This window comes from Klebsiella sp. Lac1 (assembly GCF_009825425.1).
GTDB lineage: Bacteria > Pseudomonadota > Gammaproteobacteria > Enterobacterales > Enterobacteriaceae > Klebsiella > Klebsiella electrica.
The window spans coordinates 57,672-113,544 of record NZ_VJZJ01000005.1; the positions used below are offsets into that span (position 1 = coordinate 57,672).

The 55,873-nt window shown below is 54.3% G+C and carries 54 protein-coding genes, 8 pseudogenes and 1 riboswitch (2 of these 63 only partly in view); of the genes and pseudogenes, 43 read left to right on the top strand and 19 right to left on the bottom strand.

The features are described 5' to 3' along the window. From glgP to FNY10_RS25890, 4 genes are all read left to right on the top strand, one after another. Window positions 1-661, top strand: the final stretch of a protein-coding gene (glgP, locus tag FNY10_RS25875) for a glycogen phosphorylase (RefSeq protein ID WP_087812715.1). 1,787 nt of this gene lie to the left of the window's left edge; 661 of the gene's 2,448 nt are visible here — the last part of the coding sequence; its start codon lies off the left edge, out of view; its stop codon occupies window positions 659-661. Window positions 662-774: 113 nt separating this feature from the next. Beyond that, complete coding sequence (gene pgm / locus FNY10_RS25880) at window positions 775-2,418, top strand: phosphoglucomutase (alpha-D-glucose-1,6-bisphosphate-dependent) (RefSeq protein ID WP_004197675.1); 1,644 nt, start codon at window positions 775-777, stop codon at window positions 2,416-2,418. A 124-nt stretch (window positions 2,419-2,542) separates the two neighbouring features. Continuing rightward, a complete protein-coding gene (locus FNY10_RS25885) occupies window positions 2,543-3,109 on the top strand; it encodes a LuxR C-terminal-related transcriptional regulator (RefSeq protein WP_004197678.1) in 567 nt (188 codons plus the stop codon). A gap of 334 nt (window positions 3,110-3,443) precedes the next feature. Beyond that, entirely contained in the window at window positions 3,444-3,722 is a 279-nt protein-coding gene (locus FNY10_RS25890) for a hypothetical protein (protein ID WP_160705109.1), read from the top strand. Between the two features lie 239 nt (window positions 3,723-3,961). On the opposite strand, the pseudogene FNY10_RS25900 reads toward FNY10_RS25890, so the two are convergent. Next, window positions 3,962-5,023 (bottom strand): annotated as a pseudogene (locus FNY10_RS25900) (ISNCY family transposase); the annotation flags it as partial. Between the two features lie 262 nt (window positions 5,024-5,285). Then, window positions 5,286-5,891: a recombinase family protein gene (locus FNY10_RS25905; RefSeq protein WP_000509966.1), complete on the bottom strand. Its 606-nt coding sequence runs from the start codon at window positions 5,889-5,891 to the stop codon at window positions 5,286-5,288. A 94-nt stretch (window positions 5,892-5,985) separates the two neighbouring features. Between FNY10_RS25905 and FNY10_RS25910 the strand changes: the two are divergent. Beyond that, window positions 5,986-6,201 (top strand): annotated as a pseudogene (locus tag FNY10_RS25910) (DUF4158 domain-containing protein); the annotation flags it as partial. A 59-nt stretch (window positions 6,202-6,260) separates the two neighbouring features. Here FNY10_RS25910 and FNY10_RS25915 read toward each other — a convergent pair. Beyond that, window positions 6,261-6,965 carry an IS6-like element IS26 family transposase gene (locus FNY10_RS25915; RefSeq protein ID WP_065800529.1) on the bottom strand — a complete coding sequence of 235 codons (705 nt, stop codon included), beginning with the start codon at window positions 6,963-6,965 and terminating at the stop codon, window positions 6,261-6,263. Window positions 6,966-7,021: 56 nt separating this feature from the next. Here FNY10_RS25915 and FNY10_RS25920 point away from each other — a divergent pair. The 3 genes and pseudogenes from FNY10_RS25920 to crcB form a co-directional block, all read left to right on the top strand. Beyond that, window positions 7,022-8,200, top strand: a pseudogene (locus FNY10_RS25920) (SulP family inorganic anion transporter); the annotation flags it as partial. Window positions 8,201-8,218: 18 nt separating this feature from the next. After that, window positions 8,219-9,046 carry a universal stress protein gene (locus FNY10_RS25925; RefSeq protein ID WP_099743453.1) on the top strand — a complete coding sequence of 276 codons (828 nt, stop codon included), beginning with the start codon at window positions 8,219-8,221 and terminating at the stop codon, window positions 9,044-9,046. Between the two features lie 50 nt (window positions 9,047-9,096). Next, window positions 9,097-9,167, top strand: a riboswitch (Fluoride riboswitch). 75 nt (window positions 9,168-9,242) lie between these two features. Then, window positions 9,243-9,617 carry a fluoride efflux transporter CrcB gene (gene crcB, locus FNY10_RS25930; RefSeq protein ID WP_099743455.1) on the top strand — a complete coding sequence of 125 codons (375 nt, stop codon included), beginning with the start codon at window positions 9,243-9,245 and terminating at the stop codon, window positions 9,615-9,617. Between the two features lie 59 nt (window positions 9,618-9,676). Here crcB and FNY10_RS25935 read toward each other — a convergent pair whose 3' ends face one another. Beyond that, window positions 9,677-10,003, bottom strand: a complete 327-nt coding sequence (locus FNY10_RS25935; protein ID WP_099743457.1) for a DMT family transporter — start codon at window positions 10,001-10,003, stop codon at window positions 9,677-9,679. A 534-nt stretch (window positions 10,004-10,537) separates the two neighbouring features. Here FNY10_RS25935 and nhaA point away from each other — a divergent pair. The 3 genes and pseudogenes from nhaA (at window position 10,538) to FNY10_RS25950 (ending at window position 16,366) form a co-directional block, all read left to right on the top strand. Beyond that, a complete protein-coding gene (nhaA, locus tag FNY10_RS25940) occupies window positions 10,538-11,719 on the top strand; it encodes a Na+/H+ antiporter NhaA (protein WP_004194048.1) in 1,182 nt (393 codons plus the stop codon). A gap of 248 nt (window positions 11,720-11,967) precedes the next feature. Then, a pseudogene (locus FNY10_RS25945) lies at window positions 11,968-14,562 on the top strand (Tn3 family transposase); the annotation flags it as partial. 328 nt (window positions 14,563-14,890) lie between these two features. Then, on the top strand, window positions 14,891-16,366 hold the full coding sequence (locus FNY10_RS25950; protein ID WP_020324153.1) for a YecA family protein: 1,476 nt from the start codon (window positions 14,891-14,893) through the stop codon (window positions 16,364-16,366). A gap of 1,410 nt (window positions 16,367-17,776) precedes the next feature. Here the strand turns inward: FNY10_RS25950 and FNY10_RS27400 are convergent. Further along, entirely contained in the window at window positions 17,777-17,908 is a 132-nt protein-coding gene (locus FNY10_RS27400; RefSeq protein ID WP_099743461.1) for a helix-turn-helix domain-containing protein, read from the bottom strand. Here FNY10_RS27400 and FNY10_RS25960 point away from each other — a divergent pair. Then, window positions 17,899-18,603, top strand: a complete 705-nt coding sequence (locus FNY10_RS25960; protein WP_001067855.1) for an IS6-like element IS26 family transposase — start codon at window positions 17,899-17,901, stop codon at window positions 18,601-18,603. The genes FNY10_RS27400 and FNY10_RS25960 overlap by 10 nt on opposite strands. Here the strand turns inward: FNY10_RS25960 and FNY10_RS25965 are convergent. After that, entirely contained in the window at window positions 18,494-19,501 is a 1,008-nt protein-coding gene (locus FNY10_RS25965) for a LysR family transcriptional regulator (protein WP_227666877.1), read from the bottom strand. The two genes, FNY10_RS25960 and FNY10_RS25965, sit on opposite strands and share 110 nt — an antisense overlap. Before the next feature lie 367 nt (window positions 19,502-19,868). Here FNY10_RS25965 and FNY10_RS25970 point away from each other — a divergent pair, with 367 nt between their 5' ends. Both FNY10_RS25970 and FNY10_RS25975 read left to right on the top strand, forming a co-directional pair. Then, window positions 19,869-20,291 (top strand): MarR family winged helix-turn-helix transcriptional regulator, encoded by a 423-nt coding sequence (locus FNY10_RS25970; protein ID WP_223296479.1) that lies wholly within the window; start codon window positions 19,869-19,871, stop codon window positions 20,289-20,291. Between the two features lie 26 nt (window positions 20,292-20,317). After that, entirely contained in the window at window positions 20,318-21,277 is a 960-nt protein-coding gene (locus FNY10_RS25975) for a YeeE/YedE thiosulfate transporter family protein (protein WP_004099025.1), read from the top strand. 38 nt (window positions 21,278-21,315) lie between these two features. Here FNY10_RS25975 and FNY10_RS25980 read toward each other — a convergent pair whose 3' ends face one another. Further along, window positions 21,316-21,675 carry a DUF6314 family protein gene (locus FNY10_RS25980; protein ID WP_166479491.1) on the bottom strand — a complete coding sequence of 120 codons (360 nt, stop codon included), beginning with the start codon at window positions 21,673-21,675 and terminating at the stop codon, window positions 21,316-21,318. 297 nt (window positions 21,676-21,972) lie between these two features. On the opposite strand from FNY10_RS25980, the gene FNY10_RS25985 reads away from it, so the two are divergent. Beyond that, entirely contained in the window at window positions 21,973-22,461 is a 489-nt protein-coding gene (locus FNY10_RS25985; RefSeq protein ID WP_004099027.1) for a YkgB family protein, read from the top strand. Between the two features lie 557 nt (window positions 22,462-23,018). After that, a complete protein-coding gene (locus FNY10_RS25995) occupies window positions 23,019-23,513 on the top strand; it encodes a MarR family winged helix-turn-helix transcriptional regulator (RefSeq protein WP_004099028.1) in 495 nt (164 codons plus the stop codon). Between the two features lie 396 nt (window positions 23,514-23,909). On the opposite strand, the gene FNY10_RS26000 is transcribed toward FNY10_RS25995, so the two are convergent. Genes FNY10_RS26000 through FNY10_RS26010 form a run of 3 tightly spaced genes read right to left on the bottom strand, consistent with a single transcriptional unit; the run spans window position 23,910 to window position 26,763 of the window. Then, window positions 23,910-24,935, bottom strand: a complete 1,026-nt coding sequence (locus FNY10_RS26000) for a zinc-binding alcohol dehydrogenase family protein (RefSeq protein WP_004357654.1) — start codon at window positions 24,933-24,935, stop codon at window positions 23,910-23,912. Then, entirely contained in the window at window positions 24,935-25,498 is a 564-nt protein-coding gene (msrA, locus tag FNY10_RS26005) for a peptide-methionine (S)-S-oxide reductase MsrA (protein WP_011191350.1), read from the bottom strand. The genes FNY10_RS26000 and msrA (FNY10_RS26005) overlap by 1 nt, the downstream gene beginning before the upstream one ends. A gap of 32 nt (window positions 25,499-25,530) precedes the next feature. Further along, window positions 25,531-26,763: a bifunctional alpha/beta hydrolase/OsmC family protein gene (locus tag FNY10_RS26010; RefSeq protein WP_004357650.1), complete on the bottom strand. Its 1,233-nt coding sequence runs from the start codon at window positions 26,761-26,763 to the stop codon at window positions 25,531-25,533. A 228-nt stretch (window positions 26,764-26,991) separates the two neighbouring features. Here FNY10_RS26010 and FNY10_RS26015 point away from each other — a divergent pair, with 228 nt between their 5' ends. From FNY10_RS26015 to FNY10_RS26050, 8 genes are all read left to right on the top strand, one after another. Next, on the top strand, window positions 26,992-27,867 hold the full coding sequence (locus FNY10_RS26015; protein WP_011191349.1) for a LysR family transcriptional regulator: 876 nt from the start codon (window positions 26,992-26,994) through the stop codon (window positions 27,865-27,867). Window positions 27,868-28,012: 145 nt separating this feature from the next. Then, window positions 28,013-28,456, top strand: a complete 444-nt coding sequence (gene msrB, locus FNY10_RS26020) for a peptide-methionine (R)-S-oxide reductase MsrB (RefSeq protein ID WP_004099035.1) — start codon at window positions 28,013-28,015, stop codon at window positions 28,454-28,456. Between the two features lies 1 nt (window position 28,457). After that, on the top strand, window positions 28,458-28,997 hold the full coding sequence (msrA, locus tag FNY10_RS26025; protein WP_004099036.1) for a peptide-methionine (S)-S-oxide reductase MsrA: 540 nt from the start codon (window positions 28,458-28,460) through the stop codon (window positions 28,995-28,997). Window positions 28,998-29,129: 132 nt separating this feature from the next. After that, a complete protein-coding gene (locus tag FNY10_RS26030) occupies window positions 29,130-29,834 on the top strand; it encodes a glutathione S-transferase N-terminal domain-containing protein (RefSeq protein WP_004099038.1) in 705 nt (234 codons plus the stop codon). Further along, the gene (locus FNY10_RS26035; RefSeq protein WP_002118270.1) at window positions 29,831-30,799 is read left to right on the top strand and encodes a magnesium and cobalt transport protein CorA; all 969 of its coding nucleotides are present in this window, start codon (window positions 29,831-29,833) and stop codon (window positions 30,797-30,799) included. Before FNY10_RS26030 ends, FNY10_RS26035 begins: the two co-directional genes overlap by 4 nt. A gap of 91 nt (window positions 30,800-30,890) precedes the next feature. Beyond that, window positions 30,891-31,463: a hypothetical protein gene (locus FNY10_RS26040; protein WP_004099040.1), complete on the top strand. Its 573-nt coding sequence runs from the start codon at window positions 30,891-30,893 to the stop codon at window positions 31,461-31,463. Between the two features lie 87 nt (window positions 31,464-31,550). Next, entirely contained in the window at window positions 31,551-32,000 is a 450-nt protein-coding gene (locus tag FNY10_RS26045) for a hypothetical protein (RefSeq protein ID WP_004099042.1), read from the top strand. 106 nt (window positions 32,001-32,106) lie between these two features. After that, window positions 32,107-32,508, top strand: coding sequence for a RidA family protein (locus tag FNY10_RS26050; RefSeq protein WP_004099044.1), 402 nt, complete (start codon window positions 32,107-32,109; stop codon window positions 32,506-32,508). 30 nt (window positions 32,509-32,538) lie between these two features. On the opposite strand, the gene FNY10_RS26055 is transcribed toward FNY10_RS26050, so the two are convergent. Together FNY10_RS26055 and FNY10_RS26060 are read right to left on the bottom strand one after the other, a co-directional pair. Continuing rightward, window positions 32,539-33,366: an MFS transporter gene (locus tag FNY10_RS26055; RefSeq protein WP_004099046.1), complete on the bottom strand. Its 828-nt coding sequence runs from the start codon at window positions 33,364-33,366 to the stop codon at window positions 32,539-32,541. A 36-nt stretch (window positions 33,367-33,402) separates the two neighbouring features. Further along, on the bottom strand, window positions 33,403-36,120 hold the full coding sequence (locus FNY10_RS26060) for a Tn3 family transposase (RefSeq protein ID WP_255493318.1): 2,718 nt from the start codon (window positions 36,118-36,120) through the stop codon (window positions 33,403-33,405). On the opposite strand from FNY10_RS26060, the gene FNY10_RS26065 reads away from it, so the two are divergent. Both FNY10_RS26065 and tnpC read left to right on the top strand, forming a co-directional pair. Further along, the gene (locus FNY10_RS26065) at window positions 36,097-36,801 is read left to right on the top strand and encodes an IS6-like element IS26 family transposase (protein ID WP_001067855.1); all 705 of its coding nucleotides are present in this window, start codon (window positions 36,097-36,099) and stop codon (window positions 36,799-36,801) included. The two genes, FNY10_RS26060 and FNY10_RS26065, sit on opposite strands and share 24 nt — an antisense overlap. 53 nt (window positions 36,802-36,854) lie before the next feature. Continuing rightward, a pseudogene (gene tnpC / locus FNY10_RS26070) lies at window positions 36,855-37,952 on the top strand (IS66 family transposase); the annotation flags it as partial. A 250-nt stretch (window positions 37,953-38,202) separates the two neighbouring features. Here the strand turns inward: tnpC and FNY10_RS26075 are convergent. The 3 genes and pseudogenes from FNY10_RS26075 to FNY10_RS26085 all read right to left on the bottom strand — a co-directional run. Then, complete coding sequence (locus FNY10_RS26075) at window positions 38,203-38,766, bottom strand: chlorite dismutase family protein (protein WP_001097412.1); 564 nt, start codon at window positions 38,764-38,766, stop codon at window positions 38,203-38,205. Between the two features lie 23 nt (window positions 38,767-38,789). Then, window positions 38,790-39,164, bottom strand: a complete 375-nt coding sequence (locus FNY10_RS26080; protein ID WP_001348195.1) for a cupin domain-containing protein — start codon at window positions 39,162-39,164, stop codon at window positions 38,790-38,792. 189 nt (window positions 39,165-39,353) lie between these two features. Beyond that, window positions 39,354-39,790: pseudogene (locus tag FNY10_RS26085) on the bottom strand (IS66 family transposase); the annotation flags it as partial. A gap of 292 nt (window positions 39,791-40,082) precedes the next feature. Here FNY10_RS26085 and FNY10_RS26090 point away from each other — a divergent pair. The 11 genes and pseudogenes from FNY10_RS26090 (at window position 40,083) to msrA (FNY10_RS26140) (ending at window position 48,091) form a co-directional block, all read left to right on the top strand. Then, the gene (locus FNY10_RS26090; RefSeq protein WP_009486461.1) at window positions 40,083-40,370 is read left to right on the top strand and encodes a thermonuclease family protein; all 288 of its coding nucleotides are present in this window, start codon (window positions 40,083-40,085) and stop codon (window positions 40,368-40,370) included. Window positions 40,371-41,181: 811 nt separating this feature from the next. Continuing rightward, window positions 41,182-41,886, top strand: a complete 705-nt coding sequence (locus FNY10_RS26095) for an IS6-like element IS26 family transposase (protein WP_001067855.1) — start codon at window positions 41,182-41,184, stop codon at window positions 41,884-41,886. A 54-nt stretch (window positions 41,887-41,940) separates the two neighbouring features. Beyond that, window positions 41,941-43,524 (top strand): annotated as a pseudogene (locus FNY10_RS26100) (Tn3 family transposase); the annotation flags it as partial. 78 nt (window positions 43,525-43,602) lie between these two features. Further along, window positions 43,603-44,607, top strand: coding sequence for an IS110-like element IS4321 family transposase (locus tag FNY10_RS26105; RefSeq protein ID WP_064190292.1), 1,005 nt, complete (start codon window positions 43,603-43,605; stop codon window positions 44,605-44,607). 373 nt (window positions 44,608-44,980) lie between these two features. Next, on the top strand, window positions 44,981-45,247 hold the full coding sequence (locus FNY10_RS26110) for a YdgH/BhsA/McbA-like domain containing protein (protein ID WP_001567383.1): 267 nt from the start codon (window positions 44,981-44,983) through the stop codon (window positions 45,245-45,247). Window positions 45,248-45,343: 96 nt separating this feature from the next. Next, entirely contained in the window at window positions 45,344-45,901 is a 558-nt protein-coding gene (locus tag FNY10_RS26115; protein ID WP_001567382.1) for a TetR/AcrR family transcriptional regulator, read from the top strand. Window positions 45,902-46,113: 212 nt separating this feature from the next. Then, window positions 46,114-46,374: a DUF1471 domain-containing protein gene (locus FNY10_RS26120; protein WP_001567381.1), complete on the top strand. Its 261-nt coding sequence runs from the start codon at window positions 46,114-46,116 to the stop codon at window positions 46,372-46,374. Between the two features lie 30 nt (window positions 46,375-46,404). Then, complete coding sequence (locus FNY10_RS26125; protein WP_001567380.1) at window positions 46,405-46,911, top strand: DUF417 family protein; 507 nt, start codon at window positions 46,405-46,407, stop codon at window positions 46,909-46,911. Between the two features lie 73 nt (window positions 46,912-46,984). Then, on the top strand, window positions 46,985-47,122 hold the full coding sequence (locus FNY10_RS26130; RefSeq protein ID WP_021243014.1) for a hypothetical protein: 138 nt from the start codon (window positions 46,985-46,987) through the stop codon (window positions 47,120-47,122). A 23-nt stretch (window positions 47,123-47,145) separates the two neighbouring features. Beyond that, a complete protein-coding gene (gene msrB, locus FNY10_RS26135; protein ID WP_001567378.1) occupies window positions 47,146-47,607 on the top strand; it encodes a peptide-methionine (R)-S-oxide reductase MsrB in 462 nt (153 codons plus the stop codon). Beyond that, the gene (msrA, locus tag FNY10_RS26140) at window positions 47,597-48,091 is read left to right on the top strand and encodes a peptide-methionine (S)-S-oxide reductase MsrA (RefSeq protein ID WP_001567377.1); all 495 of its coding nucleotides are present in this window, start codon (window positions 47,597-47,599) and stop codon (window positions 48,089-48,091) included. The genes msrB (FNY10_RS26135) and msrA (FNY10_RS26140) overlap by 11 nt, the downstream gene beginning before the upstream one ends. Window positions 48,092-48,811: 720 nt before the next feature. Here the strand turns inward: msrA (FNY10_RS26140) and FNY10_RS26145 are convergent. The 3 genes and pseudogenes from FNY10_RS26145 to FNY10_RS26155 all read right to left on the bottom strand — a co-directional run bounded on the left by FNY10_RS26145 (window position 48,812) and on the right by FNY10_RS26155 (window position 51,008). Beyond that, window positions 48,812-49,816: an IS110-like element IS4321 family transposase gene (locus FNY10_RS26145; RefSeq protein ID WP_023307518.1), complete on the bottom strand. Its 1,005-nt coding sequence runs from the start codon at window positions 49,814-49,816 to the stop codon at window positions 48,812-48,814. A gap of 99 nt (window positions 49,817-49,915) precedes the next feature. Beyond that, a pseudogene (locus FNY10_RS26150) lies at window positions 49,916-50,229 on the bottom strand (Tn3 family transposase); the annotation flags it as partial. A 26-nt stretch (window positions 50,230-50,255) separates the two neighbouring features. Beyond that, a complete protein-coding gene (locus FNY10_RS26155) occupies window positions 50,256-51,008 on the bottom strand; it encodes an alpha/beta hydrolase family protein (protein WP_004729622.1) in 753 nt (250 codons plus the stop codon). A 240-nt stretch (window positions 51,009-51,248) separates the two neighbouring features. Between FNY10_RS26155 and FNY10_RS26160 the strand changes: the two genes are divergently transcribed. Beyond that, window positions 51,249-52,118 carry a DMT family transporter gene (locus FNY10_RS26160; protein ID WP_001567390.1) on the top strand — a complete coding sequence of 290 codons (870 nt, stop codon included), beginning with the start codon at window positions 51,249-51,251 and terminating at the stop codon, window positions 52,116-52,118. 133 nt (window positions 52,119-52,251) lie between these two features. Further along, the gene (locus FNY10_RS26165; RefSeq protein WP_001567389.1) at window positions 52,252-52,446 is read left to right on the top strand and encodes a hypothetical protein; all 195 of its coding nucleotides are present in this window, start codon (window positions 52,252-52,254) and stop codon (window positions 52,444-52,446) included. Between the two features lie 132 nt (window positions 52,447-52,578). On the opposite strand, the gene FNY10_RS26170 is transcribed toward FNY10_RS26165, so the two are convergent. Next, entirely contained in the window at window positions 52,579-53,199 is a 621-nt protein-coding gene (locus tag FNY10_RS26170; protein WP_001567388.1) for a TetR/AcrR family transcriptional regulator, read from the bottom strand. 140 nt (window positions 53,200-53,339) lie between these two features. On the opposite strand from FNY10_RS26170, the gene FNY10_RS26175 reads away from it, so the two are divergent. The 4 genes from FNY10_RS26175 to FNY10_RS26190 all read left to right on the top strand — a co-directional run. After that, window positions 53,340-53,606 (top strand): DUF1471 domain-containing protein, encoded by a 267-nt coding sequence (locus FNY10_RS26175; protein WP_001567387.1) that lies wholly within the window; start codon window positions 53,340-53,342, stop codon window positions 53,604-53,606. Between the two features lie 92 nt (window positions 53,607-53,698). Next, a complete protein-coding gene (locus FNY10_RS26180) occupies window positions 53,699-54,175 on the top strand; it encodes a DM13 domain-containing protein (RefSeq protein WP_001567386.1) in 477 nt (158 codons plus the stop codon). A gap of 338 nt (window positions 54,176-54,513) precedes the next feature. Further along, a complete protein-coding gene (locus FNY10_RS26185) occupies window positions 54,514-55,074 on the top strand; it encodes a recombinase family protein (protein ID WP_021242984.1) in 561 nt (186 codons plus the stop codon). After that, window positions 55,058-55,873, top strand: the beginning of a protein-coding gene (locus tag FNY10_RS26190; protein WP_033488203.1) for an IS481 family transposase. It continues 846 nt past the right edge of the window; 816 of the gene's 1,662 nt are visible here — the first part of the coding sequence; it begins with the start codon at window positions 55,058-55,060; its stop codon lies beyond the right edge, outside the window. The genes FNY10_RS26185 and FNY10_RS26190 overlap by 17 nt, the downstream gene beginning before the upstream one ends.

Genomic DNA, 55,873 nt, shown 5'->3' on the forward strand with positions numbered 1-55,873 from the left:
CACGGCAAAACAGATCATCCATCTGATAAACGACGTCGCCAAAGTCATCAACAGCGATCCGCAGATTGGCGACAGACTAAAGGTGGTGTTCATTCCCAACTACAGCGTCAGTCTGGCGCAGATGATCATTCCGGCCGCGGACCTTTCTGAGCAGATTTCGCTGGCAGGGACTGAAGCCTCCGGGACCAGTAATATGAAGTTCGCCCTCAACGGTGCGCTGACCATTGGCACGCTGGACGGCGCCAACGTTGAGATGTTGGAGCACGTGGGTGAGGACAATATCTTTATCTTCGGTAATACCGCTGCAGAGGTCGAGGCGCTGCGCAGCAACGGTTATCAGCCGCGTGATTACTACGACCAGGATCAAGAGCTGCGCCAGGCGCTGACCCAGATGGGGACCGGGGTGTTCAGCCCACAGGAGCCGGGCCGCTATCGCGGTCTGCTGGATTCGCTGATCAACTTTGGCGACCACTATCAGGTGCTGGCCGATTACCGCAGCTATGTTGACTGTCAGGACAAGGTGGATGCGCTCTACCGAACCCCGGAAGAGTGGACCGCCAAAGCGATGCTCAACATAACCCACATGGGCTATTTTTCATCGGACCGTACGGTGCGGGAGTATGCGCAAAAGATCTGGTATATCGACAAAACGCAACTCTGAGCGCGTACTGACAACCAGGAAACGCCGGGGCGGGTGGCAGGAGACCGGCCCCGTCGATGAGCGACCCGGCAGCAACACATAAATAAGCCTGACGGATATGACAGGAGAGAAAAATGACGGACAGTAAACGCGCAGGGGAGCCTGCACAACAGAGTGATTTGATTAACGTCGCTCAGCTGACCGCGCAGTACTACGTACTGAGGCCGGAAGCGGGCAACGCGGAGCATGCGGTGAAGTTTGGTACCTCTGGCCATCGTGGCAGTGCAGGGCGCCATAACTTCAATGAGCAGCATATTCTGGCGATCGCGCAGGCGATTGCGGAAGACCGCGCCAGGAACGGGATTACCGGTCCCTGCTACGTGGGTAAAGATACCCACGCGCTCTCCGAACCGGCCTTTATTTCCGTACTGGAAGTGCTGGCGGCCAACGGCGTTGATGTTATCGTGCAGGAACACAACGGTTTCACCCCGACGCCGGCCATTTCCAATGCCATCCTGGTGCACAACAAAAAAGGTGGTCCGCTGGCAGACGGCATCGTGATCACGCCGTCTCATAACCCGCCGGAAGATGGCGGTATTAAGTACAACCCGCCGAACGGCGGCCCGGCGGATACCAACGTCACCAAAGTGGTAGAGAATCGCGCTAACGAACTGCTGGCCTCGGGTCTGCAGGGCGTCAGGCGCATCTCCCTCGATGCGGCACTGGCATCCGGTCATGTTAAAAAGCAGGATCTGGTACAGCCGTTTATCGAAGGGCTGGCGGATATCGTCGACATGGCGGCAATTCAGAAAGCCGGCCTCAAGCTCGGGATCGATCCGCTGGGCGGGTCCGGTATCGAATACTGGAAACGTATTGCCGGGCACTACAAGCTCGACCTGACTATCGTCAACGATCACGTCGATCAAACCTTCCGCTTTATGCATCTGGATAAAGACGGCGCCATTCGCATGGACTGCTCATCTGAGTGCGCAATGGCGGGCCTGCTGGCGCTGCGCGATAAGTTTGACCTGGCTTTTGCTAACGATCCAGATTATGACCGTCACGGCATCGTCACGCCGGCAGGGCTGATGAACCCGAACCACTATCTGGCGGTGGCGATTAACTACCTGTTCCAGCATCGCCCGCAGTGGGGCCAGGATGTGGCGGTGGGCAAGACGCTGGTCTCTTCCGCGATGATCGACCGTGTGGTGAACGACCTCGGCCGCAGGCTGGTTGAAGTGCCGGTGGGCTTTAAATGGTTTGTTGACGGCCTGTTCGACGGCAGCTTCGGCTTCGGCGGAGAAGAGAGCGCGGGCGCCTCGTTCCTGCGTTTTGACGGAACGCCGTGGTCGACCGACAAAGACGGGATCATCATGTGCCTGCTGGCGGCGGAAATCACCGCCGTCACCGGTAAAAACCCGCAGGAGCACTACGACGAACTGGCCGCCCGCTTCGGCGCGCCGAGCTATAACCGGCTGCAGGCTTCGGCCACTTCCGCACAGAAAGCGGTGCTGTCGAAGCTGTCGCCGGAAATGGTCAGGGCCAGTCAGCTGGCGGGTGACCCGATCACTGCGCGTCTGACCGCCGCGCCGGGCAACGGCGCATCGATTGGTGGCCTGAAAGTGATGACCGACAACGGCTGGTTCGCCGCCCGACCGTCAGGTACGGAAGACGCTTACAAGATCTACTGCGAGAGCTTCCTCGGGGAAGCACATCGCAAGCAGATCGAGAAAGAAGCGGTGGAAATCGTGAATAGCGTGCTAGCGGCGCACCAGTAGAGCAGTTGACGTACTCCGCTGAGCCGGAGTACGTCATAGTTACCCGGCGACACCAATACAGGCACCACTTTGTCAGAACATAAGGAACGGGACGCTTCGCAAAAGGTATTGCTGCGGGGACTATATGAATATCTATGTTATTACCAATAATAATTTCATGCTTGTAGGTCTGAAATGTATGTTCAGCGACAACAGCCTCTCCGTCAACAGGGTTGTGTTTTCACGGGTCAGCGATATTGCCTTCAGCAACAGCGATGTGGTGATTGTGGAGTCAGAGCTGAACACCGGCGATGCCGAACGTCTCAAGTACCTACACATTTCACCGGTCAATCTTATCTTTTTATTAAAACCGGCGTCAGGAATGAGCGGGACAGGGCGTGAAGCGGTATGCATTGACACTGAATTAAGCGGTAATGAATATCTCATGATGAGGCAGGCGTTTAAAAAAATGGGGATCAATCTGAAGAGGGACAAGTTGTCATTTACCAAAAGAGAAACACATGTTATCAATATGATTTTAAATGGTTATTCGATAGATGAAATTTCCCGTAGCCTGCTGATCTCCAAAAAAACGGTTCAGTCTTTTGTCGGTATTGTTTTGCATAAACTGAATACCACCAAAATAAGTGGAATATACCGCAAAAAAAATCTCATCATCGACAGTTTTGCCAGGAGGAGCCTGCATCGTTAGGATGCCCTATAAACTAATGATCTGCTTATGGAAAGTCACTATTTCATATATTAAGTTTCAACTAAATTTGTTATAAATTATTTTATGTTGTTATGTTGAACGGGGTTTGATTATTGGTATGCTTCAGAAAAAATAAACATACATCATGGGTGCTAACATGATGAAAATATATGAAACTATAGTCATCAAATGATTTAAGCATACAATAAATAATATAGGATTATATCCTCTATCTGTGAATGGTGGGCGGCAGAGGAAAAACGGGATATATATTTATGCATTTCATCTTTTTATTATAAAAAACTGTTATGTAAATTCTGTAGCGGGAGGGGGTATGTTTAGTGAAGACGCACACTATGAATTTCTAAAAAGATATTACAGAGCGGAGTTTTTTGAAGGAAGAAATGGTTCCATTTGGGGAATAAATTATTCTTACAATTTGGCAAGGGTGGGTATGAATATGCTTGAAAGATATGGCTATGGGATAATATTAAAGCATGAATCTATCACTGGTGAAACCATTTACTATGATCGTAGTCTGACGATACTATTTGGTGACAGAATTACACAGGCCCTGGGAGGTAAGTATTGCAACAGAGAAATGAGAGAATAATGATTTAATATATTTTTTAATCGCTCGTTAAACATTGGAACTTTTCTCAGAACGTGACTGCAATGTCTTCAACGCATCTAACATGTCGTCGCCGTTCAGTGAGCGCTGCGATTATTTCTCTGTTGGTTTTCTGCGCCGCCGCAAAGAGCCATCACCGGCAGGGATCGCCTGTGAACGGTTGTTATCGCGTTTATCCTGAACATCAATCTAAATTGAAATGTCCGCATGTAGGTTATGTTTCAGCCTTTGCCGAAGATGTCTTTACTCCGGGTCTGAAGTTGCTGCAGGGCTTCCAGCATGTCGTTATGGTCCAGACTTCGTTGTGATTTCTTGCCGGGTTGTTTCTTTCTGCGTGAGGTCTGGCCGTCCAGTGATGGCAGGGCCTGTGAGCGGGTGTTGTCCCGTTTGTCCTGAACCAGCTTTATCATTTCCAGGGCACGTCCCAGACGCTTGTTGTCGATGATGGCGCCCTGGTCCAGTTCTCCCAGTCGGTCGTAAGTGGTAAAGGGCAGGGAAGTGCCGCTGGCCCGGAGCTCAATGTCACCATCCGGGTATTGCCATACCTCGATGTACTTCCCCTGAAAACGCCGGTTTTCTTCATTATCTTCAAGCAGATAAAGCTTTTTATCATACTGTAATGTCAGGTTTTTCGAGACCTTACGCTGCTCGCGCCAGGTGAATGTCGCCTGCAGGTTTTCGCCATTATCCAGCTGGCGATGTACGTCAAAATCGTGACGTGGCGGCTTTGCAAACCGACGGTTGTAATCTTCCATGAACTCATCAGCAAAGGCGTTTGCAGCCTCAGGTGTGCTGATACCGCGGAGCCGCAGTTCCTTGACCAGGCGGTCCTGTAATGTCAGATGAGCCCGTTCAACACGCCCCTTGGCTGAACTGGTGTTGGCACAGATACCAGTGATATTCAGCTCGTTCATGGCACGACCAAACTGAGTCTGGCCATCTCCGCCGGTGGCCTGCTTGTTGTTGATCCTGAAGACGCTGGCTTTGTCGCTGTAGAATGCCAGAGGCTTACCGTAGCGCTCCAGATATCCCCGGGTGGCTTCAAAATAGGTGAACGTGGACTCCGAACTGACGAACAGAAGCTGCATCAACCGACTTGTTGCATCATCAACGTAAACGAGCAGCGTGCAGGCCGGACCACGGTCCTCGAACCAGCGATGTTCACTGCCATCAATCTGGATGAGTTCGCCGGTGCAGGCCCGACGTGGGCGTGGCTGATGCACACGAGGTGGCCGTAACTTACGAGGGATCCATAAACCATCCCGGGTCATAAGCTTACGTAGGGGTTTGACGGTCAATGATGTAAAAAACCACGCCAAGACGATAACTTTCTGTTTTTAATGAATTAACATAAGCCTCTGTGTTAGTGAGGTTTTTCCCGATGATACCCTTGATAAACTAAGTCACAGTCCCCATATTATTAATGGGAATATAACTAATAATTGCGGGGGATTTATGGCTAGAGATTTAAATATTTTTATTAGTCATTCGTGGGGGAGTCACGACGAATTAGGGGTCGGTTCCGGCTGAGGGCGAAATGACACCCTAAGCGTTAGCTCTGTGTCGTTGCACGATGTCAGCGACGGTATTCTTGCTGATACCGAGCTCGCGTGCGATCCAGCGATAGCTGCGTCCCTCGGCCCTCATCGCAACCACCTTAGGCAAAAGTCGGTCTGATTTTGGTCGCACTCCGGCCTGACGACCAAGCCTCTTACCACGTGCCTTCGCAACAGCAAGGCCTGACTTGACCCGCTCGCTGATGAGATCCCGCTCAAACTCCGCAATGCCGGAAAGAAACGTCGCCAGCATTCGTCCATACGGCGACGAAAGATCGAACGCCATTCCATTCATGGCTATCACGGAAACCTTCCAGTTCTCCAGTTCACGTAGCGTATTGAGCAGATCGAGCGTCGAGCGCCCCCACCGGGAAAGCTCAGTGACCAGGATTGCATCAATTTGTCTGGACTGGGCAAGCGCCAGGACTTTCTTTCGCTCGGCCCGGTCGAGTTTAGTTCCTGAACCTGTTTCCTTAAATATTCCCACCACGTCGTAGCCGGCACGGCCGGCGAAGGCTCGCAGATCAAATTCCTGGCGTTCACAAGACTGATCCGCTGTTGAAACCCGGCAGTAAATGGCGGCACGATGTCCCAATTGAACCCTCCTGGATTTTTGTATCGGAACGCCCTGATTTATATGGGCTGGCTGTTGTCCAAAACAGACTATACTTCAAAAGGGACGAATTTGTATGTCACGACGCCATATTTTCACCGAACGGCAGCGAGCAGCGCTGTTCGATCTGCCCACGGACGAACTGTCGCTACTGAAGTTCTACACGCTGGGCGATGATGACCTGGAAAACATTAGGCAGCGCCGCAGACCGGAAAACAGGATTGGCTTTGCCCTGCAACTTTGTGCCTTACGATATCCGGGCCGTGCACTGGCTCCTGGTGAGATGATCCCGCGTGAAGGGCACTGTTGCAAAGTTAGCGATGAGGCAGCCTTTTGTCTTATTCAAAGGCCTTACATTTCAAAAACTCTGCTTACCAGGCGCATTTCGCTCAGGGGATCACCATAATAAAATGCTGAGGCCTGGCCTTTGCGTAGTGCACGCATCACCTCAATACCTTTGATGGTGGCGTAAGCCGTCTTCATGGATTTAAATCCCAGCGTGGCGCCGATTATCCGTTTCAGTTTGCCATGATCGCATTCAATCACGTTGTTCCGGTACTTAATCTGTCGGTGTTCAACGTCAGACGGGCACCGGCCTTCGCGTTTGAGCAGAGCAAGCGCGCGACCATAGGCGGGCGCTTTATCCGTGTTGATGAATCGCGGGATCTGCCACTTCTTCACGTTGTTGAGGATTTTACCCAGAAACCGGTATGCAGCTTTGCTGTTACGACGGGAGGAGAGATAAAAATCGACAGTGCGGCCCCGGCTGTCGACGGCCCGGTACAGATACGCCCAGCGGCCATTGACCTTCACGTAGGTTTCATCCATGTGCCACGGGCAAAGATCGGAAGGGTTACGCCAGTACCAGCGCAGCCGTTTTTCCATTTCAGGCGCATAACGCTGAACCCAGCGGTAAATCGTGGAGTGATCGACATTCACTCCGCGTTCAGCCAGCATCTCCTGCAGCTCACGGTAACTGATGCCGTATTTGCAGTACCAGCGTACGGCCCACAGAATGATGTCACGCTGAAAATGCCGGCCTTTGAATGGGTTCATGTGCAGCTCCATCAGCAAAAGGGGATGATAAGTTTATCACCACCGACTATTTGCAACAGTGCCTTGCCGGTTACCTTAAGCTGGGCAGCCTGATGCGCTACGTATCCCGCTCGGTGGTTACCGGCTTTGTTAACGCGCTGGCCATTCTGATATTCATGGCGCAACTGCCGGAGCTTACTAACGTCACCTGGCACGTGTACGCCCTGACCGCCGCCGGCCTTGGCATCATCTATCTCTTTCCGTATATCAACAAAACCCTCCCCTCGCCGCTGGTCTGCATTCTTGTGCTTACCGCCATTTCCATGTGGCTGCACCTGGACGTGCGCACCGTGGGCGATATGGGCAAACTGCCGGACAGCCTGCCGGTGTTCCTGATACCCGACATTCCACTGAACCTGGACACGCTGCTGGTTATCCTGCCGTACTCCGCCGGTCTCGCCGTGGTGGGCCTGCTGGAGTCGATGATGACCGCCACCATTGTGGACGACATGACCGATACGCCGAGCGACAAGAACCGCGAGTGCAAAGCGCAGGGCGTGGCCAATATCTGTACTTCATTTATCGGCGGGATGGCTGGCTGCGCCATGATTGGTCAGTCGGTGATTAACGTGAAATCCGGCGGCCGGGGGCGGCTTTCCACGCTGACCGCGGGCGTGGTGCTGCTGCTGATGGTAGTGTTCCTGCGTCAGTGGGTGTCACAGATCCCCATGGCGGCGCTGGTCGCGGTGATGATCATGGTATCCATCGGAACGTTCTCCTAGCAGTCGATTGGCAACCTGCGCACGCATCCTCTTTCAACCAGCGTGGTAATGCTGGCCACTGTTGTGGTGGTTGTGGTTACGCATAACCTGGCGTTCGGCGTGCTGACCGGGGTACTGATTGCCTCACTGAACTTCGCCACCAAGGTAGCCCGCTTTATGGCGGTCTCATCTGAGCTGAAAGATGGCACCCGCACCTACACCGTGACCGGGCAGGTTTTCTTTGCCTCCTCCGACCGGTTTACCGGCCACTTTGACTTCCGCGAGGCAGTGGAGCGCGTGGTGATTGACGTGACGCACGCCCACTTCTGGGACATCACTTCCGTGAGCGCGCTGGACCGGGTGGTAATCAAGTTCCGCCGTGAGGGCACGGAGGTGGAGATTAAGGGTATGAATGAAGCAACCCGCACACTCATTGACCGCTTCGGCGTGCATGACAAGCCTGAAGAAGTCGAAAAACTGATGAGCGGTCATTAATCCACAGGAGAATGCATCATGAAGAACACCGTTATTGCCTGCGTTGACGGTTCTCCGTCAACCCGTTCGGTCTGTGAGTATGCGGCCTGGGCGGCCGCCAGGCTTGAAGCGCCACTTGCTCTGCTTCACGTGCTGGAAAAAAATGCGTCTCCCGCCGTGTCAGACCTGACCGGCACTATAGGCATTGACAGCCGCGAGCAGCTGACCCGTGAACTGGTCCGCATCGAGGGGGAACGCAGCCGGCTGCTGATGTCCCGGGGAACGGCCATGCTGGCAGGTTGCGCTGAACTGGTTAAACAGAAGGGCTATCCGGATGCGCAGGTGCTGCAGAAGCACGGCGCGCTGGACGAAATACTGGCCGAACTTGGCGATGCCCGCCTGATGGTGCTGGGGCGCCGGGGCGCAGAGAGCACGGTGGGCAGCCATCTTGAAAGCGTTATCAGGCTGCAGAAACGGCCGGTGTTGGTCGTGCCGGAAGATTTTTCAGCGCCCTCGCGCTTGATGTTTGCGTATGACGGCAGCGAGGCGAGCAGTGAAAACCTGAAGCGCCTGACCGTCAGTCCACTGCTGAACGGCCTGCTCTGTCATCTGGTTATGGTCAATGGTGATACCTCCGCCCTGCAGGACGCACAGGCCATTTTGCAGCAGGCCGGTATCACAACAGAAGCCTGTCAGCTGGAAGACGCATCCGTGACCGGTGCGCTGTGTCGGTATGCGGATGAGAATGGCATCAACCTCACGGTGATGGGGGCTTACGGCCACTCCCGGCTGCGACGGTACTTTATCGGCAGCCACACCACGGAAATGCTGTCAGAAACCCGCCAGCCCCTGCTGATGCTGCGATGAATCTGTTGTACCGGATAATCACTTGATAAACCCTACGCGCGAGGGCAGAATCACCGTAAGGTGATGGCGTTCCACCTTCCCCAACCGCTCCCTCAGAGGCGCTGATGACGCCTGATATCACTCTCCATTAACCGGGAGTATGTCAGGCCATCGTGAATTTATAGCCGCATACTCCCTCTGAAAATGAGGCAATTCCGTGAAGTCACTTCTGGCCGTAATTATCGGCGGCTCTGCCGGCTGCATTATCCGCTGGCTGCTTGCCGTACGCCTGAACGCCCTGTTTCCCAGCCTGCCGACGGGCACGCTGGTTGTTAACCTCGTTGGTGGGTTTATCATCGGTGCCGCAATGGCCTGGTTTCTTCGCCATCCCCATATTGACCTGGCGTGGAGGCTGCTCGTCATCACCGGACTGTGTGGCGGGATGACCACGTTCTCCACGTTTTCAGCTGAGGTCTTCACGCTGCTGCAGGCCGGCAATTACGGCTGGGCCTTTACCTCACTGCTGGTACACGTGACGGGGTCCATCATGATGACCGCCCTTGGTTTTTTCCTTGTTACCGCACTGATGTAATGCTGATGAAAAAAAGCGCGGCAACCATACTGCCGTGCCAGCCAGTTAAAAGGCTTCTGTCAGCGCTCATCTGAGGTCAGCAGTTTCAGTCCCGTAATCCCGGACAGAATGAGAAAAAAACAGAAGATCCGCAGCGCACTGCGGTCTTCGCCCAGCATGGTGATGCCATAAGCGCCCATACCCAGCGCCCCGATCCCCACCCATACCGCATAAGCCGTCCCCACGGGAATAGTCCGGGTGGCCAGCGACAGAAGGTACATGCTCAGGCAAATGAAAACCGCGCAAAAAACACCTGGCCATAACCGGGTGAACCCGTCGGTCCGCGGAATGGCCGCCGCGTAAAAGATCTCACAGCATCCGGCAAGCAATAAATATATCCAGCCCAAAACTTCTGGCCTCAGTGTTAACGAAATGCGCCATTTTGACCTGTGGTATGTCTTTTCTGACAGCCATTCGTCACCGGCATGGACGGATAATTATCCATCAGCTGCTGTTCAGGCTTTTCAGGATAATGCGGCTCAGAGCAGCATCTGTCTGCAAACGGTGTCCTGTGTAATCATTTTCCATCACTACCCGTGTCAGTTTACGTTGCCAGCTCTTACTGACAGATACTATTTACTGACACGCGGCGGATAGTAAATTTCAGCCATGTTCTGGAAACAGACTGAGCAAATTTCTCAGAATGGAAACGCACCCTAGCCCCGCCAAGGCTTCGCTTTACGATAATTTACCTGAAGGCGGCCATTTACCTGACGGTGCATGATAAAATGTAACCACAGACCGACCGAATTTAACTTATTAATTTAATTATCTAAATTTCTTACATCAGTCAATCAGGCTGTGCATTGCATTTTTGGAGTGCACAGTCTCTGGGTTGCCTGATTCACAATTCGTAAGTCAACATCTCAGGGGGAGATTAAGTGACAGAAAACCCAATCGGATTAACCAGAAAAGTTATCAAGCCCGTTTCTAATTTTTTCAGTTCACCTGTAGCGGGCGGTATTGTGCTTATTATTGCTTCGGCAGCCGCTATCATCGTGGCCAATTCGCCCCTCAGGGAAGGTTATGAAACACTCCTGAAATACAAAACAGCAGGCCTGTCCGTTGAGCACTGGATAAACGATGCCCTGATGGCCGTATTCTTTATGATGGTCGGGCTGGAAATCAAGCGTGAGCTTGTCACCGGCCAGTTAGCCACCTGGAGCCAGCGTGCGTTGCCGGGCTTTGCCGCACTGGGTGGTCTGGCCGTACCTGCCCTGATTTACGTGGGGTTTAATGCCGGTCATGACGAAACCCTTTCCGGCTGGGCCATCCCGGCGGCCACGGATATTGCTTTTGCGCTCGGTGTACTCGCCTTACTGGGCAGTCGTGTGCCAGTCTCGCTAAAAATTTTCCTGTCGGCGCTGGCTATTCTGGATGACATGGGGGCGGTGGCTATCATCGCGCTCTTCTATACCAGCAACATTTCGCTTCTGATGCTGGGTGGTGCAGCGGCAATGGTTGCTCTGCTGTTTAGCCTGAACCGTGCCGGCGTGACGCGCCTGCTGCCCTATCTGCTGACGGGGGGAGTACTGTGGTTTTTCATGCTTCAGTCAGGCGTGCATGCCACCGTCGCGGGTATCCTGCTGGCGTTCTTTATCCCGCTGCGAACCAGGAATGCGGCTGATGAAGTGCCTCTGGACAGGCTTGAGCATGCCATCAACCCCTGGGTCACGTTTATGATACTGCCGCTGTTTGGCTTCGCCAATGCGGGCGTCGCGTTGTCGGGCATGACGATGAATGACCTGTTGTCGCCGGTTCCGGTAGGCGTGGCGCTGGGCCTGTTTTTGGGTAAACAGGCAGGTATCTTTGGCCTGTCGCTACTGGCCGTCAGCCTGGGCCTGGCGAAACGACCAGAGAAAAGTACCTGGTTACAGGTTTATGGTGTCTCGGTACTGTGTGGGATTGGTTTTACCATGAGCCTGTTTATCGGCAATCTGGCCTTTACAGGCAGCCCTCTGCTCGTTGATGAGGTCAAGGTGGGGGTTCTGGCAGGGTCCATACTGGCCGCTCTGGCCGGTATTTTGATACTGCGCTTTGCGCCTTCTAAGCAAGTCAGGTAACGTATTATCTACAGGAAAATCCCCGTGATAACGGGGGTTTTTTCACACTGTCAGTGTATATTCTGAAGAGAAAATTGAAATTATTTAATTTTATTATAAATAATTACCTTTCTATCTTTCACATTTTACAGGCGGAGCCCTGTTCAGATAAGTCAGGATGAACGCTGGCATATCAGTTAAAATATTATGTTATTCAAATAAATAGTCGGCTAACGTGGTTTTTTACACGACTGGCCCTCTAACCCCGTAATGAGCGACCCGGCCTTATGTTTGATTTTGCCACCGCGTGGCTGCTTCAGAATAAGGTCCTGCTGCCCGGAGCAACCACACTTGTACGTCTCGTCAGTGAAATACGCGAACGGGCAAATCAGCGGCTGTGGAAGAAACTGGCCGCGTTGCCGGACAGCTGGCAGACCGCCCGCGTGACGGAGCTTCTGGACATTCCTGAGGGGCAGCGTACTTCACCGCTGGAGCAACTGAAAAAGGGACCGGTCACCGTCAGCGGCCCGGCATTTACCGAAGCGCTGGAGCGGTATATCCGGCTGCGAAACCTGGAATTTTCCCGACTGAATTTTACCGGTCTGCCTGCTATACAACTGCGTAATTTGGCCCGTTACGCAGGCATGGCGTCGGTAAAATATATCGCGCGAATGCCACAGCAGAGAAAACTGGCCGTACTCACAGCATTCGTTAAAGCGCAGGAGACTGCGGCGCTGGATGAGGCCGTTGATGTGCTCGATATGCTGATACTGGATATCACTCGTGCGGCGAAGAAAACGGGGCAGAAAAAACGGCTCAGGACGCTTAAAGATCTTGATCGTGCTGCGCTAATATTGGCGCGGGCATGTTCATTGTTGCTGGATGAACAGGCTGACGATGCTGAACTGAGGGAGACCATATTCAACAGCATACCGAAAAGCAGGCTGGCAGAATCCGTCTGCAAGGTAAATGAGCTGGCCCGGCCTCAGAACAACAATTTCCATGACGAAATGGTGGAGCAGTACGGGCGGGTAAAGCGCTTTCTTCCGGCGGTATTGCGCGACCTGCATTTCCAGGCAGCGCCAGCCGGAGAACATACGTTGTCCGCCATTCATTATCTGACCGAACTGAACTGCTCGAAAAAGCGCATCCTGGACAATGCGCCTGAACATATTATTACCGGCCCCTGGAAACGCCTGGTATACGATGCGGAGGGCCGGATACAGCGTGCCGGTTACTCGCTTTGTCTGCTGGAGCGCCTTCAGGATGCACTACGTCGAAGGGACATCTGGCTCGAAAACAGCGATCGCTGGGGAAATCCCCGCGAGAAGCTGTTGCAGGGGGAAGAATGGCAGGCTCAGCGGGTCCCCGTTTGCCGGGCGCTGGGACATCCCACTGATGGACATAAAGGCGTGCAACAGTTGGCGGTCCAGCTAGATGAAACCTGGAAAACCGTCGCATCCCGCTTTGAAGGAAATGCGGAGGTTCATATTTGCCATGACGGTAAACATCCTTCCCTGACTATCAGCAGCCTGGAGAAACTGGAGGAGCCAACATCGTTGCATCGTCTCAACAGTCGGGTAAGGCTGCTACTCCCGCCAGTAGATTTGACGGAACTGTTGCTTGAAATAGATGCCAGAACGGGATTTACACGTGAGTTTACGCATGTCAGTGAATCCGGGGCCCGGGCACAGGATCTGCACATCAGCCTGTGCGCGGTCCTGATGGCAGAGGCCTGCAATATCGGGCTGGAACCGCTGATAAAGCACAATATACCGGCGCTGACGCGCCACCGGCTTAGCTGGGTAAAACAGAATTACCTCCGGGCAGAAACGCTGGTCAGCGCCAATGCCCGCCTGGTTGATTTTCAGTCCACACTGGAGCTTGCTGGCCGCTGGGGTGGTGGCGAAGTGGCTTCAGCTGATGGCATGCGCTTTGTCACGCCGGTGAAAACCGTCAATTCAGGACCTAACAGAAAATATTTTGGTTCCGGACGTGGCATCACCTGGTACAACTTCGTCTCTGATCAGTACTCTGGATTCCACGGCATCGTTGTCCCCGGCACATTACGAGATTCCATTTTTGTGCTGGAAGGCCTTCTGGAGCAGCAGACAGGGCTGAATCCGGTTGAGATCATGACAGACACAGCCGGTACCAGCGACATTATTTTTGGCCTCTTCTGGCTGCTGGGATACCAGTTTTCCCCCCGGCTTGCCGATGCCGGTGAAGCGGTATTCTGGCGAGTGGATAAATCGGCAAATTACGGTGCACTGGACGAACTGGCACGTGGTTGTGCCGATCTGTCGAAAGCCGAGGATCAGTGGGATGAGATGATGCGAACCGCCGGTTCGCTGAAACTGGGCACCATTCATGCTTCAGAACTCATTCGCTCTTTGCTGAAAAGCTCGCGCCCATCAGGGCTGGCACAGGCGATCATGGAAGTGGGGCGCGTCAACAAGACGCTGTACCTTCTTAATTATATTGATGATGAGGATTATCGTCGGCGGATCCTGACGCAGCTAAACCGGGGGGAAGGCCGCCATGCTGTGGCGAGGGCGATCTGCTACGGGCAGCGCGGTGAGATCAGAAAGCGCTATCGTGAAGGTCAGGAAGATCAGCTGGGGGCACTGGGCCTGGTCACTAACGCAGTGGTACTGTGGAACACACTTTATATGCAGGAAGCCCTGAGCTGGATACGCAGTAATGGAGAAGAAATCGGGGTTGAAGATATCGCCCGGTTGTCCCCACTGATGCACGGGCATATCAATATGCTGGGGCATTATACGTTTACGCTACCGGAGGATATTTTGAAGGGGGAACTGAGAGAACTAAATTTCAATTTAAACAATGAATTAACTTCTTAGCGTACGTTTTCGTTCCATTGGCTCTCAAACCCCTTTAATGGTGCCGGAGTCTGTGAAGGTGAAAGCCTGAACGGGCAAAACTGAAAGGTTTATAGCCGTCCTTCGGGGCGGCTTTTTTTCGGCAAAATTAGGGTTTTACCGAATAATGCAGAGTTTTAAGGTGAGAATTTGCAGACTTGGCGTTTTACCGAACATAGATACTCCCTAGGCTGATAGGTGCATTAGTTATCACCCTACCTGAACATATTGTAAAAGATGTCAGTCTCCAGTGACTTGTGTACTATCAACTGACAAGACTCTTACACGCAACGCAGGGGGATGGAGTTTTATGCTTAGAAAAATAATCAGGGGTAGCGGATTCACTCAGTCAGAAGAAAAACTGATAGAGTTCGCTGATGATGCTTTTTTTGGTCTTTGGTCTTATCCTAATGTTTATAGCGATGAGGGTTACTCTAAAAATAAAATTGGGAAAGAAGTTAGTGACTTATTAGTTATTTTTGATAAAGATATAATAATTTTTTCCGATAAAGCTATTACATACAATAAAAACAAAGATCCTAAGGTTGCATGGCAGAGATGGTTTAAAAAATCAGTCATACAGTCTTGCACACAGTTATTTGGCGCAGAGAAGTTTATAAAAGATCATCCCGAAAGACTTTTTGTTGACAAAGAATGCTCAGTTAACCTCCCCATTAAAATAGATAATTCTTTTAATTTTCATTTGGTGGCCGTCACTAATAATATTTCAGATCCGGCGATCTCGTACTTTGACAAAATAGAAAAAGGCAGCTCTGCTACTTTAGTTAACATATTTCCTTTAAACGCCCATCAATGTCTAGAAAATCCATTTTGTGTCGGAGACGTTTATCCTGATAAGACTTTTGTCCATATACTTGATGAGACTGCCCTAAAACTACTGTTAACCGAGTTAAACACAGCAACTGATTTCATTGGCTACCTTAACGAAAAAGAGAGGGTTGTAAGAGAAAGAACATTATTGGTCAGCGCTGGGGAAGAAGAGACTCTTGCTGCTTACATTATGGGTGATAAAACCATAATATCAAAAGAAATTATTGGAAACGATCAAGGGATGACCATACCGGAAGGTGAATGGAAAAACTATAAAACCACTTTCAATTATCAATATCAGCTCTCAATGAAAAAGGGTAGCGTTTTCTGGGATAACCTAATCCACAACTTCTCGACAAGTATATTGTCAGCTAACGTTGGTTTTTTTAGTGAAATTGAATTTTCTACACATGAATTAGGTGTTAGAGAATTAGCCAAAGAAAGTAGGCAATCTAGATATTACCTTTCAAAGAACTTTAAAGAGAAATTAAAAACAACTCAGCCTCATCTAAGAACGTCAAGAATGGTCGAATCAATCGATGAGCCTGGAAAGTTTTACTTATTCCTTTTTTTTCCTAACGATAGCAAGTTGAGTTACTCTGATTACAGAATTCAACGTATATCTTATATAAATGCTTATGCTGAGGTTGCCTTTAATAAATACAGACATATTAAAAAATTAATTACTATTGCAACAGAGCCGCAAAATACAGAAGGAAGATCTGAAGACCTAATATATAGCATATCCCCAGAGAAATTTACCAAAGAGCAAAATGAAAAAGCCAAAAGATTATCAAGAGAATACAAAATACTAAGTGATTTTTTACCTACTAAAACGACAAAGAGCGATAACTTTAAATCAGTTATATCAAAAGGTGAAAAAATAGGGCGGAATACACCTTGTCCATGTGGCTCCGGTGTTAAATTTAAAAAGTGCCATGGTGCGAATAATTAGCATTATTGTATGTATAACGGTAATGGCGCGGCAGAGAAACCGGCGCGTTCTGCCCTAGTGTTGGCCTGCGGGTTCCCCCGCACCCGCTGTATGTAGTATCGGCAGCATCTGAGAAAACCACTACATGTAGTTATCAGCGCCACAACGGCGCGGGGACGAGTGCGGTTCGGAAAAATTGGGGTTTTACCGAATCCGGCAAAAGATTGCTTCCTATAACGTCCGCTTCTGGCACACAGCAGCCGTTAAGATGTAAGGCCTTACGCCAACTAAATCTAATGGGACAGATTTAGTTGGTGATGGTCAAGTAATCTGCAAACGGTCACCAAGTAATCTGCAAACGGTCACCAAGTAAAATGCAAATGGGTAGTCAAGTCCGATGCAATTACGCACCCGGCAAGGTGGGCCGATTCCCACACGACAGCAGCGCCCGGCAAGGTGGGCGGATTTCCACACGGCAGCGGCGCCCGGCAAGGTGGGCGGATTTCCACACGGCAGCAGCGCCCGGCAAGGTGGGCGGATTTCCACACGGCAGCGGCGCCCGGCAAGGTGGGCGGATTTCCACACGGCAGCGGCGCCCGGCAAGGTGGGCCTATTCCCACACGGCAGCGGCGCCCGGCAAGGAGGGCCGATTCCCACACAGCACCGGCGCGCGGCAAGGTGGGCCGATTCCCACACGACAGCAGCGCCCGGCAAGGTGGGCGGATTTCCACACAGCACCGGCGCGCGGCAAGGTGGGCCGATTCCCACACGGCAGCGGCGCCCGGCAAGGTGGGCCGATTCCCACACGGCAGCGGCGCCCGGCAAGATGGGCGGATTTCCACACAGCACCGGCGCCCGGCAAGGTGGGCCGATTCCCACACGGCAGCGGCGCCCGGCAAGGTGGGCCGATTCCCACACGGCAGCGGCGCCCGGCAAGATGGGCGGATTCCCACACGGCAGCGGCGCCCGGCAAGATGGGCGGATTTCCACACGGCAGCGGCGCCCGGCAAGGTGGGCCGATTCCCACACGACAGCGGCGCCCGGCAAGATGGGCGGATTCCCATATCGACATGTATGTAGCTTGTGTTATCCGTGGATTGTGCAGCTCAGCGGGTCGCTTGTCGTATGGCGTAGTGTCCCCCGTAACCGGCCGCGTGCGGCCGCTAACGCGCAGTACGGCGCCGCGACCCGAAGGCGGGCCGCCGTTCCCGCGCGCAGGCGCGCGGCGCCCACTGCGCACCCCCGTGGGGGACGTACGGCAGCTGTGTGGCGGTGAGCGGGATTAGGGCTTTGCAGGGAGGGGGCTGGGTCGGGCGATACGTTCAGCATTGCGGTTTCCGGCGATTTGCGGCCGGTGCCCGTTTAACTCCGGCGTGGTCGCCTTCCATGCCCTGACGGCATAAGAAAATAAAACCGCCATGCTGCGGTCATTCATGATTTTGTGGTGTAGCGATAAATAGTCATGCGAGAAACGTTGAAGCGCTTAGCAAGGCACTGTTGCAAATAGTCGGTGGTGATAAACTTATCATCCCCTTTTGCTGATGGAGCTGCACATGAACCCATTCAAAGGCCGGCATTTTCAGCGTGACATCATTCTGTGGGCCGTACGCTGGTACTGCAAATACGGCATCAGTTACCGTGAGCTGCAGGAGATGCTGGCTGAACGCGGAGTGAATGTCGATCACTCCACGATTTACCGCTGGGTTCAGCGTTATGCGCCTGAAATGGAAAAACGGCTGCGCTGGTACTGGCGTAACCCTTCCGATCTTTGCCCGTGGCACATGGATGAAACCTACGTGAAGGTCAATGGCCGCTGGGCGTATCTGTACCGGGCCGTCGACAGCCGGGGCCGCACTGTCGATTTTTATCTCTCCTCCCGTCGTAACAGCAAAGCTGCATACCGGTTTCTGGGTAAAATCCTCAACAACGTGAAGAAGTGGCAGATCCCGCGATTCATCAACACGGATAAAGCGCCCGCCTATGGTCGCGCGCTTGCTCTGCTCAAACGCGAAGGCCGGTGCCCGTCTGACGTTGAACACCGACAGATTAAGTACCGGAACAACGTGATTGAATGCGATCATGGCAAACTGAAACGGATAATCGGCGCCACGCTGGGATTTAAATCCATGAAGACGGCTTACGCCACCATCAAAGGTATTGAGGTGATGCGTGCATTACGCAAAGGCCAGGCCTCAGCATTTTATTATGGTGATCCCCTGGGCGAAATGCGCCTGGTAAGCAGAGTTTTTGAAATGTAAGGCCTTTGAATAAGACAAAAGGCTGCCTCATCGCTAACTTTGCAACAGTGCCCGGCAGAGTCGGGTTGTCGTTGTCACTGGAAGAAATTATAGCGGCCGTCGGCGCCCGCGCCGATGGGAGCGGGATCAACGCGATATCCGGCCGGTAGATCACGCTGGTGATGGTCAAGCCGAAGCCCTGTTCGACCATCGTCAGCAGGGTTTCTCGGCTGACTTGTTGGATCGAGAGTTGAACCGCTCCGTCTCCGGCGCCCACCATGCGCCGGAGTATGCCAGCGAGCTCACGCCCAGCGCCATCCGAGCGAACGAGGAAGACTTCGTCACAAACGTCCTCCCACGACAGCTGTGGCCGTGCTGCCAACTCGTGAAGCGGGGACAATGCCACGAACAGATCTGGTTCGCAGAGACGTCGAACTTGGAACTGAGGGCTCTTGCTCGCACTCAGGCTGATTGCTGCGTCCAGTAATCCGCGCTTCACCCCCAAAGTGTTTTCTTCTGAAGTGCCTTCCTCAAGCTTTACCTCGATCGTCGGATGTCTATTTCTGAATGCCGAGAGAATGTTGATGATCGGGCACGCCGGGAACGCTTCAAGCATTCCAAACCTCACGAGCCCGGTCTTGAGTTTCCGCGCGGAGCGGATCTCCGTTGCGGCGTTACGAAGGTAGCGCGCTCCCACCACCGCTTGTTGAAGGAAGCGCTCACCTTCTGGAGTCAGCCCTGCCCCCGCTCGCGTACGCTTGAAGAGAGAAAAGCCAAGTTGGCGCTCAAACAGCTGCACACGTCGGCTGACGGTGGATTGCGATATCGATAGGCGCTCCGCCGCTCGGCGGAAGCTGCCGGCCTCGGCGACCTGAACGGCGTACTTCAGGTATCGGAGATCAAGAGTCAGGTCGGGCATGAGACCCGTCCGATCATACCGGCGGTCTCATCGGCGAACCGCCTGCGCCCGGTGAGCGGCACCCATGCACGTCCACTTTCATCGAGCCCACCCCCGCTAGCGCCTGGGGAACGAGCACGTCCGTTGATCTCAGATGTGGAATCCGAGCTGAGCCCCTCAATGAGCATGACCATGTCCGAATCTGTCATAGATGCATGCGGCGGTCATACATTTTCACACGCTTGAAGTCTATGCGCGAAGCATATATTCTTGCGGTATGGAGCCTGAGGTCGCCAAGTACCATTTAGGTGCACTCGCGTTGGCCGTTGCAGACAGCATCGCCAGTGTCTCGGCCTCGTTTTCACCAAGCGGCCCGGGGACCGCCGTGATGGTGTTACTCAGCATGGAGCCCGGACTGCCGATCAGCGTTTTGGCTACCTCGATCGGGCTTTCTCATGCCGGGACGGTGCGATTGATCGATAGGCTCGAGCGCGAACAGTTGGTGGAACGACGAAGACAAATCACCGACAGGCGGGCGCGCTTCATTCACCTCACCAATTCGGGGAAGAAGATAACGGACGCCTTGCTCAAGGCACGGGAGCAGGTGATCTCCGAATGTATTTCGCCCCTGTCGCCCAATGACCTCGACATTCTAGGCATGCTGTCGGAGCGGCTCCTTGTGGCAAACGGCTTCGACAAAGATGGCTCGGTCAGCCTTTGCCATCTGTGCGGCTACAGCAGGATCGCGCCTTCCCGTGGTAAAGCTAAGCCGGGGCGCTCGCCACGCTGGAACGTCGCATCAGAAGGCTGACGATATGATCAGGCAGGCTTGAAATAATGGGATCGTTTGCGCTCGAACTTCTTCTATGCGTACTTGCCTTCGGGTTCGGATATGCGGCGAACCAAGGCGGAACCTGTTTAGTGGTGGCCGCTCATGAGTTACACAGAAGACAGCCGCCGAAAATGTTCGTCGGATTTCTCGCAGCGTCGGCAGCGGCAGGCCTGGTTGCGGTCCCGATAGTCTGGACGGGAACACTGGGCGCAACACTCGCACCCTCGACCAGCATCAATTTCCTCCTGCTCATCGGCGCCATCGCCTTCGGCCTCGGCGCACTCATTAATGACACATGCCTGCTCGGATCGCTGGCGCGGCTTGGGGATGGGGAGATGCGACTTCTAGCTCTACCCTTGGGATTAACGATTGGTATCTTGGCTGCCGACCATGGCAGGTTCGGCTACGATTCAACATGGCCAAGCTTAATCTCCAAACCGAGCGCAACAGGCCTCGTTACTCTCCTAGCCTTCCTAGTTGTGCTCGTGCTGGCACTCGTTTTCGTTTCCACGAAGAGCGTTCTGCGAACAAAGCCGGGTTGGTCGTTCGGCGCTTCGATGATTGGACTCGGTATCACTGGCGGACTTCTATATGCACTCTCGCCGGCCTGGACCTTCGCAGACGTGATTCAACGCGCCCTTCCTCTCAGAATGTCCCCGGCCGGCGAGGTCGCGCTCACTGCGGTGATCTCTTCGATCGCAGGCGCCCTAACCGCCTCCTTTCGCCAAGGCAATCTGCGTCTCCAACTGCCGACAGCCAATGGCATTCTGCGATCTGTCGTCGGCGGCACATTGATGGGTATCGGCATCGCGCTCATACCCGGCGGGAATGATGGGTTGATCCTCGCAGCGGTTCCGACTCTTTCACCTGGTGGGATAGTCGCCTACCTTCTGATGACGACGACAATCGTCTTCGGATTTGCAGCGCGTGGTAAGTTATTCCGGCGCTGCCTTTCACGGCCATGATAAGGGCAACAGAGGACTTGCCCTCCTGACATGAGCATTTATCCCGACCGGGAATATCGGCTGACTAGCTCGTATGCCTTTGCAGGCCCTTGGACCATGATGACCACTTCAAAGGCCGCCGGCCCCAGAATCCTGTAGGTTGCATGGTAGGTGTCGTCTCCGCAGGCATAGACGCCACTCGCTTCCAACCCGGTATCCGTCCGCGAGAAACTCAAGCTGAGGAACTGCGTCCCGATATGAGGTCCGTCTGCGAACTCGACGACAACACTGTCCTCGCTCAAGCGATAGCGATACTGCCGGCACGCGGAGAATACTCTGCCATCTGCCAGTGAGAGAATGCCGCTCTCTCGATAAGCGAGCGCGCCTTCGCCGATCGCTGCTACGATTTCGGTGGGCATGGTTATCTCGTCCAGGGCCGCGTCCATCCGTACAGGCTGGACGTTTGCCAACGGGCTATAGGCCCACCCGGAGCGCCAGCCCCATCAAGTCAAAATCCCGCAAAGGTCGCGCGTTTGCTGGGTAAAGGCATCGCCGATGAGGATGGCTTCGTGAGGCAGCGAAGCGCGAGCCAGCCGCTCGACATATCTCGCTTATTAGTATATGGTATATGCGTCGCGCATATACTGCAACGCCTGCCCGAAGCACGTAGACGACGTTCGTGACGTTCCCACGGGACCACTGTTGAGGAATTTTAGATGAGCATTTTCGACCGTTATGAATTTCTTGTCCCCGAGCACGGTCGGAGGGATCTTGGCCTGCTTAGATGGGCTCTCGTGATCGTATTTCTGTGGTTCGGCGCGATGAAGTTCACAGCGTACGAGGCCTATGGTATCGCCCCGTTTATCGAACACAGCCCGATCATGAATTGGCTCGGCATGTTCGGGACGCAGGGGCAAAGCTATTTCATCGGCGTTATCGAGTTATCGACCGGTCTCGTTCTGATCCTTGGTGCATTTCGTCCACTCTTCTCTGCGCTAGGCGCACTAATGTCAGCAGCGACCTATCTGATCACGCTGACCTTTTTCATCACCACTCCAGGTGTCGCGGAGCAGACTGCCGGCGGCTTTCCTGCGATTTCGGCTGCACCAGGGCAGTTTCTACTGAAGGACGCAGTTCTGCTAGCGGCGTCCCTCGTGCTGCTGCGTGCTTCGGTCCGCCACAGAGGGGCGCTTGTGCTCTCGTGACTGTGGTCCTCTCGTGACGGCGGGCGTGCAAATCCTGCAGAACCTCCGCGGGGCATGGATGCTCCGTCGCGATATCGAGCCCGGAGGCGCTCAGCTGCATGGCGACGCGGTCTTCGCCCGTTTCGCCGCAATCCCCGACGTCGTGGAGCACGGACTGTTCCTCAATGGGATTGATACAATCGTGATCGCGCGCGGTGACACGATGGAAGTGCGACGCCGGGGGCAAGCTAGGTCTCGCTGATCTGCACCTGCGCGGCCTGGATGACAGCGCTGACGCGGAGTGATTCTCGGGCGCGACCTACGGCGATTCCGAGCGAAAAGGCTTGCCCTATAGCCGCCAGGTATCAACGGTTCCGCGGCCTTAACGAGCCGGACCCGTTTTTTTCGGCGCGCTCGATCAGTCGAAATCCTCCGAAACCCTTCTAAAACAGGACATTTTCCACAAGCCGCGCGGAGGAAGAGGACCACGGTATGGCTTGCTGTCTATGCTCCGCGCACATATAGATGTGGCAATGGATGGACCTCGAGATCGAAACATTTTCGGGGCGTTCGCACTCATGATCAGCGACGACATCGTTCGCGCTAGTTCATCGCGGGCGCCGGAAGCTGGACCCGCCGCCTCAGCGCTGGCGTTGCTCGCGCACAAGCCCGGGCTCTCGATCCGTATGCTTGCGATCGGGGTGGGCCTTTCACATGCTGGAACTGTTCGCCTGGTGGATAGATTGGTAAGCGAGGGATTGATCGAGCGTAGGGAGCATTCGACAGACGGGCGCGCGCGATCCCTCTATCTTACTCCAACTGGCAAGGTCGCGAGCGACGAGGTCCTGGCCTCGCGCGATCAAGTGATTGCCGAAGGGCTATCGATCCTTAATCCAGACGAACTGAAAACCTTATCGGACATCGCTGAACGCGTTCTCCGAAATCGCTTGGAAAACCTCGAGCAGTCATACCGCATCTGCCGCTTGTGCTGCTACGAGGGCTGCACGAACTGCCCCGTCGATGCCGAATTGCATGAGCGAGGTGTGGACCGCGAGAAGAACGACGACGCGTAGGAGACTCGCAATTGCGGCAGCTCAACGCTGCTCAGATGGCGGGGCTTCATAATGTCAGCGAGCCTACCATCAGCCGCATTCTTTTGGCTACGCGTCAAGCCGGCCGATCGGGCATGGCGGTCTCATTCTAATATGTCGGTGATCGCCCCACTTTTAGCCGCTCAATTGATCGGAACGCGGTTTCGGAAGCGGCCGTTCAAACCACTCGCTGCATTCCCATTTCTCTATGTCCGATAGGTAGTTTCGGGGAAAAGCAGTCGGGAACAGGTTTCGGGAACGCATGCTCCGGCAGGAGCGCAGCGCGCGTCCCAAACGCGTTTTCCCGGTAGAGCTTCCCAATCGGCAAAGTGCGGGCCACCTCAGACTGCGAACGCGAAAAACCGCCTGGCTGGTCACTCAAGGCAGGGTAACGACGATTTTCGCTGCGGATACACCCGCCTTCAGGGCTTCCAAGGCAGCCTGGAGCATTTCAAGGCCCTGGCCCACGATCTTCGCCGGAGGGGCGGGGACGAACGTGCGCGCCGCGAGAGCCTGCGGCAGGAATTCGCGGTAGATCATTGGACCAACCTCGTCATCCTTGAGGCTCGTCCCGGAGATGTGCGTCGCCTCGACTCCAAATGAACGCTCGTCGGGCGGGGCCAGCGTCGCTGCCACCCGGCGCGAGCCCTCGCATCTCGCAACTACGGCAAAACAGTCTTTCATGTGACCGGTCGCGTGAAGCGTTCCAGCGAGACTGCGCCCGCGCATTGCCTCAATCACGTCTTCCACGATGGCTGGACTCGAGTGGTCAAGAACCTCGCTTGCACCCAGCTCCTTCAACAGGCCGACGTTGCGCGCCGAAGCGGTGGCGACGCACCTGTAGCCCGACGCCACCGCGAGCTGGATGGCGTTGCAGCCAACGCTCGACGATCCACCCCAGACCAGAACGACCTCTGGACGCGCGGTCGGCGAGTGTAACGGTGGCGCGAGAGCCAACTGTGTCCGTCCGTAGAGCCCGCTTGCGGCGGTGCCAAGGCCAAGCGGGAGGACTGCCGCATCAGCGAAGGCAATGTTGTTGGGGATCGGCGCCGCCATGTGGTCCAGCACGATCGTGTGGTGCTGGAACGCACCCTGCGCAGGTTGATTTACGGTTGTCCCGACCGCCTGTCCGATGACTCGATCGCCGACCTTGAACCGCTCGACCGCGCCACCGACCGCCGCGACCTCACCGGAGACGTCGCTGCCGAGAATCGCGGGATAGTCGAGCCATGGCAAAAGCGCGACGTCCTGCAGAATCCAGTCGAGTGGGTTGATCGCGATGGCCGCGTTGCGGATCAATATCTCGTTCGCCGCCAGATGCGGCAGAGCGGTGACACCGATCCTCAGTGGCTGCCCCGGCGCTTTCTGCCAGGCGGCCTGATTAGTCACGGTTTCGGTCATCATCAACTCTTTCTGTCAAGTATTACAGCTGGGCGTTCGTCTGAGCGGTCCAACCGCCAGGTCGGGCGCACGAAGTGGCAGCTATAGCCCCCAGGATAGCGCACCAGGTATTCTTGGTGCTCTGGCTCCGCCTCCCAAAAGGGTTCTTCTGGGTTGATCTCCGACACGACCGGGCCTGGCCAGCTTCCTGATGCCTCGATTTCCGCGATGGTTGTGAGGGCGACTTCCTTCTGCACTTCGGTGGTGTAGAAAATCGCCGATCGATAGCTCGGACCGACATCGCTGCCTTGTTGCTCGTAGGTCGTGGGGTCATGTATCTGGAAGAAGAGTTCCAAGAGCGAGCGATAGGCGAGAACGGAAGGGTCGAAGGTCACTTCCACTGCTTCCGCATGGCCGTAATGTCTCGCGTAGGTCGGATCAGGCATTTCTCCGCCTGTGTAACCGACACGCGTCGAAATGACTCCCCTGGCTCGGCGCAGCAAATCCTCCATGCCCCAGAAGCAGCCGCCTGCGAGAATTGCTCGCTCTGTCGCGGCCGCCCTATTGCCGGTAGGCGATTGGCTCACAGTCCGTTCGCCCTCCTCCGTGTGCGCCACGGTCAAGCCAGCCTCGCGGGATCCGCAGCCTGACTGGCGCTCAAGAGCTCGGTCTGCACGTCCGAACCCCGGATGAGACTCAGATCGACGGGACACCGATCAGCGATCGCGAGGATCCGAGCGCGCTGATCATCACTCAGCGGCCCATCGAGGACAATGGTGCGGGTGAACCGGTCGGGTGGCATCATGTCCGGCACCTTCTCGTGCTGCACGGTCGTGCTCGCCCGTTCGAGCGGAAAGCCCTTGCGGTTCGCATAGAGACGCATCGTCATCACCGTGCAGGCTGCGAGGCCGGCAGATACGAGTTCGTAGGGAGATAGTCCGGTCCCGAGGCCACCGACCGATGCTGGCTCGTCGGCGAACAGAGTGTGCTCGCCGCTGCGGACCTTGAGCTGGAACGTCCCTGCAAGAGTTTCGGTGGAGACGACGCCCTCCGCAACCTCGACCTGCGGAAGATCCGCGCTGAGTGGTGGGAGAAAGCGGCTCGCCCAAACCGCCACCATGGCCGCGGCGTAGTTCGCGTCCGCGACGTCGGTGAGAAGGTGATCCGCGTTGTCGAGCGAGATGAAGCTTTTAGGGTGCCTGGACGCGACGAAGATGCGCGACGCGTGGTCGATGCCGACCACCTGATCCAGCGGAGAGTGCATGACCAGCACCGGCCGTCGCAGGGAGGCAATGGCCTTCTCGACGTCGATCCCCTCAACCGCCTCAAGGAACCCTCGGCGAATGAGGAAGGGCCTACCGGCAATCTCCACCGAGGCCTCGCCCTCGCTCGCGATGGTGTCCAGATCATTCGGTCCGAAGAGGCGCAAGATATGCTGAAGGTCGGCCGGCGCACCAATCGTCGCTACCGCCGCAATATCAGGCATGTCGGCGGCGGCTACGATCGCAGCGGTGCCACCCAGGCTGTGCCCGACGAGGAGGGACGGTGACATGCCCGCCGCCGCCATCGCATTTGCGGCGGCCCGAAGGTCCTCGACGTCCGACGCGAAGTTCACAGGTTCTCCCGTCCCACCGCCGATCCCGGTCCCGGCGAAATCGAACCTCAAGACCCCGATGCCCGCACGCGACAGCGCGCGCGAGATGTGAACAGCGGCGCGACTGTCTTTCCCGCACGTGAAGCAGTGGGCGAAGATCGCCCAGCCCCGCGGCGTCCCTTCCGGCGGTTCGAGGTGCCCGGACAGCGGAGAGCCAGCCCCACTGACAAACGTAAATGATCTTCCTGCCATGTCCATCAAACCTCCAGCACGCGGCTTGGCGGTTGCGCTCTCAGAACCTTCGACGGAGCTGAGCGGAGCGCACCGCCAACCGGTAATCGTCATCTCAGGCTATCATTTATATGTCTGGCGCATATAGACAAGCCCCTATATCATGATTATATGCGCCAAGCATACTTCTGCGACCTGCGTTCCAAAGGCGGTCTCACGGAAGAGGTATCAGTCAGGCGCGTGGGCCAAAGGACTATGGAACTCAATCAAGTCAGCTATTTCATCAACTTGGCCGAGACGCTGAATTTCACAGCGGCCGCTCGCTTGAGCGGTGTGTCACAGCCAAGTCTGACCCGCGCGATCCGCCGCTTGGAAGATGAGCTTGGCGGGCCGCTGATCTATCGCGACGGGAAGAACAGCCGCCTGACTGGCCTTGGCCATGACGTCGAGGCAGAATTCCGGCGCATGGTGGTCGCGATGAAGAGCGTTCGCAATCACTCGGAGCACTGGGCGATGGGGGGGCACCGCGTGCTGGATGTCGCCGTCGCGCCCACCGTCGGACCAAAGGAATTTACGGCATTCTTCGAGAGCGCATTGGCGGAGATGCCATCCATCGAAATCAAGCTGCACTCGCTCCAGTCGAACGAGGACACATCGGAGGTGCTTTCAGGAAAATACCACGCGTGCATCATGCCGCGTGAAACAAGACCGGAACGCAAGCTGGATGTGCATCCTCTATTTCGGGAGCGCTTCGTGCTCGGCTGTTCTGCAAACCATCCCTTGGCTGCCAACGAGATCGTGCGCGGCGAAGACCTGCTCGAGTTTCCTTTCGTCGATCGCCTGAAATGCGAGTTTCGCGATCGGATCCTCGATCACTTCGCGCGACGGGACTTGCTCATGCGACCTCGCTTTCGATCAGATCGCGAGGACTGGGTGCAACGGGTCGTCGCTGACGGCCACGCCATATGCATTCTTCCGGAACGATCGCCGACCGTGCAAGGCCTCGTCACTCGGCCGATCGACGGATTTGTCTTGGAGCGCGAAGTCGTGATCGCGACAGTATCCGGCTCCACGGCAACGGTCGAGATACGGAACATCGCGCAGCTGGCAGCCCGGTATGAGTGGAACTGAATCACGACGTGAAGAGCTTCGGCGCTATGGAAACTATACGCGCAGCGTATTGGATAAATCTGGGGCGCATGCTATAGTCGGCGCAATGACTGCAAAGATAAATGACAGTGTGTCGAGCTCTCTAGATTAATTATTGGAGACTATCATGAAGTTTGAGAAGTCACAGGCAGCAGTTGACCGCCTGACCCCCGAGCAACGCCGGATTACCCAGGATTCGGGGACCGAAAGGCCCTTCACGGGTGAGCACAACGACAACAAGGAGCCTGGCATCTACGTCGACATAGTGTCGGGAGAGCCGCTGTTCGCTTCAACGGACAAGTTCGATTCGGGTACTGGCTGGCCCAGCTTCACCAAGCCGATCGTTCCGGCAAACGTGAACGAGGTGCGGGACAGTGCACACGGCATGGTCCGGACGGAGGTCAGGTCGGTACACGCCGACAGCCATCTGGGCCACGTTTTCCCGGACGGTCCTTCCGACCGCGGCGGTCTGCGCTACTGCATCAACTCTGCGTCCCTTCGCTTCATCCCGCGCGACGAGATGGAGTCCGAGGGATACGGTGAATATCTCGATCAAGTAGAGGAGGCTTAACATGCATCAGCGCGCTGTTCTCGCAGGAGGATGTTTCTGGGGCATGCAGGATCTGATCCGCAAGCGGCCCGGCATCATCTCGACCCGTGTGGGTTACACGGGCGGCGATATTCCGAACGCCACGTATCGTAATCACGGCACGCATGCCGAGGGGATCGAGATTGTCTTCGACCCGACAGTGACGAGCTACCGGCACATCCTGGAATTCTTCTTCCAGATCCACGATCCGACGACGCTGAACCGCCAGGGCAATGATCGTGGGCTCTCCTACCGGTCGGGCATCTATTATGTCGACGAGGAGCAGAAGCGCGTCGCCGAGGATACGATCGCCGATGTGGATGCCTCGGGGCTGTGGGATGGCAAAGTGGTGACCGAGGTCCAGCCGGTCGGCGAGTTCTGGGAGGCCGAGCCCGATCACCAGGATTATCTGGAGAAGCGGCCGGGCGGCTACACCTGCCACTTCGTCCGTCCCGACTGGGTTCTTCCAAAGCGGCATGAGGCCGGCGATGTGAGCCCTGCGGCCGGGGCTGCAGCGGAATAGGCTTCGCTGCCGTTAGTGCCGCGCCGATCCGGTTCGCAACCTCCGACGACCGCGTCAATCGACGCGGTCGTCGAACCCGGCCTTGAAGCAGATCATTCCATTCAGCCGCCGTCGCAGTGCCAGGATCCAGATATGACAGACCTCTCCTCCTTTCCCATCACGCAGCGCTGGCCAGCATCTTATCCGGATCGCTTGCAACTATACGCGGCCCCCACGCCCAACGGCGTCAAGGTCTCGATGATGCTGGAGGAGACTGGCCTGCCGTATGAGCCCCACTTCGTCGACATCTCGAACAACGAGTCGAAGGATCCAGCGTTCGTGTCGTTGAATCCCAACGGCCGCATACCCGCGATCATCGATCCGGCTGGCCCTGACGGCCAGCCCATTGGCATATGGGAAACCGGTGCGATCCTCATCTATCTGGCCGACAAGACGGGGCAGCTCATCTCAACAACACCCGCCCAGCGGTACGAGACTCTGGCCTGGGTGTTCTTTCAGGTGTCGGGCGTTGGGCCGACCTTCGGACAGCTAGGCTTTTTCCTGCGATTTGCCGGCAAGGACTATGAGGACAAGCGACCTCGGCAGCGCTTTGTTGATGAATCCAGGCGTCTTCTCGGGGTCCTGGATCACCGGCTGGAGGGCCGCGAATGGATTGTCGATGATTACTCGATCGCGGACATTGCGACGTTTGGCTGGGTGAATGCGCTGGTCGAATTCTACGCAGCGGGCGACATCCTCGGCCTAAGCAGCTATTCGAACGTGCAGGCATGGCTCGAACGCGGGCTGGCGCGACCGGCTGTACAGCGTGGCCTGCGAATTCCTGCGAGGCCTGCATGACCATTATCGCCGCATATTATTACAACGAAGGTAAGCGAGTCCGTGAAATCAGGCTCGATGAGCACGTCGAACTAAACGAGAATCGCTCGGGCTTCTGCTGGATCGCGCTTAGCGAGCCCACCGCAGACGAACTCAGCGCGATCCAGACGACGTATAACCTCCATCCTTTGGCGATCGACAACGCCATGCACCCGCTGTGCCCGCCCAAGCTCGAGGTCTACAACGATGAGTTGTACGTCGTCGCCCAGACCGCCGAGCTGGTCGGCGACCGGATCAGCTACGGCAAGATGGCGATCTTCACCGGTCACAATCACCTTATCACCGTGCGGCACGGCAATGCCGGAGCGCTGGGCAAACTTCGGGAGCAACTCGAGGCATCGCCGACGCAGTTCGGCAAGGGTGTCGACTATGTGCTGCACGCGATCTTGCACCGAGTGGTCGACCAGTATCTGCCCATCTTCGAAATGATCGAGGACGACGTCCTGGCGATGGAGCGACGGTCGCTGCACGATTTCCTCGGGCCAGAAGAGGTGGCGCGAATCTTCGAACTAAGGTCCGAACTCACGCGGTTCCAGCGCACGCTCGGGGCTATGGCCGAGCTGGTGCGAAAGCTCGTTCGCGGCCACTTTCCCTGCATCAGCGCCGAAATGACACCATATTTCCACGACGTCGCGGACCATGTCCACCGCGTGCAGTCCATGGTCGACGGCCTCCTGCTTGTCCTGTCCACGGTCTTCGAGGCCAGCAGCCTTCTGGAAGCGCAAAGGATCGGTGTGGTCACTCGCCAGCTCGCGGCCTGGGCGGCGATCTTGACGGTCCCGACGGCGATCGCCGGAATATATGGCATGAACTTCAAGCACATGCCGGAACTGGACACGCCATATGGCTACTTCGTCGTGCTCGGAGTGATAGCGGTGTTCTGCCTTCTCCTGTTCATGCGCTTCAAGAAGGCCAAGTGGCTATGAGTAACGCACTTCGCGAGCTTCTCCGTCCGCCGAGTCACAGCGCGCTTTGTGCGCGAGCGTGTCCAATCCAGTTCAAGATGAAGGTGCTTCCATGACCTCCCAGGTGACCGACGTTCTAGAAGCAGTCCAGTCATTCATCGCCAAAGGCTATGACCGCGAATACCGCGTCAAGGACGGCAATCTCGTCGATCTCGAACTAGGGTCAACCCTCGATGCATGCAGCATTCGCGTCGATGCGGCGTTGCGCCTCGAGAGCGGGGACGACGGCGAAGATGCCTCCAACATCTACGCGATCACCGATCCGGCGACAGAGCATAAAGGCCTGTTGATCGACGCCTTCGACGTGTTCCACGAAATCTGCCCCCGCGACTTGTCCGAGCGCCTTGTGGCGCATCGGGAAACAGCACCGGCAGGTGACCAGGACGCGCCGAGCAAGCACGGACTACGGAAAGTCTACAAGAGCGAGTTTCACAGCGATCCCGAGCGTTACGTTCTGCGCGAGGGCTTTCCAGACTTCCCGCCATGCCCTTTCGGCCAATCCTTCAGCATCCTCGGCTTCGATACCGCCGAGCAGGAATATGTCTGGCTCGTCACGAGCATCATTCGAGATCCTCGGCTGATCAGGGTTCCATACCAGGGCGAAGACGTCATCAGCGACGAATAGCGGTGTCGCTTAGCCGGAAAGGCTGGCCTTCCTGGCCCACACATCTGCAGGCTGAACTTTAAGAACATCGAAAATTAGGAGGTGATTATGGACTGGAACAAGGACCACATACGAGAAACTATGCTCTTGCTGGAGACAGCAGCGTTGCACAGCGCTCGCGAAAACTACCTGGACTATGTCTCTACCGCTCGGCTCGATCGGAGCGAACCGATCGAAAACGACGAACTAGCTCAGGCCGAGGTCGCGAGCGACTTCGCTGAAGCGCTCGATGACACGCTCCATGACTACGCCAATAAACTCGAAAAGCTCAGGACGATCGATTTCGGCCCCAAGTTGGCCGTCAACGAAGGCGCTGTCGTCAAGCTGTCCGGCCGCCACTTTGTGATCGCGGTGTCAACGAGCAAGTTTACCTGTCAGGGGCGTGAGCTCATGGGCATTTCCACGATGGCGCCGATCTTCGAAGCGATCGAGGGTGCCCGAGCCGGGGAGACCGTGCAGTTCAACGGCCGGGACCTCACCGTAGAAGACGTGGAATAAAGCCCTCCACCGCAGCCGGCGCGCTAGTGCCGAACGCCCTGCATCTCTTTCTGCATGCATACGGCCACTTGCAGCCGCGTTGACCTGGCTCATCAAAGGCAAACTCATGACAACACCTTCATTCTTCATCACCCCCGGATACGGGACGCGCCTGCATGACGCGCTTCATTATTCTCAGGCAATGCGCATTGGTGACCGCGTGGAGATCTCCGGACAGGGCGGATGGAACGACGATCTCGTCATTCCGGAGTCGATTGAGGAAGAGATCGAGCAGGCGTTCAAGAACGTGGAACGGACGCTCGCGACCGCCGGAGCACGCTGGCCGCATGTGGTCCACGTCAATTCCTATCACGTCGGTGGATTCCCTCCCGTGATCAACGAAACAATGGCCAAGCTGTATCGCCACTACATGCCCGACCGCGCTCCAATCTGGACGCAGTTGGGAATCGAAGCGCTGGGGCTTCCAACCATGCGTATCGAAATTCGCGTAACAGCTATCATCGCCTGACCCCGCGGTTCGTGCAGGCGCCGTGCCGCGCTAATCCCGCACGCCCTGCGCCCGCTTCTCCATGCATATCATCGTATCGAGAGATCCGGTTATCATCGGCGTGCTCGGAGAACGGGGGGCCGCCTTGGCCTGGTTGGCGCGCCTCGGCTGCCTGCGGGCGATGGCCAGCACTGCCAGGAGCGTGAGCAACGCCGCCGCATAAAGGAACAGGCCGCCAGGGCCGACGATATTCATTGCAGCTGCTCCTATTAGGGGGCCAGCGGCTGTCCCGATCCCGTTGAGCAACAGAAGCCCGCGCGCGGTGCCGAGTAGCCGACCGGCCGGAAGATCGTCGTTTGCGACGGCGAGACACAACGAATAAATCGGGATGCCAAAGCCGCCGAACAGCGCACCTGCCGCAAGGAGCAGCGGCAGAGGCGCTTCCACCGCCAACGCTACGCCGATGGCAGACGCTGCGGACGCCAGCGCCGCACCGGCGATGACAAGATTCCGGGGCACTCGATCCGAAAGCCAACCGAGTGGCCAATGGAAGGCGAGCGTTCCACCAAGAACCGCAGCCATGAAGGCGGAGATACCGCCCACATCGAGGCCGATGCTCTGGGCGAAGTTCGCGCCCATGCCCCAGAAACCACCGATAGCCAGGCCGGCCAGGAAAGCGCCAGCCGCAGCGAGAGGTGATACGAGGACGAGGTCCCTGAACGCGACCCATTCCTGTTCCACCTGGGCCGGCGGATGACTGGGCAGCAAGGTGATCGGAACCACCGCCGCTGATATCAGCAGCGACACGATGAGGAACAATGTCACGTCGGCGGGCGGTGCGATGTTGAGTAACGCCTGCCCGATTGCCCATGAGCCCATAGAGGGGTCGGTTCCGGCTGAGGGCGAAATGACACCCTAAGCTTTCGGTTCCTTGGGCCAAAGATATTCGCCAGTCAGTAGAATGTGCGCCCAGCCCAATGGGGATATGTGGGGAAGAAATTCAGGGGGAACATCCAACCCTTCGTTCCGCCGCTCCGTGACGGCATGACCAAGATGGACGGTATTCCAGTAAATGATCACCGCAGTCAATAAATTGAGCCCAGCGATTCGGTAGTGCTGCCCCTCTGTCGTGCGATCGCGAATTTCCCCCTGCCTCCCGATACGGAGCGCATTTTTGAGCGCATGGTGGGCCTCTCCCTTGTTAAGACCGATCTGAGCACGCCGCTGCATGTCCGTATCCAGGATCCACTCAATAATGAAAAGGGTCCGTTCAATACGACCAACTTCACGAAGCGCAACTGCAAGGTTGTTTTGTCGTGGGTAAGAAGCGAGCTTGCGCAGGAGTTGGCTGGGCCTGATTTTGCCAGCGGTCATCGTCGCGGCACAACGGAAAATATCAGGCCAGTTCGCAACGATAAGATCCTCCCGGGCTTTTCCACCTACCAACTTGCGTAACTCCCTGGGGGTCGTATCGGGATTAAATACGTACAACCGCTTCGATGGCAGATCCCTGATTCGCAGAACGAGATTGTAGCCGAGCAGGCTACTGGCTCCGAACAAATGGTCGGTGAATCCTGCTGTATCGGCATACTGTTCGCGAACATGGCGACCGACCTCGTTCATCAGTAGTCCATCGAGAATATACGGTGCCTCGCTCACGGTCGCCGGGATCGACTGACAAGCGAATGGCGCGAACTGGTCGCTTACGTGAGTATACGCTTTGAGGCCGGGAACAGAACCATATTTGGCATTGACCATGTTCATGACTTCGCCATGCCGCGCTGTCGGGAAAAACTGACCATCGCTCGATGCTGACGTGCCCATCCCCCAGACGCGTGACATCGGCAGTTTACCCTGCGCGGCCACCACAATTGCCAATGCCTGGTTCATGGCTTCGCTTTCAACATGCCAGCGGGCAAGGCGTGAGAGCTGCCAGTAATCATGCGTGTTTGTAGCTTCCGCCATCTTACGCAGGCCCAGATTGAGCCCTTCAGCGAGCAGGACGTTGAGCAGACCGATCCGGTCGCGACATGGAGCCCCGGTTCTCAGATGGGTAAACGCATCTGTGAAACCAAGGGCTGCATCAACTTCAAGCAGCATGTCGGTAATCCGAACGGACGGCATTCGGCGATACAGATCCAGTATGAGTGCCTCGGCACCATCCGGCACGTCTGCTGTCAACCTGTCGATCCGCAACGTTCCAACTTCTATGCTACCGTGCGGAATAGTGCCGTTACGGGCAGCCCGGGCCAGCCGCTTAAGAGCGATCGTGAGTCGCGCCTTTCTGTCTGCCAGCCAATCCTGTGGGTTGGAAGGCACGGCCAGTTTTGCATTTTCCTGCGCCGCGATCATCGGCACCAGTACCTGCTTGAGGTCACCATAGCGGCGCGAATGAGCGAGCCAGACATCTCCGGAACGAAAAGCATCCCGGAGGTGAAAGAGTACCGCCACTTCCCAAAGACGGGTATCTCCTTTTTCCTGAGCTCGTAAATGACGGTTCCATTTGGAGCTGGGCCGCAGGAAACGCCTTTCTGGCGATGCAACATCTTTCATCTCTCCGATCGACAAAGCTGCTGCTACCAATGGTCCGGCGACCGGCGCGGCTTCGAGCTTCAGACAGCGCAACATGCGGGGCGCATAACGACGAAAGCGATGGTATCCCTGCCCGACATATGCAAGAGGCTCATCGGCTAGCGTGTTGCTGAGTTGAGTCCCTGTCGCTACCAGTTGAGCGAGCCGGTCCCATGCAACCGAACTGGCGACAGCCATCTCCAGCGGGGTTCCGTCACTGCGGGCCTCAAGCAACGAAGCTCCCAGCGCGGTGAAGGTACGGATCGTATCCGTGAGTATGGCTTTAGAGCCGGAAATTGTTTCGTCATGCTGGCGCTTCGCTTCCCGCCAGGTTTTTCCTACGATCCTGTCATGGGTTTCGACTATGGCATCAGCAATCGCCGCTTCCCACTCCACAACACAGACGGCAAGGATCGCCCAGCGGCGGTCCGAAGTGATGTCACGCAAACCGTCGGTGAAGTAGCGTTCACCCTGCCGACGCAGCCGGGCAATGCGATGGGCAGGTATGCTGGCCAAAGCACTATGATTGATATTCAGGGTACGCAGAAATTCGAGCCTGTCGAGCAAACGGTTAGCAGCAGCCGAGTTGTTACCAACCTCGAAGTTGCGAAGCCAGATGAAACGACTGATATTGCCGGCGAGCATTTCACTCAGAAGTTTGTCCAGGTGATCGCGAACATCCGCTGTTAAATTTTCCGCAATCCGCGTTTCAATCCGCCGCTCAGCGGCGACCAGAGCATCCGCGCACAAGCGCTCGATTGTCGATACTGCGGGCAGAATGGTGGAAGTTTCCCGACACCGCACAATAAAACGATGAGCAAGATCCTCGTTTGATCTGGCATCTTCGGCCTGGCCGAAAGTCCACTCCCGCAGATCACGGGCACCACGGCCCGTGAAGGTCTTGTAGCCGTAAATTTCGCGCAGCGTGTCCATGTGCTGCTGACGGGTTTGGCGCCGTGTGGCATAAGTGAGAAGGGCACTGTTGCAAATAGTCGGTGGTGATAAACTTATCATCCCCTTTTGCTGATGGAGCTGCACATGAACCCATTCAAAGGCCGGCATTTTCAGCGTGACATCATTCTGTGGGCCGTACGCTGGTACTGCAAATACGGCATCAGTTACCGTGAGCTGCAGGAGATGCTGGCTGAACGCGGAGTGAATGTCGATCACTCCACGATTTACCGCTGGGTTCAGCGTTATGCGCCTGAAATGGAAAAACGGCTGCGCTGGTACTGGCGTAACCCTTCCGATCTTTGCCCGTGGCACATGGATGAAACCTACGTGAAGGTCAATGGCCGCTGGGCGTATCTGTACCGGGCCGTCGACAGCCGGGGCCGCACTGTCGATTTTTATCTCTCCTCCCGTCGTAACAGCAAAGCTGCATACCGGTTTCTGGGTAAAATCCTCAACAACGTGAAGAAGTGGCAGATCCCGCGATTCATCAACACGGATAAAGCGCCCGCCTATGGTCGCGCGCTTGCTCTGCTCAAACGCGAAGGCCGGTGCCCGTCTGACGTTGAACACCGACAGATTAAGTACCGGAACAACGTGATTGAATGCGATCATGGCAAACTGAAACGGATAATCGGCGCCACGCTGGGATTTAAATCCATGAAGACGGCTTACGCCACCATCAAAGGTATTGAGGTGATGCGTGCACTACGCAAAGGCCAGGCCTCAGCATTTTATTATGGTGATCCCCTGGGCGAAATGCGCCTGGTAAGCAGAGTTTTTGAAATGTAAGGCCTTTGAATAAGACAAAAGGCTGCCTCATCGCTAACTTTGCAACAGTGCCCACCGTTGAACGTCACATCCGGGGCAAATGGGCCTGCGACAGCTGCGAGACGTTGATCCAGGCACCGGTGCCACCGCAGGTGATCGACAAAGGCATCCCCACCGCTGGCCTGCTGGCCCAGGTGCTGGTGGCCAAGTATGCCGACCATCTGCCGCTGTACCGTCAGGAACGCATGTTCGGCCGTGCCGGCCTGGAAATCCCGCGCTCCACCCTGGCCGAATGGGTGGGTGCCTGTGGTGTGCAGTTGCAGCCGCTGGTGGATGCGTTGAGAAATACTCTGCTGGAACACAGTGTTCTGCATGCCGATGAAACCCCGGTCAGCATGCTGGCCCCGGGCAAGAAGAAAACCCACAAGGCCTACGTCTGGGCCTACTGCACCACACCGTTTGCCGACCTGAAGGCAGCTATTTACGACTTCGCACCCAGCCGTGCAGGCGAACACGCCCGAACCTTCCTGGGTGACTGGCGGGGCAAGCTGGTCTGTGATGATTACGCTGGCTACAAGGCCGGGTTCGGCAACGGCATTACCGAAATCGGCTGTATGGCCCACGCCCGGCGCAAGTTCTATGACCTGCACGAGGCCAACAAGAGCGAATTGGCGGCCAAGGCCTTGGAATACATCGGTGGACTCTACGAGATCGAGCGGGAAACCAAAGATCTGCCACCGGATATGCGGCGGGAAATCCGGCAAACCAAAGCCAAACCCCTTGCCGATGCGCTGCATCAGTGGATGCTGGCCCATCGCCAGAAAGTGCCGGATGGCTCCGGCACGGCCAAAGCCCTGGATTACAGCCTCAAACGTTGGGAAGCGCTGACGCGCTACCTGGACGATGGCGCTGTGCCCATCGACAACAACTGGGTGGAAAACCAGATCCGACCCTGGGCGCTGGGGCGCAGCAATTGGCTGTTTGCGGGTTCACTGCGCAGTGGTCAACGTGCGGCTGCGGTCATGACCCTAATACAGTCAGCGAAGCTGAATCGGCATGATCCCTATGCCTACCTGAAGGATGTGCTGACTCGCCTGCCGACACAGAAGAACAACGCCATCGACGAGCTATTGCCCCACAACTGGAAACCGGCCATACCTAACAAGGTGTAGGCCGGACGTGTATGGAGAGCCTTCTTCGAAAGCTGGACAAGGTGCCAACTCTAGACGGCAGGATATGCCCTGGGAGATCGATGAGAGAAAGAGGAGGCCATAAGTAGAAAATTTCCCAAGCGACTGGTGGCTCGCTAGGCATACGTGTCGTGTTACTCCTAAGTTATTAGACACACTAGATTTTCCGGGCTTTGCTGGGCTGCGGGTGTCGCAGGTGTATGCCGCACGGAGATCGCAGTTAAACCTGATACTAGGCCGGCTCATGCACTAGCCGGATGTCGATTTCTCTGTCGACATACTTCCACTCCACCGAGGCCCGGAGTTCGGCCAAAAGCCTGTTAAAGCCCGGCTCATCAGACGGGGAATATTCGAACCACGTCAAGAAGTCGAAGGGTTCGCTCTCGCCCAGGTCCCGACAATGGTGGAGACGACGGGCCACAGCAGGGAGATATTGGAGCCCAATGTGAATGTGACGGGACTGCTCCTCAAAAATCTTCCGGCGTTCGTCTTGAGCCAGTCCCCACCATGAGGGGTTTTTCCGGATAGGGATCAGGGCGGCACAGGTGGCCTCTGCTCGACCCAAACTTGGCTGCTTCGCCACGAGACGATCCTTCTCTTCACGCACGACATAACGCTCGTTACTCGTTATCCCGCGAAGAAGCCATTTGGTGCCCAAAGGCTGCGGCGAAACAGAGCCAGCGGCTACGTCGAGCCGGGGGATTCCAGGGAGAGGGGCTCCCGCCACGGCATCCATCCGAACAACGCGCCAAACACCCGTTTCTCCACCAGCGAACGTAAATAATCGTGTATTCATCAGTTTCCTCTCAGGCCTTTCGCCTATTTCTCAGCCAACGCAAAACCGGCATTGCCCGGCGCAACCACTGAAACAAATATAAAAGGTTCGGGGCCAGAGTTCATTGCACCATGTACCTGCCCAGGTTTTGCGATCGCAATATCTCCAGCTTTAAGATGAGTGACTATGCCGTTACCTTGATGATATTCGGCTTCACCTGAGATAACCGTCCAAGTATCTTGGCCGTGAGGATGTACATGGGAAGCTATTTCCTGCCCAGGGTGGGCGTGCCAAACAACGACGACAGAGTCATTGGTTTCCAGAACAACCGAACGAATCGGTTCGCCGTTAGACGGACGAACATATTCATCCACCGAAAAAATCCGCGATTCAGTTTCTGCTCTCATGTTCACACCCATTTAAAACTGATTGGACACGTACTCTAAACGCAACTGCGCCTGGACAGCACATGAAGATATGTACCTAAGCGCCCTTCGGGAAAACTATGCTCTGGCGCACAGAGACCGTCAATACTCCGTCGTGGGTAGGCATGACATAACGGGAGGAGACGGGCGACGCTTTGGTCATATGTACATGAGAAGGTGGCTCGCCCGCTCGGCAGGGTTGTTGTCGATGGGCAGGTGTCCCCCTTTCGATGTAGCGGATCAGCTTTAACCAGTTGCTCGCAAGGCAATTGATTGCTTGCCCAAGGCACTTTGACGACGTGACCTGGGGAGGGGTTTTGTCCAGCCTAGCTTTCAGTTGCTCCAGGAAAGCCTGGCTTTGCGACTGGCGCGTCTGGTATCGCTGGGCATCGCCCGCCTCTTCCATGTCGCGCTCGATGCCGTAGAGCTTGTTGATAAGAGTCAGTGCCATCTCCGCTCGGCCGATCTTGCCCTTGGATTGAGTTTTCTGATGAACTTGCGCCGCGCATGCCCAGCAACCTATACGCTCGACGCCTTTCTGCCTCCAGGAGGCGCTGCGGCACCTCCTGGGTACGGCTAGCGGTGTAATTGAACAGGATGACCGGAAGATTTGGTGGGCCACCGCGATCTCCTCAGTAGCTATAGCCAAACAGGTTGGGTATGAGAAGTTCAAGGGGGGGCGAGCAAAGCCCCCGTTCCAATTGATTCTCTATTCCACACAAATGGCGATATAAGCCGGCGGGTGATGACGACCCTGGAAGCTCTGGCATCGAGAGTGGATGTCTACTCCATCGACGAGGCGTTTCTGGATCTGACCGGAATCGACCGGGTGGTAAGCTTCGAGCCTTTTGGTCGGCAGGCGATTTGGCTCAAGGTGGAATCACCGGACGGTTACGATACAACGGTCAACGCTTGCGCCTGCTGTCGATTGACACCCCGGAAACCTACAAGCCCAGGTGCGACGCCGAGCTGACGAAGGGCCGCGAGGCAACCGCACGCCTCCGCGAACTGGTTGCCAACGCTCAGCGCATCGAGGTTGTCGATTCCGGCCAAGCCGACAAGTACGACCGCCGCCTTGTTCACCTGCTGATCGACGGGCGGGACGTGGGGCAAACCCTCATGGCCGAGGGGTTAGCCGTTGAGTGGAGGCCCGGCCCGAATGCGTGGAGGGAACGCCGTCGCCACTGGTGCGGATACTGATCGCTTTTCAGCTTGAGCCAGGAGCGCCCCGCCGCAGTGATCGGCACTTGTGTCGATCCGAGGAGGCGCAAGAGCCACAAGCCCCTGATAGGACCACGTAACGCGGCCATGCCACTAGAGCACGGCCGCTTTTTTCTTTTAAAAACAAAAATATAAAAAAATCCTGTTGCTTGAGCCGGTGGTATTGTGGGCAACTGCCGACCTGTTGGCAGGGTGGGGGCAACCGCTCGCGGTTGTCCCTGGCCTGTCAATGGGGAACCGCGAAGCGGTTAGGCAGGTATCCGGCTTGCCGGATTGTCCATAATTCCACGGGCTGTTTTCCCCAGGGCTACACGTTTTATATATGTTTTTTTTGTTTTAAAGAGTTTTAGGGAATCAGAAGGCAAAATTTACCTTCATTATCAGTTGCTTATAGAACCCCTCGGTGGGTAATAGACGGTTTCCGGTGGGTAATAGACGGGGTTGGGTGGGTAAACGACGGAACCGGGTGGGTAATAGACGGACTATCCACAGGCTGGATCGCCGGATCGATCCCCTCCCGTCTATTACACACCCGCCTTGCGCAAACCCTGACCAGTAGTCGCCTCGCGCTCCGTCTATTACACACCGCCGCGCTTAGTATTCGCCTGGGTCCAGTGGGGGGAGAACCCCGGAGCTGCTGACGACTTCCCCGCGTTGCGGACGCTCGACCGTCTCGCCGGGTTTCAGCGGATAGCGCCGCAGCACTCGCCCGTATTCTTCGCTCGCCGGCACTGTTGCAAATAGTCGGTGGTGATAAACTTATCATCCCCTTTTGCTGATGGAGCTGCACATGAACCCATTCAAAGGCCGGCATTTTCAGCGTGACATCATTCTGTGGGCCGTACGCTGGTACTGCAAATACGGCATCAGTTACCGTGAGCTGCAGGAGATGCTGGCTGAACGCGGAGTGAATGTCGATCACTCCACGATTTACCGCTGGGTTCAGCGTTATGCGCCTGAAATGGAAAAACGGCTGCGCTGGTACTGGCGTAACCCTTCCGATCTTTGCCCGTGGCACATGGATGAAACCTACGTGAAGGTCAATGGCCGCTGGGCGTATCTGTACCGGGCCGTCGACAGCCGGGGCCGCACTGTCGATTTTTATCTCTCCTCCCGTCGTAACAGCAAAGCTGCATACCGGTTTCTGGGTAAAATCCTCAACAACGTGAAGAAGTGGCAGATCCCGCGATTCATCAACACGGATAAAGCGCCCGCCTATGGTCGCGCGCTTGCTCTGCTCAAACGCGAAGGCCGGTGCCCGTCTGACGTTGAACACCGACAGATTAAGTACCGGAACAACGTGATTGAATGCGATCATGGCAAACTGAAACGGATAATCGGCGCCACGCTGGGATTTAAATCCATGAAGACGGCTTACGCCACCATCAAAGGTATTGAGGTGATGCGTGCACTACGCAAAGGCCAGGCCTCAGCATTTTATTATGGTGATCCCCTGGGCGAAATGCGCCTGGTAAGCAGAGTTTTTGAAATGTAAGGCCTTTGAATAAGACAAAAGGCTGCCTCATCGCTAACTTTGCAACAGTGCCCATTACGTTCCGGTGATATCTGGGTAAAAGGATCGCGCCGCTACAAAAATTTTGATGATTATCTCATCCCGACTGCTGAGTTTGAGAAATCCCGACATAATGACCAGTTACAGTTGGCCGTTCAGACCGATAGCCAGGCATACCTTCAGGCCCGTATGACTCTTCTTGCATCTCGGCTGGAAGAAGTTAACGCGATGGCGCTTGCCGGTGATTTGCCCGATGTAGATATCTCAGATAAAGGCGTAAAAATCACTCCACTGGAGAACAGCGTTCCTTCAGGTGTTTCGCCCTTTGCAGATTTGGTCTATGGCATGCTTCCCCATCCGAAAATTACGGAGATACTGGAAGAAGTTGATAGCTGGACGGGATTTACGCGTCACTTCGCGCACCTCAAAAATAATAACGTCAGACCAAAAGACGGAAGACTGTTGCTGACCACCATTCTGGCTGACGGCATCAACCTTGGGCTGACAAAAATGGCGGAATCCTGCCCTGGGGCCACAAGATCGTCACTCGAAGGTATTCAGGCATGGTACATCAGGGATGAAACTTATTCAGCGGCACTGGCCGAGCTGGTCAACGCACAGAAAGAGCGGCCTCTGGCCGCATTCTGGGGCGACGGGACAACATCGTCGTCAGACGGGCAGAACTTTCGGGTAGGCAGTCACGGACGTTATGCCGGTCAGGTCAATCTTAAATATGGTCAGGAGCCGGGCGTGCAGATTTATACGCATATCTCAGACCAATACAGCCCGTTCTACGCCAAAGTGATCAGCCGGGTGCGCGACTCAACCCACGTGCTTGATGGCCTGCTGTACCATGAAAGCGATCTGGAAATTACCGAGCATTACACCGATACCGCAGGCTTCACTGAACATGTTTTCGCCCTGATGCACCTGCTGGGATTCGCTTTTGCGCCAAGGATCCGTGATCTTCATGACAAGCGGCTGTTTATTCATGGAAAGGCCGAGCGCTATCCGGGGCTTCAGTCTGTCATATCAACAACCTGCCTAAATATCAAAGACATTGAGTCGCACTGGGATGAGGTATTGCGCCTGGCAACCTCGATTAAGCAGGGGACAGTCACCGCATCACTGATGATGAAAAAGTTAGCCAGTTACCCAAAACAGAATGGACTTGCCAAAGCGCTGAGAGAGATTGGCCGCATCGAACGGACACTATTTATGCTGGACTGGTTCCGTGATCCCGGTCTGCGCCGACGCGTGCAGGCGGGGCTGAATAAGGGTGAGGCCCGTAATGCCCTTGCGCGAGCGGTCTTTTTGCACCGTCTGGGTGAAATAAGGGATCGTGGGCTGGAGAATCAGAGTTATCGCGCCAGCGGGCTGACATTACTGACAGCAGCGATCACGTTGTGGAACACGGTATATATAGAAAGAGCTATTGAGTCACTAAAACGAAAGGGTATCCCGATAAATGAGCAACTGGTCTCTCATCTTTCTCCCCTGGGCTGGGAACATATCAATCTGAGTGGAGATTACGTCTGGCGTAATAATCTTAAGCTGGGATCCGGAAAATACCGCTCATTACGTACAGTCGATACCGCTTTGTACAAAAAACAGTCTTAGCGTGGGATAATTAATGAGATGGTCACTCCCTCCTTCCCGGTACTATGCTGAGGACAGGCTTTCATTCGGAGAACTATCATGGAAAACATTGCGCTCATTGGTATCGATCTGGGTAAAAACTCTTTCCATATTCATTGCCAGGATCGTCGCGGGAAGGCTGTTTACCGTAAAAAATTTACCCGGCCAAAGTTGATCGAATTTTTGGCGACATGCCCCGCTACAACCATCGCAATGGAAGCCTGTGGCGGTTCTCACTTTATGGCACGCAAGTTGGAAGAGTTGGGGCATTCCCCAAAGCTGATATCACCACAATTTGTCCGCCCGTTCGTTAAAAGCAATAAAAACGACTTTGTCGACGCCGAAGCTATTTGTGAAGCTGCATCGCGTCCGTCTATGCGTTTTGTGCAGCCCAGAACGGAATCTCAGCAGGCAATGCGGGCTCTGCATCGTGTCCGTGAATCCCTGGTTCAGGATAAGGTAAAAACAACCAATCAAATGCATGCTTTTCTGCTGGAATTTGGCATTAGCGTTCCCCGAGGAGCTGCCGTTATTAGCCGACTGAGTACCCTTCTTGAGGACAGTAGTTTGCCTCTTTATCTCAGCCAGTTACTGCTGAAATTACAACAGCATTATCACTATCTTGTTGAGCAGATTAAAGATCTGGAATCTCAGTTGAAACGAAAGTTGGACGAAGATGAGGTTGGACAGCGCTTGCTGAGTATTCCCTGCGTTGGAACGCTGACTGCCAGTACTATTTCAACTGAGATTGGCGACGGGAAGCAGTACGCCAGCAGCCGTGACTTTGCGGCGGCAACAGGGCTGGTACCCCGACAGTACAGCACGGGAGGTCGGACGACATTGTTAGGGATTAGCAAGCGGGGCAACAAAAAGATCCGAACTTTGTTGGTTCAGTGTGCCAGGGTATTCATACAAAAACTGGAACACCAGTCTGGCAAGTTGGCCGACTGGGTCAGGGAGTTGTTGTGTCGGAAAAGCAACTTTGTCGTCACCTGTGCTCTGGCAAACAAGCTGGCCAGAATAGCATGGGCACTAACCGCAAGACAGCAAACTTATGAAGCATAACGGCAGAAATACACCGGTTTAAAGAATTACTGATCTGGTTTTGCGAATACTGATATTGATGATACTAACGGCCCACCGGCCTGTTGAGGAACCTGTAAAACGGAAAGGCTCATTGAAGCCGTATATTTTCTGGAGGTTCATCAGGCGCGGAACTCATCAAGGCGCGGGAATAAAATCCCATTCAGACGCCGGATAGATTCAAGCAAGCCAACTTGTCGTCAAAATCGGTGTTGCAAAAACGGGAGTGACCATAGATTCGTTTTCCAAGCGGACCCCAATTAACACTTGCCAACCTATCTACTGGTTGGTATATTTGATTTTAACAACACGACACACAAACAAAAACACACAACAGAACATCAGGAGCGTCATCATGAAAAACATCATCAAAACCACCCTTGCCATCATCGCCCTGTCCGCCAGCGCACTGAGCTATGCCGCCAGCCCGCAAATGGTTTCCCGCAGCGAAGCAGCATCGCTGCAAAAAATTGGGGTGGTCTCTTCCGGTGGCTTCACCACCCTGGATGACCTGGTGGCCTCACTGGATATGAAAGCCGCTGATGCCGGGGCCACACACTACCGCATCACCAGTGCCACCGGTATGAATAAACTTTCCGGTACCGCTGTCCTGTATCGTTGAATACCCGTTACCCTCGCAACTGCGCCCGGAACCCTTCTGGTTTCCGGGCGCAGTTGTGTCTGAATAACAGGCACCCGCAGGTGCCAGGAGAACATTATGTCCACCCATGACAGTCTGATTGAACTGACTGATACCCTTATCCAGCAGAACGGCTACCAGGGCTTCAGCTATGCTGATCTCGCTGACGGTCTGGGAATACGGAAGGCCAGTATCCATTACCATTTTCAGACCAAAACCGACCTCGGGCTTGCCTATTGTGAATACAAGGAGGCCAGCCTGCTGAAACTGGAAGCTGCCCTGTTACAGCTGCCACCGGGTAAAGCCCGTCTGCAGGGTTATATGGACGCATTTCTCAAATGCGCCGACAGCGGCCAGATGTGTGGCATTCACGCCATGCTGTCCGACAGCGCCCTGTTTGAAGAACCTCTTCAGAAAGCCACCTCACGACTGGCACAAACCGACCTGCGCATCCTGACCAGTGTGCTGGTTTCGGGTCGTGAAAGCGGTGAACTGGCTTTTACTGCTGAGCCGGCTGACGTGGCCATTATCATCGGCAGCGCCATTAAAGGGGCCCTGATGCTCAATCGGATCCCTCCTCATGATGCCTGTTCCCGCACCATGAGCGCGCTTATTCAGCTACTCTCCCGCCCGTAAAGCCACGCCTGTGGCTGCCCCGGTTTAACCGGGGCAGCCAGCACTCAAAAAAATCACCGCTGACAACGCCTGTATTCCGGGGGCCTCAGAAGACATTAAGACTTTCCTTGCGTTTAATTTCCAGTTACCCCTTGCCAATCTATCTACTGGTAGGTAGAATAAATATTAACAACACGACAACACAATAAAACAGACATGCAGGGGGCATCATCATGAAAGCACTTATCAACGACGTTATCGCTGTCTTCACCCGTAAAGCCCATGGACCGGTCATCATCAAATCCGATCTTACTGAGGAAGAAAAAGCAGCTCTGGTACCGGTCCGTACACTCTCTGTTGGCTGGGTGTCTTCCGTGGATGAGCTGGAGCGGGAGGTTATCCGCGAAGCCCTTGAACATGGCGCTGCCGCTTATCTGATTTCTGAGCTTGAGCAGGCCCGTTTCGTTCATGCCCGCGCCACGCTGTTTGCATAAACACAAAACGAAAATAAAAGGACACACACCATGAAAAATAACGTCGAGACACAACTGCGCCGGTTACTTCGTAAAACGTCAGGCCTGGACATTATGGTTCTGCGGCTGTCAGTGATTTTCATCTTCGCCCTGTTTGGCACCTACAAATGGTTTGCCTTCGAGGCCAATGCCCTTCACCACCTGCTGCCAGGCACCTGGCTCGGTGCGCTGTATCCGGCTCTCGGCGTTCAGGGGCTCAGCTACGCACTCGGCGTGGTGGAAAATATCACCCTTCTGGCCCTGATTGCCGGATTTTTCCGGCCGGCAGTGGGTGCAGCAGGCGCCCTGATGGTGGCAGGCACCGGCATCGTCACCCTGAGCCTTCTGCCGCAGCTGGGTCGCATTGACAGCTTCATTATCAAGGATGTTCTTCTGATTGGGGCTGGACTGGTGCTGTTGCGTCATGACCTGCGACGGACACTGATTAACCGGAGGGCGAAGCAACTCAGCGCCGTGCACAAACCCCGCTCGTCTGACGCATTGTCAGCCATGGGGTGACCCTGAATTACGCAGCAGCCTGATATTTCTGGCCAGCAAATATGACACCACTCCCGGGTTCATGGTGAGAGGCATGGAAGCCGCCTTTCGGGCGGGGATCACTCCCCGCTACTTTTTAGAGCGCTACCTGGAAAATAAGTCGCTCCCCGCCAACCCGGACTTTGAAAAACACTATCTGGATCTTATTCATGAGCAGGACCCGTCCCGGTGAGTGAGATTTGTCAGGAGAGCGATATGAACAAACCGTATAAAAAAGACCCACAGACCATTCAGGCACTGACGGAACTGCAGTTCAGCGTCACCCAGAAAAGCGCCACTGAGCGCCCGTTTACCGGAGAATATGACGACCACTTTGAGGACGGACTGTACGTGGATATCGTCTCCGGTGAGCCACTGTTCTCGTCGAAGGACAAATTTGATTCGGGCTGTGGCTGGCCGGCATTCAGCAAACCAGTGGAAAACAACGTCCGCAACCTGAGCGACCTCAGTCACGGCATGGTGCGTACTGAAGTGCGTTCCCATCACGGTGACAGCCATCTGGGACACGTCTTCCCTGACGGGCCACAGGATACCGGTGGATTACGTTACTGCATTAACTCGGCTTCACTGCGTTTTATCCCGAAAGGCGCTCTGGAAACAGAAGGATACGGTGAATTTCTTCCCCTGTTTGAGAAAGGAGATAAGCATGAAAACTGATGTGGCAATCCTTGCCGGTGGTTGTTTCTGGGGTGTCCAGGAGCTGATCCGCAAACTCAATGGCGTGGTCAGCACCGAAGTGGGCTATACCGGCGGACGTAATGATAACCCGACATACCAGCACCACCCAGGACATGCGGAGGCGGTGAAGGTGGTGTATTCCCCGGATAAACTGAGCTACCGAAAACTACTGGAATATTTCTTTAGTATTCACAACCCTACAACAATACTTCGTCAGGGTAATGACGTCGGCTCAAGCTACCGCTCAGCCATCTTTTTCACCACAGAGGAGCAAAAGCAGCAGGCAAACCAGCTTATCCGTGAAATAGATGATTCAGGAGTCTGGCCCGGAGTCGTGGTGACAGAAGTAGAGCAGGCCGGTGAGTTCTGGTCTGCAGAGCCAGAGCATCAGGATTACCTGCAGCATAATCCCAACGGCTATACCTGCCATTTTGAACGACCTGACTGGACGCTTCCGGGATAAGTCACCGTCGCAGACTCGCAGCATTCAGCCCCGCCCATGTGCGGGGCTTTTTTGTTCATATGCAGAAACGAGAATGGGATCACAAACAAATTTCTTTAGTCCATTTCTTGCATACAAAACAATCAACATCCTGATTTTAAGGGGCATATTAGAAAAAAGATGAGGATGATTAGGGTCAAAGGGACAAAGGGACAATGTTTAGAATTATGCTGACCGTTATCGCAGGATCGTTATTTTACGGACTCTCGGCCAGTCTGTGTTTTGCCGGGCTTTTTCGCATACACGCCCCCAGTGCCTGCACAGCCTTCTGTCTGACTTATAACCCAACAGCCGGCTATGTCATGCTGGTTACCGGTATGACACTGTTTATCGTATTTTTGCTCAGCCTTTTCCGGACAACAAAAGCCCCTATTTAACATAAAGGCTTCATTGTACGCACCGCTAGGGGTCGTCTCAGAAAACGAATCTATGGTCACTCCCGTTTTTGCAACACCGATTTTGACGACAAGTTGGCTTGCTTGAATCTATCCGGCGTCTGAATGGGATTTTATTCCCGCGCCTTGATGAGTTCCGCGCCTGATGAACCTCCAGAAAATATACGGCTTCAATGAGCCTTTCCGTTTTACAGGTTCCTCAACAGGCCGGTGGGCCGTTAGTATCATCAATATCAGTATTCGCAAAACCAGATGAATGATTGTTTAAACTGGTGTATTTCTGCCTTTATGCTTCGTAAGTTTGCTGTCGCGCCGTCAGTGCCCAGGCTATTCTGGCCAGCTTGTTTGCCAGAGCACAGGTGACGACAAAGTTGCTTTTCCGACACAACAACTCCCTGACCCAGTCGGCCAACTTGCCAGACTGGTGTTCCAGTTTTTGTATGAATACCCTGGCACACTGAACCAACAAAGTTCGGATCTTTTTGTTGCCCCGCTTGCTAATCCCTAACAATGTCGTCCGACCTCCCGTGCTGTACTGTCGGGGTACCAGCCCTGTTGCCGCCGCAAAGTCACGGCTGCTGGCGTACTGCTTCCCGTCGCCAATCTCAGTTGAAATAGTACTGGCAGTCAGCGTTCCAACGCAGGGAATACTCAGCAAGCGCTGTCCAACCTCATCTTCGTCCAACTTTCGTTTCAACTGAGATTCCAGATCTTTAATCTGCTCAACAAGATAGTGATAATGCTGTTGTAATTTCAGCAGTAACTGGCTGAGATAAAGAGGCAAACTACTGTCCTCAAGAAGGGTACTCAGTCGACTAATAACGGCAGCACCTCGCGGAACGCTGATACCAAATTCCAGCAGAAAAGCATGCATTTGATTGGTTGTTTTTACCTTATCCTGAACCAGGGATTCACGGACACGATGCAGAGCCCGCATTGCCTGCTGAGATTCCGTTCTGGGCTGCACAAAACGCATAGACGGACGCGATGCAGCTTCACAAATAGCTTCGGCGTCGACAAAGTCGTTTTTATTGCTTTTAACGAACGGGCGGACAAATTGTGGTGATATCAGCTTTGGGGAATGCCCCAACCCTTCCAACTTGCGTGCCATAAAGTGAGAACCGCCACAGGCTTCCATTGCGATGGTTGTAGCGGGGCATGTCGCCAAAAATTCGATCAACTTTGGCCGGGTAAATTTTTTACGGTAAACAGCCTTCCCGCGACGATCCTGGCAATGAATATGGAAAGAGTTTTTACCCAGATCGATACCAATGAGCGCAATGTTTTCCATGATAGTTCTCCGAATGAAAGCCTGTCCTCAGCATAGTACCGGGAAGGAGGGAGTGACCATCTCATTAATTATCCCACGCTAAGACTATATTTTGTACAGCAGTGGAGAAGGATGAGAGACCAGCAGTTCATTAACAGGGACTCCTTTTTGCTTAAGCGGCTCAATGGTTCTTTCTATATAAACCGTATTCCAGAGTGTTATCGCCGCCGTATGTAGTGTCAGCGCCGGTGGCGTGGTAACGCTGATCCTCCCACCCCCAGATCCCTGATTTCATTCAGCCGGTGCATGAAGGATGCTCGCCCAAGGGCCTCACCCTTATTCAGCCCCGCCTGTATGCATCGGCCTAAGCCTTTATCGCAAAATCAGTCCAGCATAAACAGCGTCCGATCTCTGCAGAAAATCGCCCTCTGCGCTACGAGTTTGAACGCATTTACTCTGTTTATAGGTAACATTCGCTCCACGATATAATGATATCGGCAACGTATTCAGCATCCTGAGCATGAGTCAGAAGGTGATCCGCCTTACCCAACGAAATGAAACTCTTGGGATGCTTTGCTGCTTTGAATATTTTTTCGGCCTGCTCAATTAACACAGTATCATCTTCAGTCGCATGAAAAATAAGCAGAGGCTTGTTCATGGCGAACACCTTATGAGCGATTTTGTGTTCCTGAATATTGTCCAGCATCTGTTTCTTTAAGGTAAATACCCGCCCGGCCAGCTCAACGGGATAGGCTCCATGCTGGTTAATGTTTTCAACATCATCCTTAAAAAGACGTTTTACGTGTGTCAGTTCTCCGGGTGATCCTATGGTGACAACGGCCTTTGCCTCAGGAACTTCGCCGGCAATAGACAGAATGGCCGATCCCCCCAGGCTATGGCCGATGAGCAAAGAAGGCGCTTCGTACTGTCGGCGGAGATAATCTACCGCGCAAAGCAGGTCCGAAATATTGGATGAGAAGTTGGTGTTGGAAAAATCCCCTTCGCTGTTTCCCAGACCAGTAAAATCAAACCGGAGAACGGCGATAGCATTCTCTGTCAGTTTCCGCGCAATACGCGCCGCGCCTTTGAGGTCTTTGCCACACGTAAAACAATGAGCTAACAGCGCAAACGCTTTAGGATTTTCAGGAAGTTCAAGCAATCCGGCCAGTTCTTCACCAGCCGCATTTTTGAACGTAAATTTTAGTTTTTTCATAGGATATTCCAGGTCTTAAACTGATTTCATATGTTTGATCGCAGGGAAAAATAATCTTCTGCTCTGCATCTGGCATTACGCGTTTTCCTTCCTCTACTGGGGATGTGAAACAGAATTCATTCCGAATGCCTGTCCTCACCTTCCAGTTTGAAAGCTGATTATTGCTTCCTGTTCGGTGATCACTTACGCTATGCTACCAACTAGATGGTAGTTTACAAGAATTTTATGAGGTCTCACTGAATGGCCAATTGCGCGCTCATTCTTAAAATATCCCTGGCAATGCTGGCGTTTGCTGCAAACTCTATTCTGTGCCGTCTGGCCCTGCAGGGAGGCCACATTGATCCCCTTTCATTCAGCAGCCTCAGGCTGGCCAGTGGTGCACTCGTCCTGTCACCTTTCTTGTTTTATCACGCAAAAACTACATTATCGCTGTGGCGTCCGCTGAGCGGATTTTACCTCATGGTGTACGCAGTGCTCTTCTCTGTCGCCTATATCCATCTCGATACCGGGGCAGGTGCGCTGTTACTTTTTGGTGCCGTACAGTTTGCGATGGTGATCCACGGATTATTTAAAGGGGAATCACTCTCCGTTATGCGGGCTTGCGGTTTAGTTATTGCTCTGGCAGGAATTGCTGCCCTGCTGTTACCCGGGGCGAAGGCACCGCCGCTTTACAGTGCACTTATGATGATCGTTGCCGGATTAGCCTGGGCCGCCTATTCCGTCAGGGGGAGGGCGGGCCAGGCGGCCGGGGCTTCAACGGCGGCAAATTTTGTACTCGCCACGCCGATGGCTCTCGCTCTTTCGTTGCTGTTTATGAAGCAGGGTCACTATGATGCTGCGGGCATTGCTTTGTCATTGCTGTCCGGTGCCGCCGCCTCAGCCGGTGCATATGTATTGTGGTATACCCTTTTACCCTCTCTCGGCTCTATCACCGCCAGTACCCTTCAGCTCAGCGTTCCCTGTCTGGCAATGCTAGGGGGTGTGGTATTCCTGGATGAATCACTGACGGTCAGAACGATATTTTCTGCCCTGGCGGTGCTGACTGGCATTGTGATGGTGACACGCGAGAAATCCCCCCGTCAGTCGATGACAAAGGCGAGAGAACCTTAATAACGCAATTAATTCATGCAGTTGTGATGATTCTCTTATGTTAATCACACGAGCCAGTTTTCCCGCTCCGGCATCAGACTGACAGTAATACTGAGGTCGACGTTTCTGACTACACCTAAGGCAGGTTTATGAAATGAAATATGATTTTGATGAGTACGTAAGCAGAGAGAAAACAGACAGTCTCACCGTGGACGGCTGGCGGGAATACCTGTTTTCGGGACAGTCCGAATTTGCAATGCGGTATCCGGCAGAAGGGCTAATTGTAACGGCTCGCAATCGAAATCCTTCGGGCTCGCAATCAGCGCAATTTTCGGCTCAGATTAAGTGACAATGAAAATCCTCACAGGCTCACATTAAGTGATAATGAGCTCGCGTTTATCTTTTCCGGCTCGCCATTCATTGCCTCGGGCTCACAATAAATGCAAATGAAAATTCTCCCATTGCGTCACCAGTAGATAATTTATTGCTTCTTATGCTGGCGAAACAGGGCTGTCAAGACCCTTTCAATCATCTCTTTCACCACCTCAGATTTCGGACGCTCCAGCGCCGTCAACGCCAACCCTTTTTCCAGTGTGATAATAAAACAGGCAAACGCTTCAGGAGCAAGGTAAGCAGGCAGCTCTCCACATTGCTGCGCCTCTCGCGCTTCGTTTTCCAGCCACTGGGTAAATGCCTGCCTTTCATCGCGTAATTGTGCGGCAAGGCCTCCTTCATCAATCTGGAAAGCCAGTGCGGAAAAGGTCATGGCGCACCCCAACGGTTTACCGTCACAACTGAACAACGTAAAGGCGTCATGAAGAAAATGACGCATCCGTTGTTCGAAAGTTTGTGTTTGATCCTGCAGACACTGTTCCAGCCCCCCCAACCAGTGCTGGCGGTAATACATAAGCGCCGCCGCATACATCCCCTCTTTGTTACCGAAGGCCAGATACAGCGATGGAGGTTTCATTCCGGTTACATGGGTCAGGTCTGCTATCGAGGTTGAGGCATATCCCTTTTGCGCAAAAACCTGAAATAACGCCTCCGCCAGCTTATCTGATGAGATGAGTTTTGGCCTGCCAGTTTTTTTCTTTTCAATCATGGAGATAGCCTTATCTTTTAACTTAATCATTATGTTCATAGTATCATGTTTTATAGTTATCGCTAAAAAACAATTGCATCACTGAAATATTTACCTTATATTTTTTATTGATCACTACAAAATACGAACGGGATAGGCGTATGAGAAAGTTCATTATTGCTGCAATATTGAGTCTGAGCATCCTGCCCGTGCTGACACAGGCATCAACCGAAATCAACAATTCTCACCAGTGCGAATTGCTTCGCCTTGGGAGCATCAGTGTTTCAGGTGGCACGATTGATGAGTTGACTAGCAAGCTTGCAGCAAAAGCAGAAAAATCAGGCGCCGATTATTTCCGCATCACTTATTTAAATACCAATGCCCATGGATATGCCACTGCAACGCTATACGACAATGCAGGCGCTTAGCTGCAACATAAATTTGACAAGTTAATCTGTTACATAAGGGATGTGTGGCTACAGAACCCTTATGGCTTTTTACATACGCAAAGGAAAATATTATGAAAACAAACATTAAAGCGCTGTTTTTTGCTTCGCACCTGGCTTTATTTGGCGTGGGTTTCGGTGTCGGTATCTATGTACTGCCTATCCTCACCGCTGAGAAAAACTCCAGTGCTGATGAAATTAAGGAAGTTAAAAATAATGCCCGCTACACGGGGGCATTTTTTAAAAACCAAAAAGGGAGTAATGCTGTTCACTGGGTTGATGGAAAGCTGTATGTCTCCGATCAAGAAATCGCATTTGAAGGTAGCATTGCTCCAGGTCCGGATTACAAGATCTATCTGACCAAAACCCAGGCTGATGATCGTAATTCATTTTTAAAAATAAAAGAAGAATCATTATATATAGGTGATTTGAAAAACTACGGCAACTTCAAAAAGAACCTGCCAAATGGTGTCAATATTGATGAATACACCACTGTGCAAATCTGGTGCGAAAAATTCGAGCAATTTATTGGTTCAGCCCAATACAGGTAGTGGGGTAAAACACGGGTTACTGGAGTTATTTTCGCAAACAGATCATGACGCTCTCTGTGTGACTGGCGCAATGATCACCGGATACGCTCGCAATTAAGGCTATCGGACCTTAAGACTCTGTCAAAATAGATAAACTGGAATATCCATTTACCCATATGGGGTCGTCTGGCGTACTGCAATTCAGTCAGCAAATCTCATGGAGTAAAATCGTATTTTATGGGTGCACCCAAAGCATACAGTTTGGTGAGACAGTTTTTCTGTCTCATTTGGATTGTTTTTGTCTCATCTGCATGTTACGTTTTCCTCATCTAGAGTCTAACGAGACATTTTTCATAACAATGGCTTTTTACGGTTATGCCCGGGTTTCAACCAACGACCAGGATCTGGATTTGCAAATACAGACGCTTCGCGCCGCTGGCTGCGAAATCATCCGTTCAGAAAAAGCGAGCGGGACCAGCCGCGATGGACGAACTGAGCTGCAACTGTTGCTGGATTTTCTGCGTAAGGGAGACACGCTGATTGTCACGCGAGTCGATCGCCTGGCCCGTAGCATTAAAGATTTGCAGGATATCGTGTATGCCCTGAATCAGCAGGGCATTACCCTCAAGGCAACAGAACAACCTGTGGATACGCGCACCGCAGCAGGTAAGGCGTTTCTGGATATGCTGGGTGTCTTCGCTGAGTTTGAAACCAACCTGCGCCGTGAACGCCAGTTGGAAGGTATCGCTGCCGCAAAAGCCCGCGGGGTTTATCAGGGGCGCAAACCGCGCATCGATCCTGTTGAGGTCCGTCGGTTGTACGTTGAAGAGAAAATGGGCGCAACGGCGATTTCTCGCCAACTGGGGATCGGTCGAGCCTCGGTCTATCGTGTGCTGGACCGCGATGAGCAGCCGGCGTAAGGCCATTCCAACCGATTCTTTGTTGCAACTGCGACAACGGCTTGACCGTCTGCCACCAAAAAGTCCGGAACGCGCGGCCCAGATCACCGCGATGGCGCTACTCTATTGCATTTCCGTCACCACCGTCTATCGTACACTCCGTGCCTTCCAGAAACCTCACATTGCACACCGGCGTGATCACGGGAAACCCCGGATACTGCCGCCGTCCGAACTCGAATATTATTGTGAACTGATCGCTGCATTGAAATTACGTACCACCAATAAAGCCGGTCGTCATCTGTCCACGACGCGTGCCATTCAGTTGCTCGAAGAACATGGTGTGGAAACGACTCAGGGGCTGGTTAAACTTCCAAAGGGGTTGTTGCGCAGGCCAACGGTTAACCGCTATTTGTCCCTGTTCCGACTCGATCACTCACGTCTGTTACGGGAGCCACCGGCAGCGCGGTTCCAGGCTGAGTGCAGTAATGACTGCTGGCAGTTCGATATGTCGCCCTCTGATCTCAAATATATCGAATGTCCTGAGTGGATTGATCCGGCCCGTGGACAACCTACCCTGATGTTATTCAGCGTGGTGGACGATCGCAGCGGGGTTAATTACCAGGAATACCGCTGTGTGTATGGCGAAGATGCGGAGTCTGCCTTGCGTTTTCTGTTTAATGCCATGGCGCCTAAAAGTCATCCGGAGATGTCTCTCCAGGGGCGACCGAAAATGCTGTACCTCGATAATGGCCCGGTGGCGAAAAGCCATGTCTTCCAGAATGTGATGCAGGCGCTGCAGATTGACTGGCAGACACATATG

Excerpts from the sequence above, each read along its gene's own strand:
- FNY10_RS26160 (WP_001567390.1), top strand. The coding sequence starts at position 51,249 with ATGGCCAATTGCGCGCTCATTCTTAAAATATCCCTGGCAATGCTGGCG.
- msrB (WP_004099035.1), top strand. The coding sequence starts at position 28,013 with ATGAAGTTTGAGAAGTCACAGGCAGCAGTTGACCGCCTGACCCCCGAG.
- FNY10_RS25925 (WP_099743453.1), top strand. The coding sequence starts at position 8,219 with ATGAAGAACACCGTTATTGCCTGCGTTGACGGTTCTCCGTCAACCCGT.
- FNY10_RS26080 (WP_001348195.1), bottom strand. The coding sequence starts at position 39,164 with ATGGGTGTGAACATGAGAGCAGAAACTGAATCGCGGATTTTTTCGGTG.
- FNY10_RS25975 (WP_004099025.1), top strand. The coding sequence starts at position 20,318 with ATGGGATCGTTTGCGCTCGAACTTCTTCTATGCGTACTTGCCTTCGGG.
- msrB (WP_001567378.1), top strand. The coding sequence starts at position 47,146 with ATGAACAAACCGTATAAAAAAGACCCACAGACCATTCAGGCACTGACG.
- pgm (WP_004197675.1), top strand. The coding sequence starts at position 775 with ATGACGGACAGTAAACGCGCAGGGGAGCCTGCACAACAGAGTGATTTG.
- FNY10_RS26125 (WP_001567380.1), top strand. The coding sequence starts at position 46,405 with ATGAAAAATAACGTCGAGACACAACTGCGCCGGTTACTTCGTAAAACG.
- msrA (WP_004099036.1), top strand. The coding sequence starts at position 28,458 with ATGCATCAGCGCGCTGTTCTCGCAGGAGGATGTTTCTGGGGCATGCAG.
- FNY10_RS26130 (WP_021243014.1), top strand. The coding sequence starts at position 46,985 with ATGGAAGCCGCCTTTCGGGCGGGGATCACTCCCCGCTACTTTTTAGAG.
- FNY10_RS26045 (WP_004099042.1), top strand. The coding sequence starts at position 31,551 with ATGGACTGGAACAAGGACCACATACGAGAAACTATGCTCTTGCTGGAG.
- FNY10_RS26115 (WP_001567382.1), top strand. The coding sequence starts at position 45,344 with ATGTCCACCCATGACAGTCTGATTGAACTGACTGATACCCTTATCCAG.
- FNY10_RS26180 (WP_001567386.1), top strand. The coding sequence starts at position 53,699 with ATGAAAACAAACATTAAAGCGCTGTTTTTTGCTTCGCACCTGGCTTTA.
- FNY10_RS25970 (WP_223296479.1), top strand. The coding sequence starts at position 19,869 with ATGGTGTTACTCAGCATGGAGCCCGGACTGCCGATCAGCGTTTTGGCT.
- FNY10_RS25885 (WP_004197678.1), top strand. The coding sequence starts at position 2,543 with ATGAATATCTATGTTATTACCAATAATAATTTCATGCTTGTAGGTCTG.
- FNY10_RS26060 (WP_255493318.1), bottom strand. The coding sequence starts at position 36,120 with ATGCCGGCCTTTGAATGGGTTCATGTGCAGCTCCATCAGCAAAAGGGG.
- FNY10_RS26055 (WP_004099046.1), bottom strand. The coding sequence starts at position 33,366 with ATGGGCTCATGGGCAATCGGGCAGGCGTTACTCAACATCGCACCGCCC.
- FNY10_RS26105 (WP_064190292.1), top strand. The coding sequence starts at position 43,603 with ATGGAAAACATTGCGCTCATTGGTATCGATCTGGGTAAAAACTCTTTC.
- msrA (WP_001567377.1), top strand. The coding sequence starts at position 47,597 with ATGAAAACTGATGTGGCAATCCTTGCCGGTGGTTGTTTCTGGGGTGTC.
- FNY10_RS26050 (WP_004099044.1), top strand. The coding sequence starts at position 32,107 with ATGACAACACCTTCATTCTTCATCACCCCCGGATACGGGACGCGCCTG.
- FNY10_RS26120 (WP_001567381.1), top strand. The coding sequence starts at position 46,114 with ATGAAAGCACTTATCAACGACGTTATCGCTGTCTTCACCCGTAAAGCC.
- FNY10_RS26065 (WP_001067855.1), top strand. The coding sequence starts at position 36,097 with ATGAACCCATTCAAAGGCCGGCATTTTCAGCGTGACATCATTCTGTGG.
- FNY10_RS26040 (WP_004099040.1), top strand. The coding sequence starts at position 30,891 with ATGACCTCCCAGGTGACCGACGTTCTAGAAGCAGTCCAGTCATTCATC.
- FNY10_RS25995 (WP_004099028.1), top strand. The coding sequence starts at position 23,019 with ATGATCAGCGACGACATCGTTCGCGCTAGTTCATCGCGGGCGCCGGAA.
- FNY10_RS26030 (WP_004099038.1), top strand. The coding sequence starts at position 29,130 with ATGACAGACCTCTCCTCCTTTCCCATCACGCAGCGCTGGCCAGCATCT.
- FNY10_RS25965 (WP_227666877.1), bottom strand. The coding sequence starts at position 19,501 with ATGCCCGACCTGACTCTTGATCTCCGATACCTGAAGTACGCCGTTCAG.
- FNY10_RS25915 (WP_065800529.1), bottom strand. The coding sequence starts at position 6,965 with ATGAACCCATTCAAAGGCCGGCATTTTCAGCGTGACATCATTCTGTGG.
- FNY10_RS25960 (WP_001067855.1), top strand. The coding sequence starts at position 17,899 with ATGAACCCATTCAAAGGCCGGCATTTTCAGCGTGACATCATTCTGTGG.
- FNY10_RS26035 (WP_002118270.1), top strand. The coding sequence starts at position 29,831 with ATGACCATTATCGCCGCATATTATTACAACGAAGGTAAGCGAGTCCGT.
- FNY10_RS27400 (WP_099743461.1), bottom strand. The coding sequence starts at position 17,908 with ATGGGTTCATGTGCAGCTCCATCAGCAAAAGGGGATGATAAGTTTATC.
- FNY10_RS26175 (WP_001567387.1), top strand. The coding sequence starts at position 53,340 with ATGAGAAAGTTCATTATTGCTGCAATATTGAGTCTGAGCATCCTGCCC.
- FNY10_RS26075 (WP_001097412.1), bottom strand. The coding sequence starts at position 38,766 with ATGAATACACGATTATTTACGTTCGCTGGTGGAGAAACGGGTGTTTGG.
- FNY10_RS26185 (WP_021242984.1), top strand. The coding sequence starts at position 54,514 with ATGGCTTTTTACGGTTATGCCCGGGTTTCAACCAACGACCAGGATCTG.
- FNY10_RS25980 (WP_166479491.1), bottom strand. The coding sequence starts at position 21,675 with ATGCCCACCGAAATCGTAGCAGCGATCGGCGAAGGCGCGCTCGCTTAT.
- FNY10_RS26165 (WP_001567389.1), top strand. The coding sequence starts at position 52,252 with ATGAAATATGATTTTGATGAGTACGTAAGCAGAGAGAAAACAGACAGT.
- FNY10_RS26145 (WP_023307518.1), bottom strand. The coding sequence starts at position 49,816 with ATGGAAAACATTGCGCTCATTGGTATCGATCTGGGTAAAAACTCTTTC.
- FNY10_RS26010 (WP_004357650.1), bottom strand. The coding sequence starts at position 26,763 with ATGGACATGGCAGGAAGATCATTTACGTTTGTCAGTGGGGCTGGCTCT.
- FNY10_RS26000 (WP_004357654.1), bottom strand. The coding sequence starts at position 24,935 with ATGATGACCGAAACCGTGACTAATCAGGCCGCCTGGCAGAAAGCGCCG.
- FNY10_RS26170 (WP_001567388.1), bottom strand. The coding sequence starts at position 53,199 with ATGATTGAAAAGAAAAAAACTGGCAGGCCAAAACTCATCTCATCAGAT.
- FNY10_RS26155 (WP_004729622.1), bottom strand. The coding sequence starts at position 51,008 with ATGAAAAAACTAAAATTTACGTTCAAAAATGCGGCTGGTGAAGAACTG.
- FNY10_RS26095 (WP_001067855.1), top strand. The coding sequence starts at position 41,182 with ATGAACCCATTCAAAGGCCGGCATTTTCAGCGTGACATCATTCTGTGG.
- FNY10_RS25890 (WP_160705109.1), top strand. The coding sequence starts at position 3,444 with ATGTTTAGTGAAGACGCACACTATGAATTTCTAAAAAGATATTACAGA.
- FNY10_RS25985 (WP_004099027.1), top strand. The coding sequence starts at position 21,973 with ATGAGCATTTTCGACCGTTATGAATTTCTTGTCCCCGAGCACGGTCGG.
- FNY10_RS25950 (WP_020324153.1), top strand. The coding sequence starts at position 14,891 with ATGCTTAGAAAAATAATCAGGGGTAGCGGATTCACTCAGTCAGAAGAA.
- FNY10_RS26015 (WP_011191349.1), top strand. The coding sequence starts at position 26,992 with ATGGAACTCAATCAAGTCAGCTATTTCATCAACTTGGCCGAGACGCTG.
- FNY10_RS26110 (WP_001567383.1), top strand. The coding sequence starts at position 44,981 with ATGAAAAACATCATCAAAACCACCCTTGCCATCATCGCCCTGTCCGCC.